This is a genomic window from Mycobacterium sp. (assembly GCF_965229265.1).
GTDB lineage: Bacteria > Actinomycetota > Actinomycetes > Mycobacteriales > Mycobacteriaceae > Mycobacterium.
In genome coordinates this window covers 1144585-1199557 of the sequence record NZ_CBDDIY010000010.1, presented here as the reverse complement: position 1 = coordinate 1199557, position 54973 = coordinate 1144585, and the positions used below count along the sequence as shown (strand labels likewise).

General features: G+C 67.5%; 57 protein-coding genes and 1 pseudogene (2 of these 58 running past the window's edge). 39 read left to right on the top strand and 19 right to left on the bottom strand.

Annotated features, from left to right (window positions below):
• The 4 genes in view from ADBZ9K_RS07730 to ADBZ9K_RS07715 are tightly spaced (each overlapping or abutting the next) and all read left to right on the top strand, a layout consistent with a single transcriptional unit that may run on beyond the window.
• Positions 1-790 carry the 3' portion of an amino acid permease gene (locus ADBZ9K_RS07730; protein ID WP_526619501.1) on the top strand. Its footprint begins 764 nt before the window's first position, so the window shows 790 of its 1554 coding nt (coding positions 765-1554); its start codon lies off the left edge, out of view; it ends in the stop codon at positions 788-790.
• Complete coding sequence (locus ADBZ9K_RS07725) at positions 787-951, top strand: hypothetical protein (RefSeq protein WP_526619500.1); 165 nt, start codon at positions 787-789, stop codon at positions 949-951. Before ADBZ9K_RS07730 ends, ADBZ9K_RS07725 begins: the two co-directional genes overlap by 4 nt.
• The gene (locus ADBZ9K_RS07720; protein ID WP_526619499.1) at positions 948-1931 is read left to right on the top strand and encodes a GNAT family N-acetyltransferase; all 984 of its coding nucleotides are present in this window, start codon (positions 948-950) and stop codon (positions 1929-1931) included. Before ADBZ9K_RS07725 ends, ADBZ9K_RS07720 begins: the two co-directional genes overlap by 4 nt.
• Entirely contained in the window at positions 1928-3163 is a 1236-nt protein-coding gene (locus ADBZ9K_RS07715) for an acyl-CoA dehydrogenase family protein (protein ID WP_526619498.1), read from the top strand. The genes ADBZ9K_RS07720 and ADBZ9K_RS07715 overlap by 4 nt, the downstream gene beginning before the upstream one ends.
• An 85-nt stretch (positions 3164-3248) precedes the next feature.
• Here ADBZ9K_RS07715 and ADBZ9K_RS07710 read toward each other — a convergent pair.
• The 3 genes and pseudogenes from ADBZ9K_RS07710 to ADBZ9K_RS07700 form a co-directional block, all read right to left on the bottom strand.
• Positions 3249-3460 (bottom strand): annotated as a pseudogene (locus tag ADBZ9K_RS07710) (MBL fold metallo-hydrolase); the annotation flags it as partial.
• A gap of 24 nt (positions 3461-3484) precedes the next feature.
• Complete coding sequence (locus ADBZ9K_RS07705; RefSeq protein WP_526619497.1) at positions 3485-4114, bottom strand: uridine kinase family protein; 630 nt, start codon at positions 4112-4114, stop codon at positions 3485-3487.
• Positions 4111-5622, bottom strand: a complete 1512-nt coding sequence (locus ADBZ9K_RS07700) for a purine-cytosine permease family protein (protein ID WP_526619496.1) — start codon at positions 5620-5622, stop codon at positions 4111-4113. Before ADBZ9K_RS07700 ends, ADBZ9K_RS07705 begins: the two co-directional genes overlap by 4 nt.
• A gap of 128 nt (positions 5623-5750) precedes the next feature.
• On the opposite strand from ADBZ9K_RS07700, the gene ADBZ9K_RS07695 reads away from it, so the two are divergent.
• From ADBZ9K_RS07695 to ADBZ9K_RS07685, 3 genes are read left to right on the top strand one after another with little or no spacing between them, the layout of a single operon-like run.
• Entirely contained in the window at positions 5751-6398 is a 648-nt protein-coding gene (locus ADBZ9K_RS07695; RefSeq protein WP_526619495.1) for a GntR family transcriptional regulator, read from the top strand.
• Positions 6385-7281, top strand: coding sequence for a sulfurtransferase (locus tag ADBZ9K_RS07690; protein WP_526619494.1), 897 nt, complete (start codon positions 6385-6387; stop codon positions 7279-7281). Before ADBZ9K_RS07695 ends, ADBZ9K_RS07690 begins: the two co-directional genes overlap by 14 nt.
• A complete protein-coding gene (locus tag ADBZ9K_RS07685) occupies positions 7281-8321 on the top strand; it encodes an LLM class flavin-dependent oxidoreductase (protein ID WP_526619493.1) in 1041 nt (346 codons plus the stop codon). Before ADBZ9K_RS07690 ends, ADBZ9K_RS07685 begins: the two co-directional genes overlap by 1 nt.
• On the opposite strand, the gene ADBZ9K_RS07680 is transcribed toward ADBZ9K_RS07685, so the two are convergent.
• Positions 8318-8584, bottom strand: coding sequence for an ANTAR domain-containing protein (locus ADBZ9K_RS07680; protein WP_526619492.1), 267 nt, complete (start codon positions 8582-8584; stop codon positions 8318-8320). The genes ADBZ9K_RS07685 and ADBZ9K_RS07680 overlap by 4 nt on opposite strands.
• A 171-nt stretch (positions 8585-8755) precedes the next feature.
• Here ADBZ9K_RS07680 and ADBZ9K_RS07675 point away from each other — a divergent pair, with 171 nt between their 5' ends.
• From ADBZ9K_RS07675 to ADBZ9K_RS07660, 4 genes are all read left to right on the top strand, one after another.
• Positions 8756-9748, top strand: coding sequence for an isopenicillin N synthase family dioxygenase (locus ADBZ9K_RS07675; RefSeq protein ID WP_526619491.1), 993 nt, complete (start codon positions 8756-8758; stop codon positions 9746-9748).
• 70 nt (positions 9749-9818) lie between these two features.
• Positions 9819-10772: a LysR family transcriptional regulator gene (locus ADBZ9K_RS07670; protein WP_526619490.1), complete on the top strand. Its 954-nt coding sequence runs from the start codon at positions 9819-9821 to the stop codon at positions 10770-10772.
• A 142-nt stretch (positions 10773-10914) separates the two neighbouring features.
• The gene (locus ADBZ9K_RS07665; protein WP_526619489.1) at positions 10915-12147 is read left to right on the top strand and encodes an acyl-CoA dehydrogenase family protein; all 1233 of its coding nucleotides are present in this window, start codon (positions 10915-10917) and stop codon (positions 12145-12147) included.
• Positions 12148-12171: 24 nt separating this feature from the next.
• A complete protein-coding gene (locus ADBZ9K_RS07660; RefSeq protein ID WP_526619488.1) occupies positions 12172-13218 on the top strand; it encodes a hypothetical protein in 1047 nt (348 codons plus the stop codon).
• On the opposite strand, the gene ADBZ9K_RS07655 is transcribed toward ADBZ9K_RS07660, so the two are convergent.
• Complete coding sequence (locus tag ADBZ9K_RS07655) at positions 13211-14428, bottom strand: multidrug effflux MFS transporter (RefSeq protein WP_526619487.1); 1218 nt, start codon at positions 14426-14428, stop codon at positions 13211-13213. The two genes, ADBZ9K_RS07660 and ADBZ9K_RS07655, sit on opposite strands and share 8 nt — an antisense overlap.
• Positions 14429-14496: 68 nt before the next feature.
• Between ADBZ9K_RS07655 and ADBZ9K_RS07650 the strand changes: the two genes are divergently transcribed.
• The gene (locus ADBZ9K_RS07650; RefSeq protein ID WP_526619486.1) at positions 14497-14928 is read left to right on the top strand and encodes a MarR family winged helix-turn-helix transcriptional regulator; all 432 of its coding nucleotides are present in this window, start codon (positions 14497-14499) and stop codon (positions 14926-14928) included.
• Positions 14929-14967: 39 nt separating this feature from the next.
• On the opposite strand, the gene ADBZ9K_RS07645 is transcribed toward ADBZ9K_RS07650, so the two are convergent.
• Positions 14968-15819 (bottom strand): putative endonuclease domain-containing protein, encoded by an 852-nt coding sequence (locus ADBZ9K_RS07645; protein ID WP_526620814.1) that lies wholly within the window; start codon positions 15817-15819, stop codon positions 14968-14970.
• 96 nt (positions 15820-15915) lie between these two features.
• A complete protein-coding gene (locus ADBZ9K_RS07640; protein WP_526620812.1) occupies positions 15916-17880 on the bottom strand; it encodes a glycoside hydrolase family 15 protein in 1965 nt (654 codons plus the stop codon).
• A 158-nt stretch (positions 17881-18038) separates the two neighbouring features.
• Here ADBZ9K_RS07640 and ADBZ9K_RS07635 point away from each other — a divergent pair, with 158 nt between their 5' ends.
• The 6 genes from ADBZ9K_RS07635 to ADBZ9K_RS07610 all read left to right on the top strand — a co-directional run bounded on the left by ADBZ9K_RS07635 (position 18039) and on the right by ADBZ9K_RS07610 (position 22328).
• Positions 18039-18233, top strand: a complete 195-nt coding sequence (locus tag ADBZ9K_RS07635) for a hypothetical protein (RefSeq protein WP_526619485.1) — start codon at positions 18039-18041, stop codon at positions 18231-18233.
• Positions 18166-18453: an Ms4533A family Cys-rich leader peptide gene (locus tag ADBZ9K_RS07630; protein ID WP_526619484.1), complete on the top strand. Its 288-nt coding sequence runs from the start codon at positions 18166-18168 to the stop codon at positions 18451-18453. The genes ADBZ9K_RS07635 and ADBZ9K_RS07630 overlap by 68 nt, the downstream gene beginning before the upstream one ends.
• Before the next feature lie 183 nt (positions 18454-18636).
• Complete coding sequence (locus ADBZ9K_RS07625) at positions 18637-19608, top strand: sulfate ABC transporter substrate-binding protein (RefSeq protein WP_526620810.1); 972 nt, start codon at positions 18637-18639, stop codon at positions 19606-19608.
• Entirely contained in the window at positions 19605-20486 is an 882-nt protein-coding gene (cysT, locus tag ADBZ9K_RS07620) for a sulfate ABC transporter permease subunit CysT (RefSeq protein ID WP_526619483.1), read from the top strand. Before ADBZ9K_RS07625 ends, cysT begins: the two co-directional genes overlap by 4 nt.
• Positions 20483-21298, top strand: coding sequence for a sulfate ABC transporter permease subunit CysW (gene cysW / locus ADBZ9K_RS07615; RefSeq protein ID WP_526619482.1), 816 nt, complete (start codon positions 20483-20485; stop codon positions 21296-21298). The genes cysT and cysW overlap by 4 nt, the downstream gene beginning before the upstream one ends.
• A 7-nt stretch (positions 21299-21305) precedes the next feature.
• Complete coding sequence (locus ADBZ9K_RS07610; RefSeq protein ID WP_526619481.1) at positions 21306-22328, top strand: sulfate/molybdate ABC transporter ATP-binding protein; 1023 nt, start codon at positions 21306-21308, stop codon at positions 22326-22328.
• A 12-nt stretch (positions 22329-22340) separates the two neighbouring features.
• On the opposite strand, the gene ADBZ9K_RS07605 is transcribed toward ADBZ9K_RS07610, so the two are convergent.
• The 4 genes from ADBZ9K_RS07605 to ADBZ9K_RS07590 form a co-directional block, all read right to left on the bottom strand.
• Entirely contained in the window at positions 22341-23084 is a 744-nt protein-coding gene (locus tag ADBZ9K_RS07605; protein ID WP_526619480.1) for a sirohydrochlorin chelatase, read from the bottom strand.
• A complete protein-coding gene (locus ADBZ9K_RS07600; RefSeq protein WP_526619479.1) occupies positions 23081-23794 on the bottom strand; it encodes a phosphoadenylyl-sulfate reductase in 714 nt (237 codons plus the stop codon). Before ADBZ9K_RS07600 ends, ADBZ9K_RS07605 begins: the two co-directional genes overlap by 4 nt.
• A 16-nt stretch (positions 23795-23810) precedes the next feature.
• Positions 23811-25478 (bottom strand): nitrite/sulfite reductase, encoded by a 1668-nt coding sequence (locus ADBZ9K_RS07595; RefSeq protein ID WP_526619478.1) that lies wholly within the window; start codon positions 25476-25478, stop codon positions 23811-23813.
• 119 nt (positions 25479-25597) lie between these two features.
• On the bottom strand, positions 25598-25690 hold the full coding sequence (locus ADBZ9K_RS07590) for an Ms4527A family Cys-rich leader peptide (protein ID WP_526619477.1): 93 nt from the start codon (positions 25688-25690) through the stop codon (positions 25598-25600).
• A gap of 93 nt (positions 25691-25783) precedes the next feature.
• Between ADBZ9K_RS07590 and hemW the strand changes: the two genes are divergently transcribed.
• The gene (hemW, locus tag ADBZ9K_RS07585; protein WP_526619476.1) at positions 25784-26959 is read left to right on the top strand and encodes a radical SAM family heme chaperone HemW; all 1176 of its coding nucleotides are present in this window, start codon (positions 25784-25786) and stop codon (positions 26957-26959) included.
• Positions 26960-27037: 78 nt separating this feature from the next.
• Here hemW and ADBZ9K_RS07580 read toward each other — a convergent pair whose 3' ends face one another.
• Positions 27038-27271: a hypothetical protein gene (locus ADBZ9K_RS07580; RefSeq protein WP_526619475.1), complete on the bottom strand. Its 234-nt coding sequence runs from the start codon at positions 27269-27271 to the stop codon at positions 27038-27040.
• A 148-nt stretch (positions 27272-27419) separates the two neighbouring features.
• The gene (locus ADBZ9K_RS07575; RefSeq protein WP_526619474.1) at positions 27420-29648 is read right to left on the bottom strand and encodes a SulP family inorganic anion transporter; all 2229 of its coding nucleotides are present in this window, start codon (positions 29646-29648) and stop codon (positions 27420-27422) included.
• Between the two features lie 369 nt (positions 29649-30017).
• Between ADBZ9K_RS07575 and ADBZ9K_RS07570 the strand changes: the two genes are divergently transcribed.
• The gene (locus tag ADBZ9K_RS07570) at positions 30018-30797 is read left to right on the top strand and encodes a response regulator transcription factor (RefSeq protein ID WP_526619473.1); all 780 of its coding nucleotides are present in this window, start codon (positions 30018-30020) and stop codon (positions 30795-30797) included.
• Positions 30794-32329, top strand: coding sequence for a sensor histidine kinase (locus tag ADBZ9K_RS07565; RefSeq protein WP_526619472.1), 1536 nt, complete (start codon positions 30794-30796; stop codon positions 32327-32329). Before ADBZ9K_RS07570 ends, ADBZ9K_RS07565 begins: the two co-directional genes overlap by 4 nt.
• Here ADBZ9K_RS07565 and ADBZ9K_RS07560 read toward each other — a convergent pair.
• Positions 32284-32607 (bottom strand): type II toxin-antitoxin system VapB family antitoxin, encoded by a 324-nt coding sequence (locus ADBZ9K_RS07560; RefSeq protein ID WP_115320676.1) that lies wholly within the window; start codon positions 32605-32607, stop codon positions 32284-32286. The two genes, ADBZ9K_RS07565 and ADBZ9K_RS07560, sit on opposite strands and share 46 nt — an antisense overlap.
• Positions 32608-32791: 184 nt before the next feature.
• On the opposite strand from ADBZ9K_RS07560, the gene hrcA reads away from it, so the two are divergent.
• The 3 genes from hrcA to ADBZ9K_RS07545 are packed head-to-tail and all read left to right on the top strand — an operon-like array spanning position 32792 to position 35754.
• Entirely contained in the window at positions 32792-33829 is a 1038-nt protein-coding gene (hrcA, locus tag ADBZ9K_RS07555; protein ID WP_526619471.1) for a heat-inducible transcriptional repressor HrcA, read from the top strand.
• Positions 33830-33854: 25 nt separating this feature from the next.
• The gene (gene dnaJ / locus ADBZ9K_RS07550) at positions 33855-34997 is read left to right on the top strand and encodes a molecular chaperone DnaJ (protein ID WP_526619470.1); all 1143 of its coding nucleotides are present in this window, start codon (positions 33855-33857) and stop codon (positions 34995-34997) included.
• 4 nt (positions 34998-35001) lie between these two features.
• Positions 35002-35754: a 16S rRNA (uracil(1498)-N(3))-methyltransferase gene (locus ADBZ9K_RS07545; RefSeq protein WP_526619469.1), complete on the top strand. Its 753-nt coding sequence runs from the start codon at positions 35002-35004 to the stop codon at positions 35752-35754.
• Position 35755: 1 nt separating this feature from the next.
• Here ADBZ9K_RS07545 and ADBZ9K_RS07540 read toward each other — a convergent pair whose 3' ends face one another.
• On the bottom strand, positions 35756-36943 hold the full coding sequence (locus ADBZ9K_RS07540) for a LuxR C-terminal-related transcriptional regulator (protein ID WP_526619468.1): 1188 nt from the start codon (positions 36941-36943) through the stop codon (positions 35756-35758).
• 117 nt (positions 36944-37060) lie between these two features.
• Here ADBZ9K_RS07540 and ADBZ9K_RS07535 point away from each other — a divergent pair, with 117 nt between their 5' ends.
• From ADBZ9K_RS07535 to era, 7 genes are all read left to right on the top strand, one after another.
• Positions 37061-38299, top strand: coding sequence for a cytochrome P450 (locus ADBZ9K_RS07535; RefSeq protein ID WP_526619467.1), 1239 nt, complete (start codon positions 37061-37063; stop codon positions 38297-38299).
• A complete protein-coding gene (locus ADBZ9K_RS07530) occupies positions 38296-38712 on the top strand; it encodes a nuclear transport factor 2 family protein (RefSeq protein WP_526619466.1) in 417 nt (138 codons plus the stop codon). Before ADBZ9K_RS07535 ends, ADBZ9K_RS07530 begins: the two co-directional genes overlap by 4 nt.
• An 81-nt stretch (positions 38713-38793) precedes the next feature.
• On the top strand, positions 38794-39810 hold the full coding sequence (locus tag ADBZ9K_RS07525; protein WP_526619465.1) for a PhoH family protein: 1017 nt from the start codon (positions 38794-38796) through the stop codon (positions 39808-39810).
• Positions 39811-39822: 12 nt separating this feature from the next.
• Positions 39823-40359: an rRNA maturation RNase YbeY gene (ybeY, locus tag ADBZ9K_RS07520; RefSeq protein ID WP_526619464.1), complete on the top strand. Its 537-nt coding sequence runs from the start codon at positions 39823-39825 to the stop codon at positions 40357-40359.
• The gene (locus tag ADBZ9K_RS07515) at positions 40356-41648 is read left to right on the top strand and encodes a CNNM domain-containing protein (RefSeq protein ID WP_526619463.1); all 1293 of its coding nucleotides are present in this window, start codon (positions 40356-40358) and stop codon (positions 41646-41648) included. The genes ybeY and ADBZ9K_RS07515 overlap by 4 nt, the downstream gene beginning before the upstream one ends.
• Positions 41641-41961 (top strand): cytidine deaminase-like protein, encoded by a 321-nt coding sequence (locus ADBZ9K_RS07510; RefSeq protein ID WP_526619462.1) that lies wholly within the window; start codon positions 41641-41643, stop codon positions 41959-41961. Before ADBZ9K_RS07515 ends, ADBZ9K_RS07510 begins: the two co-directional genes overlap by 8 nt.
• Positions 41958-42872 (top strand): GTPase Era, encoded by a 915-nt coding sequence (era, locus tag ADBZ9K_RS07505; protein ID WP_526619461.1) that lies wholly within the window; start codon positions 41958-41960, stop codon positions 42870-42872. The genes ADBZ9K_RS07510 and era overlap by 4 nt, the downstream gene beginning before the upstream one ends.
• On the opposite strand, the gene ADBZ9K_RS07500 is transcribed toward era, so the two are convergent.
• Complete coding sequence (locus ADBZ9K_RS07500) at positions 42861-44318, bottom strand: amidase (RefSeq protein WP_526619460.1); 1458 nt, start codon at positions 44316-44318, stop codon at positions 42861-42863. The two genes, era and ADBZ9K_RS07500, sit on opposite strands and share 12 nt — an antisense overlap.
• Before the next feature lie 64 nt (positions 44319-44382).
• Here ADBZ9K_RS07500 and recO point away from each other — a divergent pair, with 64 nt between their 5' ends.
• The 6 genes from recO to ADBZ9K_RS07470 all read left to right on the top strand — a co-directional run bounded on the left by recO (position 44383) and on the right by ADBZ9K_RS07470 (position 50281).
• On the top strand, positions 44383-45204 hold the full coding sequence (gene recO, locus ADBZ9K_RS07495; RefSeq protein ID WP_526619459.1) for a DNA repair protein RecO: 822 nt from the start codon (positions 44383-44385) through the stop codon (positions 45202-45204).
• The gene (locus ADBZ9K_RS07490) at positions 45170-46078 is read left to right on the top strand and encodes a decaprenyl diphosphate synthase (protein ID WP_526620808.1); all 909 of its coding nucleotides are present in this window, start codon (positions 45170-45172) and stop codon (positions 46076-46078) included. The genes recO and ADBZ9K_RS07490 overlap by 35 nt, the downstream gene beginning before the upstream one ends.
• A 4-nt stretch (positions 46079-46082) precedes the next feature.
• On the top strand, positions 46083-46466 hold the full coding sequence (locus ADBZ9K_RS07485; RefSeq protein WP_526619458.1) for a hypothetical protein: 384 nt from the start codon (positions 46083-46085) through the stop codon (positions 46464-46466).
• A gap of 259 nt (positions 46467-46725) precedes the next feature.
• The gene (locus ADBZ9K_RS07480) at positions 46726-48336 is read left to right on the top strand and encodes a S53 family peptidase (RefSeq protein ID WP_526619457.1); all 1611 of its coding nucleotides are present in this window, start codon (positions 46726-46728) and stop codon (positions 48334-48336) included.
• Positions 48333-49547, top strand: a complete 1215-nt coding sequence (locus ADBZ9K_RS07475; RefSeq protein ID WP_526619456.1) for a zinc ribbon domain-containing protein — start codon at positions 48333-48335, stop codon at positions 49545-49547. Before ADBZ9K_RS07480 ends, ADBZ9K_RS07475 begins: the two co-directional genes overlap by 4 nt.
• Positions 49544-50281, top strand: a complete 738-nt coding sequence (locus ADBZ9K_RS07470) for a hypothetical protein (RefSeq protein WP_526619455.1) — start codon at positions 49544-49546, stop codon at positions 50279-50281. The genes ADBZ9K_RS07475 and ADBZ9K_RS07470 overlap by 4 nt, the downstream gene beginning before the upstream one ends.
• On the opposite strand, the gene ADBZ9K_RS07465 is transcribed toward ADBZ9K_RS07470, so the two are convergent.
• Together ADBZ9K_RS07465 and ADBZ9K_RS07460 are read right to left on the bottom strand one after the other, a co-directional pair.
• Positions 50253-50699, bottom strand: a complete 447-nt coding sequence (locus ADBZ9K_RS07465; protein WP_526619454.1) for a Fur family transcriptional regulator — start codon at positions 50697-50699, stop codon at positions 50253-50255. The genes ADBZ9K_RS07470 and ADBZ9K_RS07465 overlap by 29 nt on opposite strands.
• The gene (locus tag ADBZ9K_RS07460) at positions 50696-51028 is read right to left on the bottom strand and encodes an ArsR/SmtB family transcription factor (RefSeq protein ID WP_526619453.1); all 333 of its coding nucleotides are present in this window, start codon (positions 51026-51028) and stop codon (positions 50696-50698) included. The genes ADBZ9K_RS07465 and ADBZ9K_RS07460 overlap by 4 nt, the downstream gene beginning before the upstream one ends.
• Positions 51029-51198: 170 nt before the next feature.
• Here ADBZ9K_RS07460 and ADBZ9K_RS07455 point away from each other — a divergent pair, with 170 nt between their 5' ends.
• Positions 51199-52593 carry a glycine--tRNA ligase gene (locus ADBZ9K_RS07455; protein ID WP_526619452.1) on the top strand — a complete coding sequence of 465 codons (1395 nt, stop codon included), beginning with the start codon at positions 51199-51201 and terminating at the stop codon, positions 52591-52593.
• 94 nt (positions 52594-52687) lie between these two features.
• On the opposite strand, the gene ADBZ9K_RS07450 is transcribed toward ADBZ9K_RS07455, so the two are convergent.
• Positions 52688-54694, bottom strand: a complete 2007-nt coding sequence (locus ADBZ9K_RS07450; protein WP_526619451.1) for a TPM domain-containing protein — start codon at positions 54692-54694, stop codon at positions 52688-52690.
• Between the two features lie 88 nt (positions 54695-54782).
• Between ADBZ9K_RS07450 and ADBZ9K_RS07445 the strand changes: the two genes are divergently transcribed.
• Positions 54783-54973, top strand: the 5' end (the start) of a protein-coding gene (locus ADBZ9K_RS07445; protein WP_526619450.1) for a deoxyguanosinetriphosphate triphosphohydrolase. The gene runs 1078 nt beyond the window's last position; only the first 191 of its 1269 coding nucleotides appear in the window; it begins with the start codon at positions 54783-54785; its stop codon lies beyond the right edge, outside the window.

Here is a 54973-nt window from a genome sequence, read left to right as displayed (position 1 = left end):
CATCGGCGTGATCTACGTCTTTGCCACCTATCCGCAGATCCTGCACTTCGGTGACATCGACGGCGACAAGGCGGTGTTGCCTCAGCTGGCCGACGTGACCGGGGTGTCGTGGATCAACTACGTGGTCAGCGCGGCAGTGGCCATCGCGATGATCGTGTTCGTCACTGCGGTCACGACCGCCGCGGCCCGATCGCTGTTCACCCTGGCGCACGAAGGTGCCCTCCCGAAGGCACTGACGAAGGTGCACGCCAAACACAAGACGCCCTGGGTGGGAATCGTATTCGTCGGTGTGTTGGCGTTGATCTTCTCAGTGACGGCCACCTTCAGCTCGGTCGGGCGTCTTGTGTTCGACGTGTACGGCGGTTACGTCGCCAACTGGGGATTTTTGATCAGCTATCTGCTGGTGGTGATCGCCACCCCGATCTGGCTGCGAAAGATCAAGGCGCTGAACATGACTCGGCTCGTCGTCTCGGTTGTCGCCACGCTGGGCATTGGCTACGTGATCTTCTCGAACTTCTACCCGGTGCCGGAGTTCCCGTTCAACATCTTGCCGTTCGCCTTCTTTGGTCTGCTGTTCGTCGGACTGCTCTGGTACTGGTACCTGCGCCGCACCCGCCCCGAGGTGGCGGCACGGCTCGGCGGCATTCAGACCCTGTCCGAGACCGAACAGCAGCGACTGGTAGACGAGGGCATCCTCGAGGTGCTCCGTCATCAGCCGGATCAGATCCACGGGGGCAGCGGCGACGAGGATCCCAAGGCACAGCGCGACAAGGAGGTGGTGGCACAGTGAGGGACCACCTTGCGCGCCTCGTCCTGGCGCTGCGAGCGGGCTTCGTGCGCGCCAGCACCCCGGGGTTGCCCCCGGTCTCCCAGGCCGACATCGCGTTGACATGGCTCAACGAAGCCACCCTGGTGGGGATCTCGGTGCCGGCGCCGAGGAGTAACCGATGACGATCCTTGATGTGGTGACCGGCCGTTGGTCGGTCACCCCGGCCCGGACGGCCGACCATCCGCTGATCGCCGACTTCCTGGCCACCACCCACGGGCTGAGCGGTCGCAAGTTTGCCGCCGACTCCCGAGATGTCGCCGAGCAGCTCGGGTCTGCGCTGGAGGCCAACGTGCTGCGTGACGCGCGCGGCCGTGTTCGTGGATATGCGGCCCTCCACCACCCGCACGGTGCGGAGCCCGAGATCATCGGTGACTTCGTCATCGACCCCGACGTCCCCTCCGACATCATCGACGACGTGGTGCGCACCAGCGTCCACCGCTTCGAGCGGGAGGCGGCGACGATCCCCGGTGCGTTCCTGCGGGTGATCATCGGCTCCAACCAGCCGGTCGTGATCGACGCGCTGAATCGGCGTGGCGCCGAGCGCGAAGCCGAATTCATCCGCACCCGCAAGCCGCTGTACGGCGAGGACCCCGCCGCCCTGGAACAGGTTGCGGCACCTGGCATCACCGTGATCGGCTGGCCCGAAGTCATCGAGCGCGGCCTGGGGGAGCAGGTGCGCCGACTTCAGCACGGCACCTTCCTCGAACATTTCGGCAACATGTCGAAGAGCCCCGAGGACTGGGAGCACCACATCACCAGCCGCGCGTTCACCCCCGACTTCAGCATTGCCGCACTCGACGAGGCGGGTGCGGTCGTCGGCTATGTGCTGGGCTCGGCCTACACCGCCGGCGTAGCCGGCGCCGACGAGCGCAGTGCCCACACCGATTACATCGGGGTGCGACCCGACCTGCGCCGGCACGGCATCGGTGAGGTGTTGCTCAAGAAGATCTGGCTGGCGGCGCTGCGGCGCGGACTGACCGTCGCGTCGCTGGGGACCGATATCAACAACCGCAGCAAGGCGCACCTGCTGTATCGCCGCCTCGGATACGTCGCCGTCGAACAGCAAGCCGCCTACCGCATCGACAGTGCAGGATCGCAATGACCACCTCACCGATCTATCTGACCGAACCGACCGCATCCGACGAAGCCCTGTTGTCGGTCTTCCGGCCGGTGATCGACAAGATCGCCGAAGGCAACCTCGAGCGGGAACGCGACCGGGTGTTCCCCCACGAACAGGTCCGCTGGCTCAACGAAGTCGCATTCGGCACCGTTCGAATCCCGGCTATCCACGGTGGCTTCGGAGCGTCGCTGGAGCAGACCTTCGCGCTGCTGGCCGAGGTGGCCCAGGCCGATCCCAACGTCGCCCACATCTGGCGCAATCATCTGGCGTTCGTCGAAGATCGGCTCAATGCAACCCGGTCGGAGACCAACGACACCTGGATCAGCCGGTTCCTCGGCGGTGAATTCGTCGGCGGCGGTTGGACCGAGGCCAACAACGTGACCCTGGCCAATCTGACCACCACGATCACCGCCGAAGGCGACCACTGGGTTGTCACCGGCGCGAAATACTATGCGACAGGCAGTCTTTACGCCGACTGGCTCGATGTCCTCGGGCGCGGTGATGACGGTGAGCTGGTGACCGCGCTGGTGCAACGCAACGATCCCGGGGTGACCCTCGTCGACGATTGGGACGGATTCGGGCAGCGGACCACCGCCAGCGGCACCGCGCGCTACGAGCGCGTTCGAGCCGAGCGCGGCGACGTCTTCCCGGCGACCGAGCGCTTCAGCTATCAAGCGCACTTTTACCAGACCGCCATGCATTCGGTGCTCACCGGAATCACCAAGGCGGCGTTGCGCGACGGCTCGACGGCGCTGACCGAGCGGATCCGCAACTATCCCCAGGGGCTGGCGACGGTTCCAGGCGCGGATCCGCAGCTGCTACAGGTTGTCGGTGAGGTGTCGGCCGACGTGTTTGCCGCCGAGGCGGCGTTGGCGCGCAGCAGCGCCACGCTTGACCGCATCGTCTCCGGTCGCCTGGCCGGTGATGACATCGGGGCGCGCCAGCGCCTGATCGACGCGGAGGTCGCCGTCGACCAGGCCCAGCTGGTGATCATCGCGGCCGCCCTGTCCGCCACGACCCGCATCTTCGATGCGCTGGGCGCATCCGGGGTGTCCGAACAGCGTTCCCTGGACCGGCATTGGAAGAACGCGCGCACGCTGGCCTCGCACAACCCCCGGGTCTACAAGGCCCGGATCCTCGGGGACTGGTTGATCAACCGCACCGACCCGGTGGCCGACCTGGCCTCGCTGGGCCGTGGGGGACAGGGCAACTAGCAGCCCTCGGCGGTGATCGGGTCGGGCGCGTTGCCGAAGTCGTCGTCGACGAGAATGACGGTTCGATCCTCCCGGTCGAGCGTGGCGCCAGCTCGGCAAAATCGGCGACGCGGTAGGACTGGAGTTCAGTCCCGGGTGCGAGGAGAACCTCGACCGGCCTGCTGGTCGCGCCGGTGACGTTGTCGATGCCGATGCGAACGAGTTCGCGTTGCGCGTCGGCGATCTGGGTGTCGCTATCTCCGATGAGCGTCAGCGGTGCCCCCAGGTGCACAGCCAGCCGCCGTACGCCACGAACGAACCCATGCGCATAAGTGCGCTCGGCTAGGCGAACTCGACGGCCGGGGCGGGGCCGTTATCCACGATCGCGTCGGCGCGGACGCGGGCATTGTTGCGGGCGTGGGTCGCGGTCTCCTGCGCTCGCCAGTGCTGCCGATTCGGCTCGTACCAGGCCCAGTCCTGGCGTTCGCGCAACCTGGCGTCCAATTCCGCTGCCGGGGCGTCCACCCAGACGAGAAACGAGGTGGCCTCGGCGATCTCCGCATCACCGGCCCCGCAACCTTCGATGATGAGGAAGTCGCTGCGCGCCGTGTGCTGCCACCGCTCGCTGCGCACGCCGAGTTCCCAGTCCCATGGTTGCCAGCGAGGATCCCGGCCGGCCAGTAGGGCGTCGATCACCCACTCGCGCAGGTGAATTCCGATCCGACTGAGTCCGCTCCAGCCCTCGTACATCTCGTCGAGATGGATGATCGGCGCGTCGAGGACAGCGGCCAGCGACTGCGCCAGACTGCTCTTGCCGGACCCCGAGGGGCCGTCGATCGCAATGACCCGGGTGGCTCTCGCCCGGGGCGGAGTGCGGCGCGCCGCGTCGGCGATCTGTGCGCCGATCGCGTGAAGGTCGCTGCGGACTGCGCCGCGATCGACCGGGGCGGCTTCCGGAGGGGACGGATTCACAGTTCCGAAGCGGTGGCGTCGGTCGTCGGGGACAGCAGACCCAACGTGATCAACTCCTGCGTGCTCTGGTCGACGGCGGCCGTCTCGGCGCCGGCGTCGACGGACCGGGCCAGCAGGTAGTAGACCACCCCGGCCACCAGCAGACCGGCGATGTAGGACACGTCGACCCCGGAGACGGCATCGACCAGGAATCCCCGCCAGAACGACAGTTGCACGAACGGCACCACAGCGGCCAGGCCGGCGGCGTAGGCGATCAGCCCGCGGCGCGACCTGGCGCCGTAGATCCCGTTGGGGGTGAACAGGTGAGTGATCGCATACCGGCCGCGCCGGATGAAGAAGTAGTCGGTCAGGTTGATCGCCGACCACGGCACCAGCACGTAGAACACGATGAGGATCAGGTCGAAGATGGCCGTCTGGCCGCGATCGACCAGGAGTAGACCGGCGACCGCGGACACCACGCCGAGGGCCAGGGCGGCCAGCGCGCGATTGGCGGCGGTGGGTGTCTGTTCATGGCTGCGCAGGCTGGAAAACGTCGTCAGCAGGGTGAGCGAACCGCTATAGAGCACCTCGCCCATCGTCGCGACCAGGGCAACCGAGGAGACCACCGCCAGGACCGTCCCGAGCCCGGTCACGATGTTGTTGCCCGTGGTGTTGATGCCTTGCAGACCGTCGCTGGCGCCCAGGGCCGCGGCCATCCACGCGCCGAGCGCGCTCAGCCAGATCAGCGACACCGCCGCGCCGGCGTAGGTGGTCGCGATGACCGTGCGGAACGGTGTAGTGCGCGGCAGATACCGCGAGTAGTCCGAAACGTTGACCGCATAGCCGAGATTGATGCTGGCGGTATAGGCGAACACACCCGCGAACGGCACGAACGAGAAGCCGCCGCCGGTCGCCGGCGTGGTGCCGCCGGCAGCACCGGCGAGCACCCCGACGGTGAGGATCACCCACAGCGGCAGTGACACCCACAGCGCCCACCGGAACACCCGATGCAGCCAGTCGTAGCCGAAGGCGGCCAGAACAACCGCGAGCGCGACGGTCACGATGATGGTCGCCACCGTGCCGATGCCGAAGAGGCTGGTGAACCCGAGCGCCAGGATGATCGAATCCAGCGTGGTGTAGGCCGCGAATGTCACCAGCGCGGCGACCAGCGGGATGACGACGCCGCGGAACCCGAACTGCGCGCGCGACTGCAACATTTGCGGCAGGCCCAGGTGCGGGCCCTGGGATGCGTGCAGGGCCATCAGCGCCGTGCCGAACACCGTGCCGGCGATCAGCGCGACGATCGTCCACGCCACCGACAAACCCAGCGAGACGCCCAGGAAGCCGACGGCGACCGACAACGGCTGGGTGTTGCTCAGGAACCAGAACACGCCCTGCTGCCCGACCTTGCCGTGCCGTTCGGCGTCGGGGATGAAGTTGATCGTGGCCCGTTCGGCGGCGGAGAGCAGGCCGGTCGGCTCGGCCGGCTGGCCCAGTTCCGCATTCGACGAGTCGTTACGCGTGGTCACTGCGGTGCCGCCCTTCGATTCGGGCCTCGGGATGAGACCATGTCGACACGGAGTAGTTTTCTCTACATAGTGTCGACGGGCGTATACATAAAATCGGCGTGAGTGTACGTCCGAGGAGGAGGGTTCGGATGCCCGAGCGGGTGCAGCCCCCGGCTGTCTACGAGGTGCTGCGCGGCGACATCCTCACGGGTGCCTTCGAGGCCGGTTCGCTGCTCTTGGAGACCGCACTGGCCAGCCGATACGGGCTGTCCCGCACGCCCATCCGGGAGGCGCTCGTGCGGCTGGAGTACGACGGCCTGATCGAACGGGTCGGACGCGGGTACCGCGTTCGCTCGGGCACCGCAGACGACGTCCTGGAAATCTATGAAGCGCGAATCGCGTTGGAGTCAGCCGCCGCCACCGCGGCTGCCACCCGGCACAGTGAACTGGACCTGGCCAGGCTGCAACGGCTGCATGATCTCGCCGCCGCCGAACGCGATCCCGACCAGGTGCGGGCGCTGAATTCCGAGTGGCACGCCGTGATCTGGCGGGCGGCCGGCAACACCACCATCGAGCACCTGCTCACCAGGCTCACCGCCCAGCTGCGGATCTACGACCGTGGTACCAGCGAAACGGCCGGTGATCTCGCCGAGACCGAGCGCGAGCACGCCGCGATCCTGCGGGCACTGGAGGAGCACGACGGCGAGACCGCCGGCCGGCTGGTGGCGGCGCATCTGGGCCGTGCTCGCGGAATGCGACTCGACCGCTTCGTCAGGAGCCTCTATGAGCGTGAGTGACACCGCGTCAGGCACCGCGCTGGTGAGTGCGGTCTGGCTGAAGACGCGGCTGGCGTCACCGGGAATCGTTGTTCTCGACGCGACCGCGTGGCTTTCGAAACCCCTGCGCGACGGCGATTTCCAGGTCGTGAGTGGCTGGGCGACCTGGTCGCAGGAGCGCATCCCGTCATCGCGGCACGCCGACCTCATTCACGACTTCGCCGACCGGGGCGCCGCAACGCATTTCGCTCGACCAGATCCTGAGGCGCTGGCCCAGCAGGTCGCCGAGCATGGGATCGACGCCGATGACACCGTCGTGATCTATGACCGCGACGGGGGGATATGGGCCGCCCGGCTCTGGTGGATGCTGCGGGCGATCGGCGTCGATGCGCGAGTTCTGGATGGCGGCTGGGCGCAGTGGCTGGCCAGCGGCGGACCGGTGGCGACCGGGCCGGAACCGCAATCGCTTTCACCGGCTCGGGGGAGCTTTCGCCTCGCGCACGTTGACCACGATCGCTGGGTGGATCTCGACGAGGTCGAACGCGTGGTAACCGGCGACGCCGACGGTACGCTGGTGTGCGCGCTGGGCAAGGAAGCCTTCACCGGCGCGGTACCCACCCGCTACGCCCGGCGCGGGCACATTCCCGCCAGCACGAACGTGCCCGCCCGCGACCTCATCGACGGCGAGCGTCAGCTGTTGCCACGGCAGCGGCTGCGCGAGGTGCTGGCCCCACTGCTCAGTGATGAGGGGCCCCTGCTCGTCTATTGCGGCGGGGGAATCTCGGCGTGCCTGCTGGCGCTGGCGTTGACCGAGCTCGGTCGCCGCGATGTCCGCGTCTACGACGGATCACTTGATGAATGGACGGCAGACCCCCGACTGCCGGTCAGCGGCGTGGCTCCGTGATGGCCAACCAGGACACCATGATTGGTACGGGTTCGCTGAGCGTTGGCATCAACCTGCCCACCCGCAGTCACCCCGAACCGCTCGGCATGGACACCTTGATGCGGATCGCCGAGACCGTGGACAGCGTCGATGGGTGGGCGCACGCATGGGTAGGCGATTCAATCCTGGCCCTGCCCTACTTCGATTCAACCGTCATCCTCGGCGCGCTTGCCGCGCGGACGAGGCGGATCCGGGTCGGCGTCGCCTGCCTGGCATCGCTCGGTCTGCGGCACCCGGTCTCGGTTCTGCGGGAGTGGTCGGACCTGGATTACCTGTCGGCAGGCCGGATGACCATGGTGGTCTGCCCAGGCAATGCCACCGGGTTGTCAGTCGAGGCCGAACTGCGGGTGTTCGGCATGGACTACACCGAAAAGGTCCAGCGATTCGAAGATGCTGTTCGCTTCCTGCGGCATGCCAGGGCGATCCCGGCGGGGGAGCCGATCACGTATCGCAGCCCGTTCCTGTCCTTGGAGAACGTGACCATCCGACCCGGCTTTGTGCAACGGCCGCTGCCGATCTGGATGACAGCGAATCCGACACCGACCGCGGCGGCGAGAACTGTCACCCGGTTGCTGACCCGAGTCGCCGAACTCGGGGACGGGTGGATGACCTACAACATCACACCGGAGCTGCTCGCCCGGCGGGTGACGCAGCTGCGTGACATCCGTGCAGCCGCCGGACACGCCGAGGAACAACCGCGATTCCCGGTCTGTGTCTTCCTCAACGGCAACGTCGCACGGGACGGGAAGACCGCACTCGCCGACGCCGCGGTGCGGTGGGCTCAGCAAGGGACGCGCAGCATCACCGTCGACGACCTCCCGAGCATCGGCGCGATCGGAAGTCCGGAGCGGGCAGCCGACTTCATCGGACGACTGCAGGACGCGGGGGCGACCCACATTGTGATCGAAGCGCTCAGCCCGGATCCCGAGGCTCAGATCGAGACACTCGGTGAGCGGCTGCTGCCGTTGCTCGACACCGGACTCGGTCCGGGATCCGACTAGCGGGTCGCGAGGCTCCCGGCCCGGGCGGCGAGCAGGTCGGCCCACACGTCGAACGCCTCGGCCTGATGCGGAACCGAGTCGCTCGATGACCCCGCGATCGCCACCAGCGCCCGGGCGATACTGACCAGCCCGATGCCCGTGCGCTGAACCACCGACACCAGCTCGGCGAACGCCTCCCGCTCCGAGCAACCCCGCAGGCCCACCAGAATGCCGGTGGCCAGGTCGATCACCCGGCGTGACGTGTCGATGGTGCGATAGCTCATGTGGTTCTCCTTGTCGGATTTCGTCCATGGTCGCCGCACCGGCGGCCGCGGACAACACATCCAAGCACCGTGATCTGAGCTGTTTGCGACGGTCGCGGCCTGCTTCACACCCGTTCAGGCCTGCTGAAAGCCCATGGCGCCGTCGCACCGGACTGCCCCACAATGGTTCTCGTGCTCCCCGTACTCGACTTGGCCGAAGCCGACGACGATCCCGATGCGTTCCGCGCGCGGCTGCGCGAGGCCGCCCACGACTTCGGCTTCTTCTACCTCGTCGGCCACGGGGTGCCGGATGGCCAGATCGACGAGGTGCTGCGGCTGGCCCGCGAATTCTTCGCCCTGCCCCTGGAGGTGAAGAACCAGATCAGCCAGTTGAAGAGCCCCCAATTCCGGGGCTACTCCCGCCTCGGGGGAGAACTGACCAACGGCACGGTGGACTGGCGGGAACAGATCGACATCGGACCGGAGCGCCCCGTCATCGAAGACGCGACGGGGTACTGGCGTCTGCAGGGGCCCAATCTATGGCCTTCTACCCCAGCGGGTTTCCGTGCGGCCTTCGAGAACTGGGACGCCGGCTTGTCGCGCGTGGGTTTGCGGCTCTTGCGGCACTGGGCGGTTTCCCTGGGCGCCGCCGAGGACATCTTCGACCCGGCGTTCTCCGACGAACCGGCCACGCTGATCAAAGTGGTGCACTACCCCGGCCGTGCCGATTACGACCAGGGTGTTGGCACGCACAAGGATTCAGGTGTGATCACCCTGCTGCTGCTCGAGCCCGGCTCGACCGGGCTGCAGGTCGAGCTCGCCGACGGGCAGTGGCTGGACGCGCCACCGGTGCCCGGGTCTTTCGTGGTCAACATCGGTGAACTGCTCGAGGTGGCCACCGGTGGCTACTTGCGCGCCACCCGGCATCGGGTGCTGGCGCCGCAGCCCGGCGCCGACCGTATCTCCATCCCGTACTTCGTCAATCCGGCGTTGGACGCCAGGATCCCCATTATCGACTTGCCGCCCGCGCTGGCGGCCCGCTCCCGCGGGGTGGAGGCCGACCCGAACAACCCCATCTTCAATACCTACGGTGAGAACGCCTGGAAGTCGCGTACTCGGGCCCACCCCGATGTTGCCGAGCTCCACCACGGTATCGCCCCAACGGGTCTGGCGTCCTCCTACTGACGGCGGACCGATTTCTTCGCCCTGATCACAACCATGGGCACGATGCCGGGCCCGGGCTAGCTTTGGCAGGGTGTTCGATGTGCGACGGCTCAGGGTGCTGCAGGAGATCGCGCGGTGCGGCTCGCTCAGCAGTGCCGCTTCCACGCTGAACTACACCACCTCCGCTGTCTCCCAGCAGATCACTGCGCTGGAACGTGACGTCGGCGCCGTGTTGCTGGTCCGCGGCCCCTCGGGAGCCCGGCCGACACCGGCCGGGACGCGACTGCTCGAGCACGCCGAGCGGATACTCGACGCGGTCACCGCCGCCGAGCGCGATCTTGAAAGGCTCTCCACCGCAAGCCCGGACCGCATCCGGGTCGCCTCGTTCACCAGTGCGGCGGCCGCCATCCTGCCCCGCGCCCTGGCCCGCTTCCGGCCCCGATACCCGGGTACCGAGGTTCGACTCGCCGAGGCCGACCCCGACGACGGCGTGGCATTGCTGGCCACCGGCGGCGCTGATGTCGCGATCATCACCGAGGTTCCCGGCGAGGTCACGCAGTACCCCCATGTCGCGAGTGTGCCGGTCTACGACGACGAGTTCTTCGTGGTCCTGCCGACCAGCCATCGGCTTGCTGCACTCGCCGAGGTTCCATTGCCCGCACTGGCCGGCGAGCAATGGGTCGTCAGTTCGGCAACGGGCACCTGCCCGGACACTCGGGTGTTCCACAATGCCTGCCGCCAAGCGGGTTTCGCCCCGTCGGTGACGTTCCGCGCCGATGACTACTCGACCGTTCAGGGCCTGGTGGCAGCCAACCTCGGCATCTCCCTGGTGCCCTCGCTGGCGGCCTCGGGGGCGCGCTCCGATGTGGCGGTTCGCCGGGTCGCGGGCCGGCGACCATTGCGCCGGGTCGCGGTGGCAACGGTCGCGCCACCGGACACCGGGACTGCTCTGGGCGCGCTGGTCGCGCTGATGCAGGCCGTGGGCGCGCGGCTGACCGCCGACGCCGTATACAGCGTTCCTGCACGCCCGTTTAGCGTCGCTTGACACCGGGCCGCCAGAGACGAGACCGCCCTTACTGTTTCGGCCATCAGCAACCCTCGACCCGGGGAGGTGGCCAATGTTTCGCGTACCCAACCGATGTATCCGTTTCTGAATCCGCCCCGCCTTCCCTAAGGAGTGAATTGTCATGACGACCACCGAAACCGGAACCCCGGTGCTGCAGTCGGTCGACGAGGCGCTGTCTGTTGCTGCCGCGGTCGCCGCCGATATCGCTGTCGGCGCCGCCCAACGGGAGATCGACGGCGTCCTTCCCGCCGAAGAGCTGCGCAGGGTCGCGGCGTCGGGTCTGCTCGGCATCATCGTGCCGGCCGAACACGGGGGACCGGACCTGCCGCGGTCCACGGCAGTCGAGGTGCTGCGCATCCTGTCCCGGGCCGACTCGGCCGTCGGACAGTTGTTGCTGGCGCACTTCGTGCTCAACGCCGCCCTGCGTGGTCTCGGCCAGAACGATCCCGCCCCACGGATCTTTTCAGACGTGCTGGCCGGTGCGCAGCTGGGCAACGCCACCGTGGAGCGGGGAACCCGCACCTCGGTCGAGCGGCGAACAACGGTGCAGCGTAGACCGGCGGGCGGATGGGTCCTGAACGGGACGAAGTACTACGCGACAGGTGCCCTGGGCGCCACCTGGATCGGCGTGGCCGCGCGGATCCCGGACACCGAACCGTCGCACGGCGCAACGGTGTTCGTCCGGCCCGAGGACCCGGGGGTCACCCTGAACCTGGAGAAGTGGTCGTCGTTCGGTCAGCGCGGCACCGCCAGCGGTGAGGTGGTGCTGGACAACGTGGTGGTCGATGACGCGCTGGTGATCGACGAGGGACCCGATCTTGATCCGGTGACAGCCGAACCGTCGGTGCTCGGCGCGTTCGACCAGGCGTTGCACGCGGCCGTCGACATCGGTATTGCCAGGGCGGCACTGGAAGACGGTGCGGAGTTCGTCGCGACCAGGAGCCGGCCGTGGTTCGAGGCGCAGGTCGACTCGGCCGCTGAGGAACCGCACGTCATCCGTCGCATCGGCGAGCTGACCGCGCGGCTGTTTGCGCTGGAGGCGCTGCTGGCCCACGGTGCCGATCTGGTCGACAAGGCGTTGGCCTCCCCGGAGCTGACCCGCGAGTCGGCGGCTGCCGCGTCGCTTCAGGTGGCGGCGGCCAAGGCACTGGCCCAGGAATTCGCGGTGGAGATCGCCAGCGGTGTGTTCGAACTCGCCGGCTCGTCGGCCACCGATCGCGGTTACGCCCTGGATCGGCATTGGCGCAACGTGCGGGTGCATTCCCTGCACGATCCGGCTCGGTGGAAGTACGTCCACCTCGGCAACTACACGCTGCGCGGCACCCTGCCGCCGCGTCTCGGCGTTCTTCTGTAACCCCTTGCTACGTTTGGAGTTTCGATGACCACGTTCTATGTGACCGGGAGCATCAACGTCCCGACCGTCGACGACGCGTTCCGGCTCGTGGGTTCGCGCCTGCAACCCGGCGTCCGCCGGGTTCCCGACGGCGAGCCCGGCGACCGCGCGAACTGGGTGTTCACCCAGGCCGACCATTTCCTCAAGAACCCCACGTTGGATGTCGTCGGCGATCGGGTCAGGTCCCGGCCCGGCGTGCCGGTGGAGTTCGGACCGGTCGACTATCACAGCATCGCCAGCGAGTCTTATGCGACGTTCCGTCAGGCTCGCGAAGACGGTGTGCTGGCCAGCGATTCCCGGTTCCTGGTCTCGATTCCGACACCCTTCAACGCAGTGAACTCCTTCGTCGAGTTCGATGATCGGGTCGAGGTGGCCGTGGCCTACGAACGAGCGCTGCGGGCCAGCGTCGAGACGATCCAGGAGGCCATCCCGCCGTCGGACCTGGCGATCCAGTGGGACCTGCCAACCGAACTGGCGACGGTCGAGGGGTGGTTCGAGAATCCGTATGGCGGCCTCGAGCCGATCTTCGCCGCGACGGGCCGGGTGGCCGACTGGGTGCAGGAGGAGGCCGAGCTGACCTTCCACCTCTGCTACGGCGATTCGAAGTTCGGCGCTTCGCCGTTCATGGGTAAACCGCCCAGCGAGGAGGCGGCCGCGCGCGGGGGACGGCACATCCTGCCGCGGGATGCATCGGCGATCGTCACCTTGGCCAATGGGCTCTCGCGTCATGTCTCCCGCCGGATCGATGCGATCCAGGCTGCCACGGTGGCGCCGTGGACCAAGCGCGCCCACTGGCAGCCGCTGTCCGACCTCGCGCTAGAACCCGAGACCGAGGTGTACCTCGGGTTGCTGCACGCCGAGGACGGTGCCGAAGGTGCCAGGAACCGGGCCGCGCTGGCCGCTGAGTTCCTGCCGGAGTTCGGCCTGTCCACCGAGTGCGGCCTGGGCCGTCATTCACCCGAACAGCTGGAGGCCGTCCTCGTCGCCTGGCAGGACTACTCCACCAGTCGCGAACCGGTGCTGGTCAGCTGACCCGCCGGCCGGCCAGGAAGGCCGCCAGCGCCAGTAGCGACATCGTCACCATCACCACGGCCAGTGGTAGCGCGGTGTGTTCCCCGCCTAGGCTGACCAGCGGGGAGACCGCGGCCCCCAACCCGAACTGCAGCGCCCCCAGTCCTGCCGACCCGGCGCCTGAGGCGCGCGGAACCGCGGCCAACGCCAGTGCGGTGGCATTGCCCAGGATCAGGCCTTGGCAGGACACCGCCACGAAGATCGGGACGGTGATCAGCCAGGTGGGGGCACCGGTGAGGACCAGCGCCAGCAGGGTCAGGGTCGCGATCAGCGTCAGCACCAGACCCACCGCCAGTTGTTTGGCGCTGGAGACGGTCAGGCTCAGTCGAGCCGACACCGCGCTGACGGCGATCATGCCCATCGCATTGACGCCGAAGGCGAGGCCGTACTGCGTGGGCGTGAGACCCACCATCACCTGGTAGACGAACGGCGAGGCCGAGATGTAGGCCATCATCACAGCGAAGCCGAATGCGAAGGCCAGCGTGTTGGCCACGAAGGCGCGCGAGCGCAACTCGGCCCACGGCGAGATGCCCTGTCCAGCATCGATTTTCAACTGTTCCCGGCGGTCTTTCGGGTGCGATTCGCGCACCACGAGCAGGGTCGCGACCAGCATGGTCGCCGCGACACCGCAGACCACCCACAGGATGCCGCGCCAGCCGGCCGGGCCGACCAGCAGCCCGCCGGCGAACGGGGCGATCACCGGCGCCACGCCGCCGACGATCATCGACAGGCTGAACGCCCGTGCGGCGGCCTTGCCGGTGGCCAGGTCGGAGATGATGGCGCGCCCGATCACCATGCCGGCGGCACCGGTGAACCCCTGAGCGAACCGAGCGGCGATCAGGACGCCGATGCTCGGTGCGGTCGCTGCCACCGCGCTGGCGGCGACGCACAGCAGCGTGCCGACGATCAGCGGGCCCCGCCGGCCCAACCGGTCGGACAGCGGGCCGAACGCCAGCTGTCCGAAGGTCAGGCCGAGCAGAAACGCGGTGAGCGTGAGCTGCACGGCGGTGGCGCTGGCCTGAAGCTCTGCGGTCATCTCGGGGAAGGCGGGCAGATAGAGGTCGGTGGCCACCGGCGCGACGGCCGTCAGCAGGGCGAGTACCAGGAGAAGCCACGGCGAGATGGTCGCGTCGCGCTCCGAGCGGGAAGCGGGCTGGGTGGCGGTGGGCATGACCGTCCTCAATCAGTAGTTATGAATAAATAACTATTGAATGATAACTACTGGGGTAAGCTTTGTCCATGGACAGTGAGTTGGCCGATCTCGCCGAGGCGATCCTGGGTGTGGGGCGCGAGCTCCGGCTTGCCGTGGGCGGTGCCGGCGTCGTGCACCTGACCCCCTCGGAGGCACACGTGATGCGCCACATCGACCGCCATCCGGGGGTCACCCCCAGCGAGGTCGCCCGTGCCACCGGCCTGCAGCGCTCCAACCTGTCCACCGCGCTACGCGCACTGGAACGCCGGGGGTTCGTGCAGCGCCGGGCCGATCCGGACGACGCGCGCGGCGTCAACCTGTTCCCGACCAAGCGTGCCGCCGACAACCTCGCCCGCCTGCGCAACCAGTGGGCGCACCGGTTGTCCAGCGCCCTCGGGGGTCAGCTCGGCCAGGTCGAAGAGACCGCTGGATTGCTCGATCGCCTGGAAGCGGCGCTCGTCGCCGAGCGGCTGTCCTAGTGCATCGAGTCAGAACTGAGGGCGCCGATTTCTTCGAAATCATCGCCCTGAGTTCTGACTCGATCTCCATGCGCGCCTAGTTCGTTCGACGATCTCGGCCGGTCTATCGCCGGCGACTAACCTGATCCGCCGCCAACCGAGGTCGGCGATGTATTCCGATCGGGTCAGGTCGTTGCGATAGATGCCGCGATCGAGACGATGCTGCTCACCGTCGTACTCGACTGCGACCATCACCTCCGGCCAGCCCATGTCCAGGAAGTAATGCGACCGACCGTCATCCCTAGGCACCGGTATCTGGGTCTGCGGGCGCGGAAATCCGGCATCCACCAGCAACAGCCGCAGCCACGTCTCGCGCGGTGATTGTGCTCCAGGGTCGGTGAGGTCGAGCACCACGGGGACCCGGCGAACTCCACCGACATTGCGATGGCGCGGCAGCAGGTCCACCACGTCATCGACTGTCAACCGGGTGGCGTTAGCGAGTGCATCGACTCGGGCCACCGCCTGTCGCAGTGTCCCGCGCCGGGCAAGGTCGAAGGCTGTCCTCGGCGCCGTCGTGACCGGCAACCCATGGAGGCGGCGCACCTCGTCGTCGAGCAGTGTCTCGGCGCGACTGATGATCCCCGACGGCGCCTTGTTGTTGGGATAGTTGAGCTCGATGGGGGCTGAAGGGGCAACCCATTTCGCTCCGTGCAGTGCCGAAGCCGCCAGTCCGGTCACGACCGCACGACGCCGTGACCACAGAACCGCCGCGACGGCCCGTTCCCGAACCGAGAGCTCGCCGCCGACGTGTGCATACACATCGGGAAAGATGCGCCGATAGTGTGCCCGAAGCTGGTACCTGGTGACGCGACCTGCAGCGACAGCGTCACTTCCGATGAATACCCGTTCCATCTGCAGGAGCGTCACGCACTCCACGGATTTCGGTATTCACCGATCCACAACCCATCGAGTCAGAACTGGCTCCACCGAAACACGCCCCAGGCCGCCTTACATCGGAGCGTTCGCGGGCTGGAACACCCCGGTGCTGTCGGCTTCCTCCTCGGCGCGGATGACGTGCACCACCGCATTGATCAATGCCAGGTGGGTGAACGCCTGCGGGAAGTTGCCCAGGTGCCGCCCGGTGCGTGGCTCGATCTCCTCGGCGTATAGGTGCAGGGGACTGGCGAAGGACAGCAGCCGCTCGCACAGATGCCGGGCCCGGCTCACCTCGCCGATCTCGACCAGCGCCGACACCAGCCAGAACGAGCAGATGGTGAAGCTGCCCTCCTCGCCGGACAGCCCGTCGTCGGTCTCCTCGACGCGGTAGCGCAGCACCAGCCCGTCCTCGGTCAGCTCGTCGGCGATCGCCAGCACGGTGGCTCGCACGCGTGGATCCTCGGACGGCAGGAAGCGCACCAGCGGCACCAGCAGCAGCGACGCGTCCAGCGCGTCGTCGCCGTAGCGCTGGGTCAGCACGCCGCGCTTGTCCACGCCATGGGTCAGGATGTCGGCCTTGATCTCCTCGGCGATGGCCCGCCACTGCTGGGCGTAGCTCTTCTCGCCGACCAGTTCGGCCAGCTTGGAGCCACGATCCAGGGCGACCCAGCACATCACCTTCGAGGAGGTGAAGTGCTGCGGTTCGCCGCGCACCTCCCAGATCCCGCGGTCGGGTTCCTTCCAGTGCTTGATGGCCTCTTCGACCTGCTCCTTGAGTACCGGCCACAACTGATCGGAGATCTGCTCGCGGGATTTGGCATGCAGGTACACCGAGTCGAGCATGGTGCCCCAGATGTCGTGCTGCATCTGGTTGTAGGCGCCGTTGCCGATCCGCACCGGACGGGCGTTGTCGTAGCCGGAGAGATGGTTGAGCTCCTCCTCGACCAGCTCGCGCTCGCCGCCGACGGCGTACATCACCTGCAGCGGATGACGCTCCCCGTTGTTGGCGCCGGACACGTCGGCGATGAAGGAGAAGAAATCGTCGGCCTCGCGGTCCAGGCCCAGGGTGTAGAGCCCCCACAGCGCGAACGTCGAGTCGCGCACCCATGCGTAGCGGTAATCCCAGTTGCGCTCGCCCTGCGGTGTCTCCGGCAGCGAGGTGGTGCTGGCGGCCAGTAGCGCGCCGGTTGGCGAGTACGTCAGCCCCTTCAGCGTCAGGGCACTGCGCTGCAGGTAGGAGCGCCACGGGTGGTCGGGGAAGTCGCCGATGTTGATCCACTGCCGCCAGGCCTCGCTGGTCTGCCACATCTTGTCGGCGGCTTCTTCGTAGGTCTGCGGCGACGGATGCTTGGACCAGGACAGTGCGACGAAGACGTTGTCGCCCTCCTTGAGCCGGGTGCGGGCCCGCGCCTCGCGCCCTTCCAGGCCGATGCGCAGATTGGTGGTCAGGCGCAGGGTCGGGTGGGCATCCGGGTCCTTCCTGGCCCGGGCGATCGCCTCGCCGTAGGCGTTGGCCGAGTACTCCCAGGTCGCGTTGACCCGGGCGTAGTCGAAGGACGGCTCGCAGTTCATCACCAGCTCGACAGTCCCGCTGACGCACTTCACCGTGCGCAGCAGGATGTGCTCGGCGTCCCAGTCCATCGGGGTGCGCCGGTGGGTGCGTGACCGCCGCTCGATGTCGTGCCACGGGCCCATGACCAGGGCATCCCGCACGATCACCCATCCGGTGTGGGTCTGCCAGGTGGTCTCCAGGATCAGGCTGCCGGGCAGGTAGCGCCGGGCCGCCGGCACCGACACCCCGTAGGGACCGAGCCGGAAATGCCCGGCTCCGCGGTCCAGGATCGCCCCGAACACGCTGGGGGAGTCCGGCCGCGGGACGCACAGCCACTCCACCGCCCCTGCCGAGGAGATCAGGCAGGTGTTCTCGCAGTCGGACAGGAAGGCGTAGTCGGCGATCGGCGGGAACGGGTTGCGCAGCGCCGCGCTCGGGGCGTACGGCACCGGGGCCGTCGCGGACAGGGGCGGGGCCGACTGGATGGCCACGTCGTCGGTGTCCTCACCGGTTGATTGGGCGTGCAGAACCATTGAGACATCATCGACCGCCGGGCCGCTGCGCGTCTACCTATGTGCGGATCCGTCGCTTTGCTGTTACCGCCGACGGCGACCTCGACGGGGGCTGGGCATACCCTGGTGGGATGAGCGGGTTCCTGAGTTGGTGGGACGGCGTCGAGCTGTGGTTGTCCGGGCTCGGGTTCGTCCTGCAGACGATCATCGTGATGCCCGTGGTGCTGGCGTTGGCCTACGTGATCGCGGTGGCAGTGGATGCGGCCCTGGGCACCGGCATCAAAGCGATGCGCTGGATTCGCCACGCCGACGAGCGGTCCCGGTGAGCGGGATGCCGCGTTCCCGAGTGACATTGGCCCTGGTGGCGCTGCTGATCCTGGTCGTCGTTGTGTGGTTGCTCAACCGCTGATCTCCAGCGTGGTGGGTGTTTGGAACTCTGTTAAGCTTCGCGCCATGCAATCGGTGAGCGGTTACGGCGAGGGCCATATCTTGGCCCTCATTGCCGTCGGCGCGCTGGCCGTTGCCGATGTCGCTTGTTGTCGCTGACACCTCTGCCCGCCGCGGTCTGGTGTCGGTGATGGTCATGGCAATTCGCTTGTGAAACATCGCCATTCCGTTGCGACGGGCTCGATCCGCCCGATTCCGCAATGAGAAAGGCCAGTAATGCCCAAGTTTCACTCACCCCTTCGCCGGTGGAGCACCGCCGCTGCCCTTGTCACGGCCGCAACGATGCTCGCCGCGTGCGGCGGCGGATCGAGCGACGTGGCCGGCGGCGGGGACAGCACCAAGGCTGACACCACCCTGACCCTGGTTGCCTACGCCGTGCCGGAGCCCGGCTGGAGCAAGATCATCCCGGCGTTCGCCGCGACCCCCGAAGGCAAGGGCGTGGCGGTCACGACCTCCTACGGCGCCTCCGGCGACCAGTCCCGGGCGGTCGTCGACGGCAAGCCGGCCGACATCGTCAACTTCTCGGTCGAGCCGGATGTGACCCGCCTGGTGAAGGCCAACAAGGTTGCCGCCGATTGGAACAAGGACGCGACCAAGGGCATTCCGTTCGGCTCTGTGGTCAGCCTGGTGGTGCGCAAGGGCAACCCGAAGAACATCAAGGACTGGGACGACCTGCTGCAGCCCGGTATCGAGGTGGTCACCCCCAGCCCGCTGAGTTCGGGCTCGGCGAAGTGGAACCTGCTGGCGCCCTACGCCGCCAAGAGCAACGGCGGTCAGGACGCACAGGCCGGGCTGGATTTCGTGAACAAGCTGGTCACCGAGCACGTCAAGACCCGCCCCGGTTCCGGCCGGGAGGCCACCGACGTGTTCCTGCAGGGCACCGGTGACGTGTTGATCAGCTACGAAAACGAGGCGATCAACGTCGAGCGGCAAGGCAAGCCGGTCGAGCACGTCAACCCGCCGCAGACGTTCAAGATCGAGAACCCGGTTGCCGTGGTGACCAGCAGCGCCCACGTCGACAAGGCCACCGCGCTGAAGAACTTCCTCTACACCCCCGAAGGGCAAAAGATCTGGGCTCAGGCCGGCTTCCGCCCGGTCGATCCGGCGGTGGCCGCCGACTTCGCGGCCGACTTCCCGACGCCGCAGAAGCTGTGGACCATCGCCGACCTCGGCGGATGGAGCACCGTGGACCCGGCGCTCTTCGACAAGGACAATGGCTCCATCACCAAGATCTACAAGCAGGCCACTGGATGACAGCAGCCATCGAGCCGAATCCCCAGGCGGTCCGGCCCGAGCTCACCAACGGTGACTCGGGCCGGCCGTCCGGTTTGCTGGCCCGTCGGCACGGCACCACCACCCTGCGCGTCGGGGCCGCGTCGATCTGGTTGAGCGTCATCGTGCTGTTGCCGCTGGCCGCCATCGTCTGGCAGTCGGCCAAGGGGGGGTGGGGCGCGTTCTGGGCCGCGATCACCTCCAACGCGGCGATCGAGTCGTTCCGGGTGACCCTGACGATCTCGATCGGCGTCACCCTGGTCAATGCGGTCTTCGGACTGTTGGTCGCCTGGGTGTTGACCCGCGACGACTTCCCGGGCAAGCGGCTGGTCGACGCCGTCATCGACCTTCCGTTCGCGCTGCCCACCATCGTGGCCAGCCTGGTGATGCTGGCGCTCTACGGGCCCAACAGCCCGATCGACGTGCATCTGCAGCACACCAAATGGGGCGTGGGCGTCGCGTTGCTGTTCGTCACGCTGCCGTTCGTGGTGCGCTCGGTTCAGCCGGTCCTGCTCGAACTCGACCGCGAGGTCGAGGAGGCCGCGGCGTCATTGGGCGCCACCAACACCGTCATCTTCGCCAAGGTCGTCCTTCCCGCGCTGCTGCCTGCGCTGCTGTCCGGCGCCGGACTGGCGTTCTCGCGCGCGATCGGTGAGTTCGGTTCGGTGGTGCTGATCGGTGGCGCGGTGCCGGGGGAGACCGAGGTGTCTTCGCAGTGGATCCGCACCTTGATTGAGAACGATGACCGTACCGGTGCGGCGGCGATCTCGATTGTGCTGCTGGTTCTCTCGTTCATCGTCTTGTTCATCTTGCGAGCCGTGGGCTCACGTGCGGCCAAGCGGGAGGAGCGGGCGTCGTGACTCCGTCTCCGCTGGTGCGGTACCTCGCCCGCTACGCCGCGCTGGCCTATGTGCTGGTGCTAGTGCTGGTGCCGGTGGGACTGATCCTCTGGCGAACGTTCACGCCCGGTTTCGGCGCATTCTTCGCCTCGATCACGACCCCGGCGGCGATCTCGGCCCTGCAGCTGTCGCTGCTAGTGGTGGCAATCGTGGTGCCACTCAATGTTGTCTTCGGTGTTCCGACCGCGTTAGTGCTGGCCCGCAACAAGTTTCGCGGCAAGGCTGTGTTGCAGGCGATCATCGATCTGCCGTTCGCGGTGTCGCCGGTGGTTGTCGGTGTGGCGTTGATCTTGCTGTGGGGCACCGCGGGCGTGTTCGGTTTCGTAGAGAACAGTCTCGGTTTCAAGATCATCTTCGGTTTCCCCGGGATCGTGCTGGCCAGCATCTTCGTCACGGTTCCGTTCGTGATCCGCGAAGTCGAACCGGTTCTGCACGAGCTCGGGACCGACCAGGAGGAGGCGGCGGCCACCCTGGGATCCAGCTGGTGGCAGACCTTCTGGCGGATCACGCTGCCGTCGATCCGGTGGGGCCTCACCTACGGCATCGTGCTCACCGTTGCTCGCACCCTCGGCGAGTACGGCGCGGTGATCATGGTGTCGTCGAACCTGCCGGGCACATCGCAGACGCTGACCCTGCTGGTTTCGGATCGCTACAGCCGCGCCGACGAGTACGGCGCCTACGCCATCTCCACACTGTTGATGGCCGTGGCCGTCATAGTCCTCGTCGTCCAGGTGATTCTGGACGCCAGGCGAAAAAAGGCCGATCAGGAGTGATATCGCCATGACCAACGCAATCACCGTCACCGGCGCAAACAAGCGCTACGGCGAGTTCGCCGCCCTCGACAACGTGGACTTTGTGGTCCCGTCCGGCTCGCTGACGGCGCTGCTCGGGCCCAGCGGCTCCGGCAAGTCCACCCTGTTGCGCGCTATTGCGGGCCTCGACCAGCCCGATACCGGAACGATCACCATCAATGGTCGCGACGTCACCAACGTGCCTCCGCAGCGGCGCGGCATCGGCTTCGTCTTCCAGCACTACGCGGCGTTCAAGCACCTGACCGTCCGCGACAATGTGGCGTTCGGACTCAAGATCCGCAAGAAATCCAAGGCCGAGATCAAGGAGAAGGTGGACAACCTCCTCGAGGTCGTCGGCCTGGCCGGCTTCCAGACCCGCTACCCCAACCAGCTCTCCGGCGGGCAGCGTCAGCGGATGGCGTTGGCCCGCGCGCTGGCCGTCGATCCGGAAGTGCTGCTGCTCGACGAGCCCTTCGGCGCGCTCGACGCGAAGGTGCGCGAGGACCTGCGGGCGTGGCTACGCCGGTTGCATGACGAAGTGCACGTCACGACCGTGCTGGTGACCCATGACCAGGCAGAGGCGCTCGACGTTGCCGACCGGATCGCCGTGCTCAACAAAGGCCGGGTCGAGCAGATCGGGTCGCCCACCGAGGTGTACGACAGCCCGGCCAACGCGTTCGTGATGTCCTTCCTCGGTACGGTCTCAGCGCTGAACGGAATCCTGGTGCGCCCGCACGATATCCGGGTGGGCCGCAACCCGGAGATGGCGATCGCCGCCGGCGATGGCACCGCGGAGTCCACCGGTGTCGTGCGCGCCACCATCGACCGAGTGGTCTATCTGGGCTTCGAGGTGCGCGTCGAACTGACCAGCGCCACCAATGGCGGGCCGTTCACCGCTCAGATCACCCGCGGCGACGCCGAGGCGTTGGGATTGAAAGAGGGTGACACCGTGTACGTGCGGGCGACCCGGGTGCCGCCGATCGCGGGTGAGGTGCAGGTCGCCGCGAGCTGAGCCGCTTCGAGGCTAGGCGGCCGCTCGGGCCGCCACCGCCTGATCGAACCGGTCGAGCACCGTCGCGGCCACCAGCCGGTGCGCGCCCAGTGGCGCGGCCATGAGAATGCCTGCGGGCCCGGCTATTCCGGCGACCCTGTCGGTGATGCGCCCCGGGGCGATGAACCATGGCGCGATCACGATGCGGCGCGCACCGCCGCCCCGCAACAGGTCCACTCCGTCCATCACCGACGGGTACGGCCCGGTGGCATAGGCCACCTGCACACCGGCCCACCGGGTACCGCCCGCCAGTTCGCCTGCCAACGCCGAGGTGCGGGCATTGGCCTCGGCGCGCGAGGAGCCGACCGCCACCACCAGCACGCCCAGATCGCGGTCAGCGGGGTCTACCGCGGCCTCGGCGAGACGCTCGCGCATGACCGCGACCAACCGTGGATCCTCACCCAGCGTGTCGGCCTGAATCACATCGGCGCCTGCCTCGGCGACTATCGCGGGGATGTCCACTCGAGCGTGGTAGGCGCTGGCCAGCAGCAGGGGGGCGATGACGGCCGGTGCGTCGCCCAGCTCGATCAGAACGTCACGCAGATTGGGAGAGTTCTTCTCGCAGAACGCGACCCGGACCTCGAGGCCCGGGCGCGCTACACGGATGTCCTCGGCCACCGCGTACGTGGTCGCCGCAGAGCGTGGGTCGGCGCTACCGTGTGCTGTCAGGATCAGTGGGCAGGTGCGCGACGCCCCGGGGACGGGGTCGAGCCTCACGAAACGTGCAGCCCACATTCGGTTTTGGACAGACCCTGCCAGCGACCGCTACGCGGGTCGGCGCCATCGACCGGCTTCGCCGTGCACGGCGCACATCCGATCGACGGATACCCTTCGTCGACAAGCGGATTGACCAGCACGCCGTGGGCCTCGATGTAGGAGTTCATGTCCTCGTCGGTCCATGTCGCCAGCGGGTTGATCTTCACCAGGTTGAACGCCTCGTCGAAACTGATCAGCGGGGCGTTGGCGCGGGTGGGCGCCTCGACCCGGCGAATACCGGTGACCCAGGCCGAATAGCCTTGCAGCGCCTTGCGCAGCGGCGTCACCTTGCGCAACCGGCAGCACTCGTTGGGGTTGCTGGCGAAGAGGTCCTTACCCAACAACCGGTCCTGCTCGGCCACGCTGTTCTCGGCGGTGACGTTGACGACGGTGACATCGTAGACGGCTTCCACCGCGTCGCGGGTACCAATGGTTTCGGCGAAGTGGTAGCCGGTGTCGAGGAACAACACGTCCACACCGGGCCGGATCTTGGCGGCCAGGTCGATCAGCACCGCATCCTGCATGTTGGAGGCCACCACGTAGTCGGACCCGAAATGCGCATCGGTCCAGGCCAGCAGTTCGTCGGCAGTGGCTCCGTCCAGTTCCGCGGCACCCCGGTCTGCCAGTGCCCGTAGCTCAGCCTCGGTCACTTTCTCCACCTCAATACTCATTGCTGCTTCCCCGTGCTCATCGCAAATCCGCTTCATCGGCCCGTACGGCCCACTGGGCGAAACGCTCTCCGTCGCTTCTTTGTTTCACGAAGTTGCGCACCACTCGTTCGATGTAGTCGCCGAGCTCGGTGGAGAGCACCTTGTGCTGGCGCAGTTTGCGCCCGAAACCGCTGTCCAGCCCGAGGCTGCCGCCCAGGTGAACCTGGAACCCTTCCTCCGGGCCGTTGCCGTCGTCGATCATCTGGCCCTTGAAGCCGATGTCGGCGATCTGGATGCGGGCGCACGAGTTGGGGCAGCCGTTGATGTTGACCGTGACCGGGACATCGAGTTGGGAGTTGATGTCCGCTAGCCGCTTCTCCAAGTCGGGCACCAGGGTCTGGGCGCGCACCCGGGTCTCGGCGAAGCTCAGCTTGCAGAACTCGATTCCTGTGCAGGCCATCAGGTTTCGACGCCAGTGCGACGGCGTCGACGGCAGGCCGAGCGCGTCGAGTCCGCCGCGCAGCTCGTCTACCTTGTCGTCGGGAACGTCGAGCACGATCAGTTTCTGGTACGGGGTGAACCGGACCCGGTTGGAGCCGACGGACTCTGCCAGGTCGGCGACCTTGGTGAGGATGGTGCCCGACACGCGCCCGGCGATCGGTGCCACCCCGACAGCGTTGAGCCCGTTCTTGAGTCGTTGCACACCGACGTGGTCGATCGGGCGGACGACGGGCTCCGGTGCGGGCCCGTCGATCAGGGGCCGCTTCAGGTACTCCGTCTCGAGAACTTCGCGGAACTTCGGGATACCCCAGTCCTTGACGAGGAACTTCAGCCGGGCCTTGGCGCGCAGCCGCCGGTAGCCGTAGTCGCGGAACACACTGACCACGGCCTCCCAGACGTCGGGCACCTCGTCCAGCGGCACCCAGGCGCCGACGCGTTGTCCGAGCATTGGATTGGTGGACAGACCGCCGCCGACCCACAGGTCGAAACCGGGACCGTGGTCGGGATGGTTGACCCCGATGAAGGCGACGTCGTTGACCTCGTGCACCACGTCCTGCAGACCACTGATCGCGGTCTTGAACTTGCGGGGGAGGTTCGAATACTCCGGCTTACCGATGTAGCGCTTCACGATCTCGTTGATCGCGGGCGTGCCGTCGATGACCTCGCCGAGCGATTCTCCCGCCAGCGGCGAGCCCAGCACCACGCGTGGGCAGTCGCCGCACGCCTCGGTGGTTTGCAGACCCACCTCATCGAGGCGGCGCCAGATCTCCGGCATGTCCTCGACCCGGATCCAGTGATACTGGACGTTCTCGCGGTCGCTGATATCGGCGGTATCGCGGGCGAACTCGGTCGAAATGCCGCCGAGGGTCCGGAGCGCGGCGGTGGTCAGAGCACCACCGTCGCTGCGCACCCGCAGCATGAAGAACTCGTCTTCGAGCATGTCGGTGTTCTCATCACCGGTCCAGGTGCCGTCGTAGCCGGGCTTGCGCTGGGTGTACAGACCCCACCAGCGCATGCGGCCGCGCAGGTCGGTCTTGTCGATGCTCTCGAAGCCCTGCTTGGCGTAGATGTTCTCGATGCGGGCCCGGACGTTGAGCGCGTCGTCTTCCTTCTTGAACTGCTCATTGGGATTGAGCGGCTCACGCTCGCCGAGGGCCCACTGGCCCTCACTGCGCGACTTGGCCGCCTTGGTCGGCTGGGTCATGAAATGGGCTCCTCGATGTCAAGGAGCTGGCGTTCGAATCGCGCGAATCCACCGGTGAGCTGTTCCGGCGGCGCAGATCCGGTCGGCCAGCTGAACTACAGGTGGGCGGGTCTACGGCGTCAAGCCAGACAACAACAGGTACAGACGCGCTTGAAATCCACATGCCGCCGAGCCACCAGTGCCACACGGCGCAGGTTCTGGGGGGCGGGCATGCGCGCCATTCTGCCACGAACCGCGTCCATAGCTCTAACCGGGCCAAATTTTGGCTCGCGGTGAGTAAAAGTCGGTTCTGGGACACTGGAGCGATGTCGGTCCGTCCCGCACCGGCCGCCTTACCGGAACTCGCCCTGACGCCCGGGACGGCGTTCGGCATCTATGTCCATGTTCCGTTCTGCGCTACCCGCTGCGGGTACTGCGACTTCAACACCTATACGGCCGCTGAGCTCGGCGGTGCGTCGCCGCAGGGCTGGCTGACCGCGCTGCGCTCCGAACTGGAGTTGGCCGCCGGTCGGGTGGGTGCGGTGCCCGTCGACACGGTCTTCGTCGGCGGTGGCACCCCGTCGCTGCTCGGTGGTGAGGGATTGACCTCGGTGCTCGACGCCATCCGCGCCAACTTCACCCTGACCGCACAGGCGGAGGTCACCACCGAGGCCAACCCGGAGTCGACGTCGCCGGCCTTCTTCGCCGAGATCCGCGCCGCCGGTTACACCCGCGTCTCGCTGGGCATGCAGTCCACGGCGCGCCGGGTGCTGGCCGTTCTGGACCGGACGCACTCGCCGGGGCGGCCGCTGCAGGCCGCGGCAGAGGCGATGGCGGCCGGTTTCGAGCACGTCAACATCGACCTGATCTACGGCACGCCGGGGGAGTCCGATGATGACCTGGCGCGTTCGGTCGATGCCGCGCTGACCGCCGGCGTCGACCACATCTCGGCGTATGCGTTGGTCGTCGAGGACGGTACGGCGCTGGCTCGTCGGGTTCGTCGCGGGGAGATCGCCGCACCCGACGACGACGTGCTCGCGCACCGCTACGAATTGCTCGACGCGCGGCTCACGGCGGCCGGGCTGCAGTGGTACGAGGTGTCGAACTGGAGTCGTGCCGGCGGGGAGTGCCGGCACAACATCGGCTATTGGAATGGCGGGCAATGGTGGGGTGCCGGCCCCGGAGCGCACGGCTTCGTCGGCGACACCCGGTGGTGGAATGTCAAGCACCCCAACGCTTACGCCGAACTGCTGGCTGATGGGCGGCTGCCGGTGGCGGATTTCGAGCGTCTCGATTCCGAGGCCCGCCACATCGAGAACGTGCTGTTGGGAATCAGGTTGCGCAGCGGGTTGCCGGTCGCCTCGCTGACCGAATCCGAACAGTCGCGTGCGGACCGTGCGGTGGACGACGGGCTGTTGAGCCGGGCCGGAGAGCGGTTGCTGCTCACCGACCGTGGCCGGCTGCTGGCCGATGCCGTGGTGCGCGACCTCCTCGACGACTGACCGACGCGCACATGGCAAGGCCGCGGGGAGCATGGTCTTGCCAGGCGCGTCCCGCGGCCTTGCTCGGCGTCCTGCCTACTAGCCCAGGGCCCAGATCGGGATTCCGTTGAACCCGAACGGCTGCTGAGGTGAGGTGACAGGGGGTGCTGTGTGGATCCTTGCGTGGCCCTGCTTCTGGCACATGGTCGCCCCGCCCTTGTCCAGGCAGTCGATCGGATTGGGCGCCGCGCCAGCGCTCGGCGCGAGGCTGACGGCAAGCGCCGCGGCACCGGCGGCGACGAGCGGGGCGAGGTGGCGGAGTTTGATCGTCATTGATCGTCCTTTCTTCTGCCGGGAGAGAAACCTTGGGGGGATTAGGTTTTCGTTGACTCTTCCCGATAACTCAACTCTATGCGCTGCGGGCGCGCCAGTCACGGAGTTCATATCAGAGTCAAATCTATTGAAATTCAATTGAACTCAATCATTGAACAGCAATCCCGTTGGTATGCAACGATAAAACCGGTGCCGGCTCGACGTGCAGAACTTGGGCACTGCCGATGTCATAGAACAGGCCGATGATCTTCAGCTGGCCCTGCTCGTACAGATCACGGATCAGCGGGTGGCGCGCCAGCGTGTCGACCTGGACGGCAACGCTGACCATGCTCAGCTGGTCGGCGGTGTTGAAGCCCTGCTCGGCGGCCGATTGCGCGATCGGGTGCCTGCCCTCGTTGAAGGCGTCCAGAGCCGGCTTGGCGTACTTCAGCCAGGACCGGAGGTGTTCCTCGCTGGGTGGCCGCGGCGCCGCGACGCCTTGTTCTCGCAACGCGGCATGCATTGCGCCGCAGGCGGAATGGCCGCAGACGACGATCGATGACACGTTCAGCCTGCCGACCGCGAAGGCGATCGCCGCTTCCACGGAATGATCGTGCTGGTCGGCGGGTACCAGGTTGCCGACGTTGCGCACGGTGAACAGGTCACCCGGCCCGCTGCTGGTGATCGCATTGGGCACGATCCTGGCGTCGGTGCACGTGATGAACAGCGTCTCGGCGGTGTTGGTGTGCGCCAATTTCTCCATGTGCGGGCGTATTTGGGGAGCCGTCCTACGGTGGTAGACCTCGAGGCCGTCGAGAACGGACTGGGGTGGGGTGTCGCGCCGTTCGTGGCCGTTGGTGGTCAGCGGGTCCTGCCACCAACTCCACGGCACGATGCCGAGCCGCTTGTCGACCATGCCGAAGGCGCGCTGCGGCGGGCCGTCCAGCGCGCTGCTCAGCTCGACGGAGCCGACTTCCTGCACCAGAACGCTGCCGCCTGACGCCTCGTGCTGCCGCTGCCAATCCTCGATCACCTGGTGTGCGGCATGGTCGATGAAGTCCACCGAAATCTCCAGTGTGACGCGAACACCGGGTGGCACCGAGGCCAGCGTCTTGTGCAACTGGGGTAGCGACAGAAACGTCGCGGAACCTTCGACGGCGACGCGCCAATCGTCGTTGTTGTCGTCATCATCGTCGGCGGGTTGGGCATGGATCCTGGCGCGCGCCACCCGCCAGACGGTCAGCACGACCGCCAACGCCAGCCCGAGCAGGACACCTTCGAGCAGGTTGAGGAAGACCACCCCGGCGATCGTCACCAGATAGACGGCGATATCGCCGGTTCGGCGTGCCGTCTTGATGTGGCTGAGCTTGACGAGCTGAATGCCGATGACGATCAGCAACCCGGCCAGCGCCGCGGTCGGGATCTGCTGGGCCAACCCGGCGAACGGCAGCGCGAAGACCAGAACCCACACGCCGTGCAACATCGCCGAGGCGCGGGTTTTGGCGCCGGCGGTCACGTTGGCCGAGCTGCGCACGATCACCCCCGTGATGGGAAGTCCGCCGACCGCACCCGAGACGACGTTGGCAGCGCCCTGCCCCACGAGTTCACGGTTCAGGTTCGACCGCGGGCCGTCCTGCATGCGATCCACGGCGACCGCCGTGAGCAAGCTCTCGACGCTGGCGATGAGAGCGACAGTGATTACGCCCGTCGCGAACGCGCCCCAGTTGCCCTCCGGCAGGCCCGGTGGCTTCAGGGCGTCGAGCAGTGAACCGTTGAGCTGGATGCGCGGCACATTCATCGCGAACAGCACCGACACCGCGCTGGCGACGACGATCGCGACCAGCGGCCCGGGCACCTTACGAATCTTCGCCGGCATCCAGCGCCAGCTCACCAGGATCCCGATCACCAGCAGCCCGACGGCCAAGCCGGCGTGATCGGCCGCGAGCAGCTGACTGGGTAGCTCGGTGATGTTGCGCCAGGCCGAGCTCTCGGAGCTGCCGCCCAGCAGGACGTGGACCTGCTGAAGCGCGATTGTGACGCCGATGCCGGCCAGCATGGCGTGCACCACCATCGGCGATATCGCCAGCGCTGCGCGGCCCACCCGGCTGACTCCCAGCAGTACCTGGAGGATGCCGGCGCAGACGGTGATTGCGCAGGTCACCGCCCAGCCGAACTCGGCCACCAAGCCCGCGACGATCACCGTCAGTCCGGCGGCGGGACCGCTGACCTGCAGCGGCGATCCGCCAAGGGCGCCGGCAACCACACCGCCGACGATCGCGGCGATCAGCCCCGCCAGCACCGGTGCGTCAGAGGCGATGGCGATACCCAAGGACAGCGGTAAGGCCACCAGGAAGACCACCAGCGAGGCCGGTAGGTCGTAGCGCAGGAGGGTGGACATCCTGCCCGGGTCATCAGAACCCTCAAGTGGCGCGGTGGAACGCTGCAAGGCCAGACTCCTGTCTGCTTATGCGAGATCTATTGATTGGCAGTCGATTCACGAATCGATCAGCTGAAGCGGAACGAATTCACAAGCGCGACAGTAGGTGTGGTGGAAGATCTTCTTCAAGGAATCCATATGGGATCCATATCTGCGGACACTCTGCGCGGCAGAGTTGTTACCAAAATGTGTCGCGTCTAACAGATGATGGCGGAATGCTCTGGCCGCGAAAGCAATACGGCAACGCCTTCACTCGGGCAGCCACCGGGCAAGATATGAAACAGATATGGGATCCATGACAGATTCATGTGTTTTCACCAGAATCGAAGTATGGCTATACCGGTCGCACCGTCAACGTCTCGTCCTCTCCGCCCCCGTCAGGCCATCCTCGGTCAGCTTCCGCGCATCTCCCGCGCGGATGGTTCGCCCATCCGCGTGCTGCTCGTCGACGACGAGCCGGCGCTGACGAATCTGGTCAAGATGGCCCTGCACTATGAGGGCTGGCATGTCGAGGTTGCCCGCGACGGACGCGAAGCCATCGCGCGGTTCGACGAGTTCGGGCCCGACCTGCTGGTGCTCGACATCATGCTGCCCGACATCGACGGACTGCAGATTCTGAAGATGACCCGGGAGTCGGAGGGCTACACCCCGACGTTGTTCCTGACCGCGCGTGATTCGGTGCTGGACCGGGTGACGGGCCTGACTGCAGGTGCTGACGACTATCTGACCAAGCCGTTCAGCCTGGAGGAACTGGTGGCGCGGCTGCGCGGTCTGCTGCGCCGGTCCAAGGCCACCGCGGCCCCCGAGGACGAGGTGCTCAAGGTGGGCGACCTGCTTCTCGACGGCGCCAGCCACGAGGTTAGCCGGGGCGGTGAGCCCATCGCCCTGACCACGACCGAATTTGAGTTGCTGCGCTACCTCATGCGCAACCCGCGCCGGGCTCTCGCCCGCGCGGAGATCCTGGATCGGGTCTGGAACTACGGTTTCGGTGGACGGTCCAGCATCGTCGACCTCTACATCTCCTATCTGCGCCGCAAGGTCGACGCCGGACGCGAACCGATGATCCATACGGTGCGTGGCGTCGGCTACATGCTGCGGCCGCAGCGGTGAGGCCGGCGACCCACGGCGAGAGACGGTGGCGTCCGCGTTCGCTGCGTCGGCGGCTGGTCATCTGGGTCTCGGCGATCAGCAGCGTCGCGATGATCGCCATCGGCGCGGTTGCGGTGATGAGTCTGCGCGACGAGGCGATGAGCCTTGCCAACAGTCAGGTATCCAATTCGCTTGCGGCGTTTAGCTATTCGTATGCCAAGGCCAAGCGGTACGGGGACATCGAACAACCTGCAGCGGACGGTAGCGTCAGTCACGGTGACTTCGATGAGTTCCCGGGCCAGGGGCCGGGAACGGTGATCGCGATGCTGCGTGACGACCGGGTGGTGTACGCCAGCGCGTTCACCGACGGCGAACCCGTCCCGGCTCCGCCGGATGCACTGCGCGCGTTGGAGAAGGTCAACTGGGCGGGCGGCGATCCGCAGACCGTCGAACTCGGCGACATGGGATCGCATCGGGTCGGGCACCGGGATTTCCCCGGCGGCGAACGGCTGGTGTCGGCAGTGTCGCTGGATCTGGCGAACAAGACCGTCGCAGGCAAAGGCCTGACCGTGGTGATCCTGGTTGTGGTCGCCGTGGCGCTCACCGCGCTGGGAACGATGATCGTGGTGAACTACGCGTTGCGCCCGCTGCGGCGCGTCGCGGACGTCGCTGCCAAGGTCGCCGCACTTCCCCTGGACCCCACTGATTACCGGATCACCGCCCGGGTGAGCCCGGCCGACACCGACCGGGCCAGTGAGATCGGGGTCGTCGGCCATACCCTCAACCGGTTGTTGACCAATGTCGATACCGCGCTTGGCGATATCGCCGCCTCCGACCGCCGAACGCGCCAATTCCTCACCGACGCCAGCCACGAACTGCGCACACCGCTGGCCGCGATCCTCGGTTATGCCGAGCTGACCCGCCAGGACAGCGACGTACTGCCGCCGACCACCGAGTACGCGTTGGCCCGTATCGAGGCGGAGTCGCGCCGGATGACCTCCTTGGTGGCCGACCTGCTCCAGCTGTCACGGCTCGACGAGGGCGGCGACCTCGAACTCGAAGACCTCGACCTGTGCGACATCGTGGCCGACGCGGTCAACGACGCGGCGGTGAGCGCGCCGGATCATCACTTCATGATCGACCTGCCCGACGAGGCGATCTGGGTTCGCGGCGACCGCGCCCGGCTACATCAGCTGCTGGCGAACCTGCTCGGCAACGCGCGGGTGCACACCCCCGCGGGAGTCACCGTCAACACATCGCTCACTACGGGCAGCGACGGGCGGGTGCAGCTCGTCGTCAGCGACGACGGGCCCGGCATTCCCGACGAGATCATGCCCAATCTGTTCGGCCGGTTCGTCCGCGCCGACAAGTCGAGGTCGCGTGACCTTGGCTGCAGTGGGCTGGGATTGGCGATCGTGTTGTCGATCGTGGAAGCACACGGAGGCACGGTGAATGCACAATCCCGCCCGGGCCGAACTCAATTCACGGTGAGCCTGCCGGCCGTCGGTCAGCTGGCCGAGAACTGGTCGGCTACGCCGCCGTCCATGTCGTAGACCCGTGCGTGCAGGACGGTGCGATTACGCAGCGCGGCCCGGACCGCCCGGTGCAGGCCGTCCTCGAGGTAGATCACGCCGCGCCACCGGACCGCGTGCGGAAAGAGGTCGCCGTAGAACGTGGAGTCTTCGGACAGCAGGCGGTCCAGTGCCAGCACCGTCGTCGTCGTGACCAACTCGTCGAGGCGGATCTGTCGCGGCGGGATCTGGGACCAGTCGCGGTAGGTGAGGTTGTGGTCGGGGTATGGCTTGCCGTCCCGAACGCCTTTGAAGATCATCGGGCCGTCGTCCCGACCAAAGCCCCCCGACCTGGCGTCACCATTCCAGCAAGGCTAGTCGCTGACGGTGGCAACGGCAGCAGGTAACCGAGCCCGCCGCCCGGCGCAAGGTGGCACTCGGCCAGCGTGGGTGCTAATTGTGCTGTTGGTGCCCGTAAAATGGAAGCGACCTGGAGGTGTACAGATGGGAAGTGCCGACGACCGTCGTTTTGAGGTCCTCCGTGCCATCGTCGCCGACTTCGTGGCGACCAAGGAACCGATCGGCTCCAAGGCCCTCGTCGACCGTCACAACCTCGGTGTGTCCAGCGCCACCGTGCGCAACGACATGGCGGTGTTGGAAGCCGAGGGATACATCGCGCAGCCGCACACCAGCTCGGGGAGAGTGCCCACCGAGAAGGGCTACCGGGAGTTCGTCAACCGAATCAACGAGGTCAAACCACTGTCGAGCGCCGAACGCCGCGCGATTCTTCAGTTCCTGGAGTCCGGCGTCGACCTCGACGACGTGCTGCGACGCGCGGTGAAACTGCTGGCCCAGCTGACCCGGCAGGTCGCGATCGTGCAGTACCCCACGCTGTCGACCTCGACCGTGCGCCACCTCGAGATCGTCGCGCTGACGCCGGCCCGGCTGCTGATGGTCGTCATCACCGACTCCGGCCGGGTCGATCAGCGCATCGTCGAGCTGGGCGACACCATCGACGACCACCAGCTGTCCCAGCTTCGCGAGTTGCTCGGGCAGGCGCTGGAGGGCAAGCGGCTCGCGGCGGCCTCGGTCGCGGTGGCCGACCTGGCGGCCCAGCTCGACGGCTCCGGCGGGTTGGGCGACGCCGTCGGGCGATCGGCCACCGTGCTGCTGGAGTCACTGGTCGAGCACAACGAGGAACGGCTGCTGATGGGCGGCACCGCCAACCTGACCCGCAACACCGCGGATTTCGGCGGATCGTTGCGGTCGGTCCTCGAAGCGCTCGAGGAGCAGGTGGTGGTGCTTCGGTTGCTGGCCGCCCAGCAGGAAGCGGGTAAGGTCACGGTGCGCATCGGCCATGAAACCGAGGCCGAGCAGATGGTCGGTACCTCGGTGGTGTCCACGACCTACGGCAGCTCGGGCACGGTTTACGGCGGCATGGGTGTGTTGGGGCCCACCCGGATGGACTATCCGGGAACTATCGCCAATGTTGCGGCGGTTGCGATGTACATAGGCGATGTCTTAGGACACCGGGCCGGTTAGCCGGCCGGATTTCGAAAGGTCAAGTGTGGCACGGGACTACTACGGCTTGCTCGGGGTGAGCAAGGGCGCCAGCGATCAGGAGATCAAGCGCGCCTATCGAAAGCTGGCCCGCGAACTGCACCCTGACGTCAACCCCGACGAGGACGCCCAGCACAGGTTCAAGGAGATCAGCGCCGCCTACGAGGTGCTGTCGGATCCGGAGAAGCGCCGCATCGTCGACCTCGGCGGCGACCCGCTGGAAGGCGCCGCGTCGGCCAACGGTTTCGGCGGTTTCGGCGGGCTCGGTGACGTGTTCGAGGCCTTCTTCGGGGGTGGCAGCGCGTCGCGCGGTCCGGTCGGCCGGGTGCGCCCGGGTTCGGACTCGCTGCTGCGGATGCGGCTGGACCTGTCCGAGTGTGCCACCGGGATCACCAAGCAGGTCACCGTCGACACCGCGGTGCTGTGCGACCTCTGCCAGGGCAAGGGCACCCACGGCAACTCCGTGCCGGTCACCTGCGACACCTGCGGCGGCCGCGGCGAGGTACAGACCGTCCAGCGTTCGCTGCTCGGCCAGGTCATGACCTCACGCCCCTGCCCGACCTGCCGCGGGGTGGGCGAGGTCATCCCCGACCCGTGTCACCGCTGCGGCGGCGACGGCCGGGTTCGGGCGCGCCGCGACATCAGCGTCAAGATCCCGGCCGGTGTCGGCGACGGGATGCGGGTGCGGCTGGCCGCGCAGGGTGAGGTCGGGCCCGGCGGGGGACCGGCGGGCGACCTCTATGTGGAAGTCCACGAGCAGCAGCACGACGTCTTCGTGCGCGACGGCGACGACCTGCACTGCACCGTCACGGTGCCGATGGTCGACGCCGCGCTGGGCACCGCGGTCACCGTCGAAGGCATCCTCGACGGACCGGTCGAGATCGCGATCCCGGCCGGCACCCAGCCCGGCTCGGTGTCCACGCTGCGCGGGCATGGAATGCCGCATCTGCGCTCGGGCACCCGCGGCGACCTACACGCGCACATCGAGGTGACGGTGCCCGGCAAGCTGGACGCCCGAGCCAAGGAACTGCTGGCCGAGTTCAAGACCCGCAGCCAGGAGGAGGCGCAGGTCAAGTCCACGCACGCCGCGGCAGCCAACTCCGGTGGCGGGCTGTTCAACCGGCTGCGCGAGACGTTCAGCGGCCGCTGAGGCGGTGGCCGACAGCCTGTTCTACGCCGACGCCATCCCGGCGGTCGGCGGTAGCGCCGTCGTCGACGGCGACGAAGGTTTCCACGCGGCCACGGTGCGCCGCATCCGGCCCGGCGAAGTGCTGGTGCTCTCCGACGGTGCCGGGACGCTGGCCCGCTGCGAAGTCGAGGAGGCGGGCAAGCGGGGATTGACGGCTCGGGTGGTGCAGCGCTGGACGGCCCCGCCGTCTGCGCCGGCGGTGACCGTCGCGCAGGCCATCCCCAAATCGGAACGATCGGAACTGGCGATCGAGCTGGCCACCGAGGCCGGCGCCGACGACTTCATCGCCTGGCAGGCGTCGCGCTGCGTGGCGCGTTGGGATTCCGATCGGGCGGAGAAGGGACTGCGGCGCTGGCGGGCCGTGGCCCGGTCGGCGGCCCGGCAGTCGCGGCGGGCCTATATCCCCGAGATCGCCGGCCCCCTGGGCACCGCCGCGCTCGCGGCGCTCACCGCAGAACGGGTCGGCGCGGGCGGGCTGGTACTGGCCCTGCACGAATCCGCTGACCGTCCTCTCGCCGATATCCCAGTGGCGCAAGCGGATTCGATCCTGCTGATCGTCGGTCCCGAGGGCGGGATCAGCGACACCGAGCTCGACGAGCTGGTCGCGGCCGGCGCCACCGCGATCCGGCTTGGCCCCACCGTGCTGCGCACCTCGACGGCGGCCGCCGTGGCACTCGGAGCGCTCGGCGTGCTCACCGCGCGCTGGACGATCGGCTGAGTCAGGCCGGATCGGGCTTGGCCCCCAGCCGGGCGTAGATCGAGGCCGCCTCCGCCCGGTTGCTGGCATGCAGTTTTCGAAGCACCCGCTTGACGTGGGATTTCACCGTACCCGGGGTGATCACCAGTTCGTCGGCGATCTGCTGGTTGGTCCGGCCGTCGGCCATCAGCCGCAGCACCTCGGCCTCGCGGCGGGTCAGCATGTCGTGCACCCGGGACTCGACCTCCGCGAGCCGGCGGCTGGCCGGACTGCGCTCGGCGGGTTCGACCTTGCGCAGTTCGAGGTCGGCATCTTGGAGGGCCTGAGCAGCCTGCTCGGCGGTGGCCAGTGCGCTGCGCACCTCGGCGTGCTGGCGGCGCATCCGCTCCATCAGCACGGTGCGCTCGAAGGCGTACCCGAATCCCTCGGCGAACGCCCATACCGTGTCGCGGTCGATCTCGTCGACGGTGCGCCCGGAATAGAGCCGGTCGGCGTGCAGGAACCCGATCACCCGGCCGGTGGGCATGACGGGAGCCGCCACGTAGGAGCGGGTCAGCGAGAAGTCGATGATCGGGCGGTTGACCCGGGGGTCGTTGCGGGCGTCCCGCACGATCTCCGGGGCGTGCCTGCGGATCATCTGCGTCTCGAGCAGCATGTGGTCCAGCGGCGGGGCGACGGACTGGGCGAAGGCCACCATCTTCTCGGCGCCCTCGGCGTCATCACCGAAATACGCCGCCTCCATCACCATTCGGCCCTCGTGCACCCGGAACAACACGGCCCGGTCGAACCCGCACGACTCGACCAGTTCGCGCGGTGCCCGGTCGACGATCTTGGCGACTTCGTCGATTCCGCGCAGTTTGGACAGGCCCTCCTGCACCCGCAGCAGCGCCAGCGTCCTGCGTCGGGAGTTGTCCTCGATCAGCTGGCGCTCCAGCAGGGACAGGTCGAGCACCGCTTCCAGGGCGGCCAGCGCCGCCTCGTCGCCGAGGCCTTCCAACGCCTCCCGCACAACGGTGGCCTGCGCGTCGACGGTGTCGGCGACGGCCCGGATCGGGTCTTCGGCGTGCTCGACGATGCCGAGGCGGCAGGCCTCGTCGTAGCGGCGGGTCACCGCGCTGGTGGGCGGTTGCTTGGACGCCCAGCCGGGGTGATTGCCGTCGATGAGCGCGGTCACGGGCAGGGCGTCAAGAGAGTCAGTGGTGGCGGTCACAGTGAGCCGATCGTCTCACCACTAATGGGGCAGTAGTGGCAAAACCGCCCGGTCGGGAGCGCAACTGACCCCCATCGGGATATCGACCGGCCCCCTACCGGGATTGAGGCTGTTTGCATGACCTCGACCACCGCTTCTGCACTTCAATTGCTGACGACCCCCGAGGGGATCGCGAACCCCTATCCGCTCTTCGAGCAACTGCGGGATTCCTCGCCGGTGGCGGGCTACCAGGACTGGCCGCCGGGGACCGTGCCCGGCGCCGACGAGCCGGTCACCGCGTGGGCGTTGTTCCGTTACGACCAGGTGTTCACCGCCGCCCGCGACAACGAGACGTTCTCCTCCCGCGACCCCATCCAGGAGGCGTCGTCGGCCCCGAGTCTGATGCTGGTCAACACCGACCCGCCCGCGCACACCGGCGAACGCAAATTGGTCAGCCAGGCATTCTCGCCGCGGCGCATCCGCAGGCTGGAGAACTGGCTCGCCGACCTGGTGCCGGTGCTGCTGGCCGATTTCGATGCCCGGACCCGCGACGGTGACCCCGACGTCATGGAGTTCGCCGACGAGGTCCCGACCCGCGCGATGGTCCGGCTGCTCGGCCTGCCCGACGGCGACCACGTCCGGTTCAAGAACTGGGCCAACGCCTTCATGCTGTCGTCGACGATGACACCCGAGGAGCGGATGGCCAGTAACGCCGACATGGTGGCCGCGTTCACCGAACGAGTCATCGAACACAGTGCCCGCCTTGATGATTCGCAGGACGTCGAGGACGCCGAGGATCTGATCTCGGCGCTGCTGCGGGCCGAACTCGACGGAGCGCGGCTCACCCCGGAGCAGATCGTGCGGCTCTGCGTGACGCTGGTGGTGGCAGGCAGCGAGACGACGACCTACCTGATCGGCAGTGTCCTGCACGCCATGGCGCGAGAGCCTGCGGTGACGGCCCGACTGCGGGCCGACCGCTCGCTGGTGAGCACCTTCATCGAGGAGGTCGCACGGCTCACCGGGCCGCAACGGTTGTTCCGCATCGCGACCCGCGACGTCGAGATCGATGGCGCCCAGATCAAGAAGGGGGAGTGGGTGGCGCTGTTCTTCGGATCGGCCAATCACGATCCGGCCGTCTTCGAAGATCCCGAACGCCTGGACCTGGACCGGCCCAACATCCGCCAGCATCTGGCCTTCGGTCACGGCCTGCACTTCTGCCTGGGCGCGCCACTGGCCCGGCTCGAGGTGGTCTCGGTCGTCAACGCGGTGTTGGACCGCTATTCGGTGATCGGCCTGTCCGAGGAGGCGGGTGTGCGCCAGACCGCCAGCCTGCTCACCCACGGATTCGTCCGCCTGCCGCTGCAGCTGGCCCGATGACCACCGTCGAGAGCGGCAACATCGCTGCCACCAAAGCGATCTACGCGGCGGTTCCGGCCGGTGATCTGGACACCGCACTGAGCCATATGGATCCGGAAGTCCGGATTACCTACTACGGCAGCGACGCCATCCCATATGCCGGTGACTACCGCGGCATCGAGGCTGCCGTGGAGTTCTTCAGCACGGTCGGCAGCCACATCCAGATCACCGCCATGGAGCCGTGGCTGTTCATCGCCGACGGGGACAACCTCGCGGTCTGGGGCCACCAGAGGTTCGTGCGGACGGCCACCGGTCACACCTGGGAGTCGGAGTTCGCCCACATCATCACGCTGCGCGACGGCAAGTGGTTGCACTTCCGGGACTTCATGAACTCCGCGCTGACCCACGACGCGTTTACCAGAACTGCGGATTGACGGGTGGGAGGTGCCCCGTCCTGGCGGTAAACTGGGATTCCGACTTGACCGGAAACCCAGGAAGCAGGCTTCGAAGACCACGTGACGCCCCGCGAGACAACCGCTGCTGCTCAGGTGCGCAGCAGCATGACTGTTCCGCCCGACCTCGTTGTGGGCCTGCTGGGTTCCGCTGATGAGAATCTGCGCGCACTCGAACGCAGCCTCTCTGCTGACCTGCACGTCCGCGGAAACACCGTCACCCTGTCCGGTGATGCGGCCGACGTCGCGATGGCCGAGCGGGTCATCTCCGAACTGATTGCCGTCGTGGCCGGGGGGCAGACGCTGACCCCGGACGCGGTGCGGCACAGCGTCGGCATGGTGTCCGGCGCCGACAACGAATCGCCCGCCGAGGTGCTGACACTGGACATCCTGTCCCGGCGCGGCAAGACGATCCGGCCCAAGACGCTCAACCAGAAGCGCTACGTCGACGCGATCGACGCCAACACCGTCGTCTTCGGCATCGGACCGGCCGGCACCGGCAAGACGTACCTGGCGATGGCCAAGGCCGTCAATGCACTGCAGACCAAACAGGTCACCCGCATCATCTTGACCCGCCCGGCAGTGGAAGCCGGTGAGCGCCTTGGGTTTCTGCCGGGCACCCTGAGCGAGAAGATCGACCCGTATCTGCGCCCGCTCTACGACGCGCTGCACGACATGATGGACCCCGACGCGATTCCGAAGCTGATGAGCGCCGGGGTGATCGAGGTTGCGCCGCTGGCCTACATGCGTGGACGCACCCTCAACGACGCGTTCATCATCCTCGATGAGGCGCAGAACACCACCGCCGAGCAGATGAAGATGTTCCTCACCCGGCTGGGGTTCGGCTCCAAGATCGTGGTCACCGGCGACATCACCCAGGTCGACCTGCCCGGGGGCGCCAGGTCCGGGTTGCGCGCCGCGATGGACATCCTGGACGGGATCGACGACATTCACTTCTCCCAGCTCACCAGCGCCGACGTCGTGCGCCACAAGCTGGTGTCGGAGATCGTCGACGCCTACGCCAAGGCCGAACAACCGGCTTTGGTGAACCGCACTCAGCGACGCTCGACGCGGCGATAGGGGCGGATCGACATGAGTATCGAGGTGTCCAACGAAAGCGGCCTCGACGTTTCCGAAGAGGAACTGATCAGCGTCGCCCGCTTCGTGATTCGCCGAATGAACGTCAATCCGGCTGCCGAGTTGTCGATGGTGCTGCTGGATACCAACGCCATGGCCGACCTGCACATGCGCTGGATGGACCTGCCCGGACCCACCGATGTGATGAGCTTCCCGATGGACGAGCTCGAGCCGGGTGGGCGCCCTGATGCTCCCGAGCCGGGACCGGCGATGCTCGGTGACATCGTGCTGTGTCCGCAGTTCGCCGCCGACCAGGCCGCCGCAGCCGGGCACAGCCTGGGCCAGGAACTGGCGCTGCTGACCGTGCACGGCGTGCTGCACCTGCTGGGTTACGACCACGCCGAACCCGACGAGGAAAAAGAGATGTTCGCGTTGCAGCGCCAGTTGCTCGAGGAGTGGGTGGCCGAGCAGGTCGACGCCTACCACCAGGACCGGCAGATCGAGAAGGACCGGCGGCTGCTCGACAAGTCGCGGTATTTCGACGAGCCGTGACCGGTCTGGCTCCGCTACTCGGCGCGATCGCGCTCATCGCGCTGGGCGGTCTGTTCGCCGCGATCGACGCCGCCATCAGCACCGTGTCGGTGGCCCGCGTCGAAGAGCTGGTTCGGGACGAGCGGCCGGGCGCTCTGCGGCTGGCCCGGATCATGGCCGAACGGCCCCGCTACATCAACCTCGTCGTGCTGCTGCGCATCGCCTGCGAAGCGGCCGCCACCGTCCTGCTGGTCGCCTTCCTCTGGGATGATCTCGGACTGAAATGGGGCCTGGTCGTCGCGGCGGCGATCATGACGGTCGCCAGCTTCGTGATGATCGGGGTGGGTCCACGCACGATCGGCCGGCAGAACGCCTACACCATCGCGCTGGCGTCGGCGGTTCCGCTGCAAGCAATTTCGGTGCTGCTGACCCCGATCAGCCGGCTGCTCATCGTGCTCGGCAACGCGCTGACCCCCGGCCGCGGATTCCGCAACGGCCCGTTCGCCTCCGAGATCGAGCTGCGCGAGGTGGTCGACCTGGCCCAGCAGCGCGGTGTGGTGGCCGACGACGAACGCCGGATGATCCAGTCGGTGTTCGAACTCGGCGACACCTCTGCGCGTGAGGTGATGGTCCCGCGCACCGAGATGGTGTGGATCGAGTCGGACAAGACCGCGGCCCAGGCCACCTCGCTGGCGGTGCTCAGTGGCCATTCCCGCATCCCGGTCATCGGGGAGAACGTCGATGACGTCATCGGCGTCGTCTATCTCAAAGACCTGGTGCAACGCACCTACTACTCGCCCGACAGCGGCGGCGACACCATGGTGTCCGATGTCATGCGCCCGGCGGTCTTCGTCCCGGACTCCAAGCCGCTCGACGACCTGCTGCGCGAGATGCAGCGCGACCGCAAGCACATGGCGTTGCTGGTCGACGAGTACGGCGCCATCGCCGGGCTGGTGACCATCGAGGACGTGCTCGAGGAGATCGTCGGCGAGATCGCCGACGAATACGACACCGACGAAGTGGCACCGGTTGAGGACTTGGGCGACAACAAGTTCCGGGTGTCGTCGCGGCTGCCCATCGAGGATGTCGGGGAGCTCTACAACGTCGAGTTCTCCGAAGACCTCGACGTCGACACCGTCGGCGGGCTGCTGGCGCTCGAACTCGGCCGCGTCCCGCTGCCGGGTGCCGAGGTGGTGTCGCACGGGCTGCGGTTGCGCGCCGAGGGCGGCCCCGACCATCGCGGCCGGGTGCGCATCGGCACCGTCCTGGTCAGCCGCACCGAACTGGAAGAAGGCGACGAAGATGAGTGACGCTCTGGATGCCGAAGACGCCAAGCTGGTGGTGCTCGCGCGTGGTGCGATGGCCCGCGCCGAGGCAGGAGAAGGCGCGGCGGTGCGCGACCTCGACGGGCGCACCTATGCCGGTGCGCCGGTTGCCCTCTCGGCACTGCCGCTGACCGGCCTACAGGCCGCGGTGGCCGCCGCAGTCTCCAGCGGCGCAACGGGATTCGAGGCGGCCGTGCTGGTCGGCGGATCGCCCGGCGACGCCGGGGTGGTGGCCGTCAAGGAACTCTCGCCGACTGCGGCGATCATCATCACCGACCGGGCCGGGGTTCGGCTGTGAACGAGTTCCATTCCGGCTTCGTGTGCCTGGTCGGCCGGCCCAACACCGGCAAGTCCACCCTGACCAACGCGCTGGTCGGTTCCAAGGTCGCCATCACCGCCAACCAGCCGCAGACCACCCGGCACACCATTCGCGGCATCGTGCACCGCCCGGACTTCCAGATCGTCATGGTCGATACCCCCGGCCTGCACCGGCCGCGCACCCTGCTCGGCAAGCGGCTCAACGACCTGGTGCGCGACACCTACAGCGAGGTCGACGTCATCGGACTGTGCATCCCCGCCGACGAGGCAATCGGCCCCGGCGACCGATGGATCTACGAACAGATCCGGTCGGTGGCGCCCAGGACCACGCTGGTCGTCATCGTCACCAAGATCGACAAGGTGCCCAAGGACCGCGTCGCCGCGCAGCTGATGGCAGTGCACGAGCTGGTCGGGGACACCGCCGCCGAGATCGTGCCGGTTTCGGCGACCACCGGCGACCAGGTCGACCTCCTCATCGACGTGCTGGCCGGGCAGCTGCCCCCCGGCCCGGCGTTCTACCCCGACGGTGAACTCACCGACGAACCCGAAGAGATGCTGATGGCCGAGCTCATCCGGGAGGCGGCCCTGGAAGGGGTGCGCGACGAGCTGCCGCATTCGCTGGCCGTGGTGATCGAGGAGATCGAGCCACGGGAGGGCCGCTCGGCAGAACAAGGAGACCTCATCGACGTCCGCGCGGTGCTCTACGTCGAACGCGACAGCCAGAAGGGCATCGTCATCGGCAAGGGCGGGGCCCGGCTCAAAGAGGTCGGCACGGCCGCGCGCACCCAGATCGAGAAGCTGCTCGGCACCAAGGTGTACTTGGACCTGCGGGTCAAGATCGCCAAGAACTGGCAGCGTGACCCCAAACAGCTTGGGCGGCTAGGTTTCTAGCTCCCGCACACTCGCCGTGTTCCACCACACCTCGGGCTGCTGGTTGGCCCAGCCGTTGATGGCCTCCAGCTCGGCAGCCAGGGAGATCAGCAGCGGTTCGCTGTTGGCCGGCCCCATCAGCTGAACGCCGATCGGCAGGCCGTCGGTGGTGAAGCCGGCCGGGATGTTGATCGACGGCCACCCCAGCACGTTCCACGGGAAGGTGACCGGGCAGGCCGCGATCATCGCCCGGTCGGTGGCGGTGGGTCCGAGTTCGTCGAACATCCGGGCCAGCGGCGGTGGCTGCGCGGTGGTCGGGGCCAGCACGACGTCGACGGAGTTGAAGATGGCGCCCACCCGGCGGTGCAGCAGCGGCTCGCTGGCCCGGGCGCGGCGCAGCAGGGACCGCGACAGCAGCCGGCCCATCCGCATGTTGGCCTCGGTTCTGGCTTCGAACGTGACGTCCTCGCCGAGCCGGTCGGCCCAGTCAAGGAGTCCGGCGGTCGACCGGGGCAGGAATGTCAGGGGTAGCCGCAGCCCGTAGTTGGGATTGCCCTCCATCACGGTGTGCCCCAACATGCCCAGCTGTTCGCCGACGGTGGTCAGCGCGGCCCGGATCTCCGGATGCAGTCTGGCGCCGAAAAAGGTGAACGGAAACCGGGTCGACAACGCGATTTTCAGTGGCCCCGGCGCCTGGCCGGCGCACTCGGCCATCCGTACCGCCGGCGGTTTGTGCAGGTCGCCCTCGGCGTTGCCGGACGCGGCGTCGAGGACCAGCGCGGCGTCGGCGACCGTGCGGGCGAGCACGCCGTTGACGGTGATCCCGTTGAACGGGTCGGCCAGCGGCCAGGTGGAGATACGGCCGCGCTGCGGCTTGATGCCGACCAGGTGGGTCCACGCGGCCGGCACTCGGACACTGCCCGCCCCGTCCGAGCCGATGGCCGCGGCGACCAGCCCGGCGGCGACGGCGGCCGCACTGCCACCCGAGGAGCCGCCCGGGGTGTGCCTGCGCGACCACGGGTTGCGGGTGTGCCCGAAGGCCGGGCCGCTGGTGAACGGCCACTGTCCCAGCTCACAGCAGTTGGTCTTGCCGACGATCACCGCGCCGGCGGCCCGCAACCGCCGCACCACCTCGGAGTCCTCGGCGGCCGGGCTGATGCGCCCGGCGGTCCCGAACGAGGTCGGTACGCCGGCGATGTCGACGTCGTCCTTGACCGCGATGGGGATCCCGAGCAGCAGCGCCTGCTCCCCGGCGGCGCGGCGCCGGTCGGCCTCGGCGGCCTCGGCCAGCGCGGATTCGGTCAGGACCAGGCGAAAGGCGTTGAGGGTGGATTGGCTGGCCGCGATCGCGCGCAGCGAGCGGCGGACCAGTTCGGCCGAGGTCACCGCGCCGCTGGCCAATTGGTAGAGCTGGTCGCTGACGGTAGGAAACCGCTGCGGCCTGCCCAAACTCGCGTGAGCTGTCATAGCGACGTCGAGACTAACGGCGCGGGTCCGCGCGTATGTCGCATTGCAGTGGGAAACTTCTCTGATGCGGCTGTACCGGGATCGTGCGGTCGTGCTGCGCCAGCACAAGCTGGGTGAGGCCGACCGCATCGTCACCCTGCTGACCCGCGACCATGGCCTGGTCCGCGCGGTCGCCAAGGGGGTTCGCCGTACCCGCAGCAAGTTCGGGTCCCGGCTCGAGCCGTTCGCGCACATCGACGTGCAACTGCATCCCGGTCGCAACCTGGACATTGTCACCCAGGTGGTGTCCATCGACGCGTTCGCCAGCGACATCGTCAGCGATTACGGCCGCTATACCAGCGCCTGTGCGGTGCTGGAGACCGCCGAGCGCCTCGCTGGGGAGGAACGTGCCCCGGCCCCGGCGCTGCATCGGCTCACCGTCGGCGCGCTACGGGCGGTGGCCGATGGTGCGCGATCCCGTGAGCTGGTCCTGGACGCTTATCTGCTGCGCGCGATGGGTATCGCCGGCTGGGCGCCGTCGTTGACCGAGTGCGCGCGCTGTGCGGCACCGGGCCCGCACCGCGCCTTCCACATCGCCGCCGGCGGCAGCGTGTGCATGCATTGCCGGCCGTCGGGCTCGACCACACCGCCGCAGGCGGTGCTGGACCTGATGTCGGCGCTGCACGACGGGGACTGGGAAGCCGCGGAGGCGTCGTCGCCGTCGCACCGCAGCCATGCCAGCGGATTGGTCGCCGCTCACCTGCAGTGGCACCTGGAACGTCAGCTGCGGACGCTGCCGCTGGTGGAGCGCGTCTACCGGCAGCCCGCTAATCACGGTAAGGAGATGTTCAGGCAGGATGTGCCCCATGGCGATGAACCGGGTGACCAGCTCGTGGCGGGGGGCTGAGCGCAGGCGGTCCGAACAGTTTCCCCAGCTGCCCCCGGCACCCGACGACTACCCGGTATTCCCCGATACCTCCACCTGGCCGGTGCTGTTCCCGCAGTTGCCCCAGCCGCCGGGCGGTGGGCCGTGCCGTCCGCCCCAGCACACGTCGAAGGCGGTGCCGCCGGCCATCCCGGCCGACCAGATGCCCAAGCACGTGGCCGTCGTGATGGACGGCAACGGCCGCTGGGCCACCCAGCGCGGGCTGAGCCGCACCGAGGGCCACAAGATGGGCGAGGCCGTGTTGATCGACATCACCTGCGGGGCCATCGAGATCGGCATCAAGCATCTGACCGTGTACGCGTTCTCCACGGAGAACTGGCGCCGCAGCGCCGACGAGGTGCGCTTCCTGATGGGCTTCAACCGCGAGGTGGTGCGCCGTCGCCGCGAGAACCTCGACATCATGGGTGTGCAGATGCGCTGGGTGGGCTCGCGGGCGCGGATGTGGCGCAGCGTGATCAAGGAATTCGACATCGCCGAGAACATGACGACGGACAACGACGTCATCACCGTCAACTACTGCGTCAATTACGGCGGGCGGGCCGAAATCGCTGAGGCGGCAAAGCAGATCGCGCGTGATGCCGCGGCCGGCCGGATCGATCCGGAGCGGGTCAATGAGGCCACCGTCGCCGCGCATCTGCACCGGCCCGACATCCCGGACGTGGATCTGTTCATCCGCACATCGGGGGAGCAGCGGTCCAGCAACTTCATGCTGTGGCAGGCCGCCTACGCCGAATACGTATTCCAGGACAAGCTGTGGCCCGACTACGACCGACGTGATCTGTGGGCGGCGTGCGAGGAGTACGCCGAGCGGAACCGCCGCTTCGGCCGGGCCTGATCTCGTGGACCTAGGGGCCAGGCTGGCCGAGGCGCTGACCGCGGTGGTCCCCGTCGAGGTGGAACCCGATGGTGCACTGACGGTGCGCTACGAAGGGACGTTCGCCTCACTGCGAACGGTCACGATTGCCGACGACATCGAGATGGTTTCCGTGACGCAGGTGCTGGCGTGGGATCTGCCCGTCAACGCCGATCTCCGTAAACGGGTTGCGGTACAAGCGCAGTCGACAATGCTGGGGACCGTCACGTTCGTGGAGTCCGGCAAGCGCGGAGATGTGATGTTGCGCTACAACTTTCCCGGCGAGGGGCTCACCGATAGTGCGCTGCAGACGCTGGTCCTGATGGTGCTGGCCGGCGGGGCTGATGCCCGCGGCGCCGTCGTCGACTAGTGCGTGGCCCTATGGCCTACCACGGTGGTGATGGGGGTTTTGTCGGTCGTTGCGCCAGCAATTGACGGCCACGTGCATTAGGTTATGGTTTGGCAGCCGCATCAGCCAGCGACGATCCGGAATCATCCCGCGCACGGATTTAGGACTCGATAATGAGGTCACTTCGGTTGAGTCGCCAGATCGCCCTCATTGGGCGGGCCGAATTCGTTCGCGCCGAACGTAACTGCGCCACCGGCGCTGACCAGAGCGTCGATTGATCATGATCAGCGTGCGCCGCTCGCGCCTGATTTTGGCGTTTCTGCTGGTGCCTCTGCTGATCGCAGGGGCGCTGGTTGCCGTTGCGGATAGACGGGTGAGCCCAGTCACCGCCACTCCGGATCTCATCGGCGGTCCCTTCGCGTCGTTGCTCGCCAGTTCCGCCGACCTCGGTCCGGCAGTGCCGCAGCATGTGCAGCTGACCGCCGCGCTGCGGGATAGCAACCGGCCCGCGGCGCTGTTCGACTGGGCACACCGCCAGGGGTTGTCGCTGCGCTGGCGTCCTGGCGACCCGTGGGCGATCGTCGAGGGCCAGCCAGCCACGATGGGCAGGGCCTTCGACGTATCGGTGCACGACTACCGAGGCAGGCTCGGGCAGGTCTTTTATGCCTCCCCCCAACAGCCCGCCGTGCCGCCCGTGCTGCACGAGCACGTAGCCCAATTTGGCCGGATCCTTGGCTACACGCCGCACCACTCCGCCAGGCCGCCGATGATGCCGCTGGACGTGCCCGACCAGGGACTGTCGCCGAGCCAGCTGTTGCGCGCCTACAACGCTGCGCCCCTGCACGACGCCGGGTTCACCGGCAAGGGAATCACCGTCGTCGTGTTCGGGTTCGACGGGTTCGCGCAGGACGACCTCGACATGTTCTCCTCGACGTTCGGACTGCCACAATTCACCCCTGAGGTGTTCGGTGGCCAGCCCTCGGCGGCGGGCGTTGAATCGACGATGGATTTGGAGGCTATTCACGCCGTCGCGCCGGACGCCAAAAAGGTGCTCGTCAATGCCAGGTCGACAGTGGAGGGCGACGGGCCCTACGAGAAACTGGCGAAGCTGATGGAGTCCACCGCCCAGAAGTACCCCGGCGCGGTGTGGAGCTTCTCCATCGGGTGGGGTTGCGACAAACTGATCACCGCAGCCGACCTCGTGCCAGTGCGAAGCGCGATGGCCGCCGCGCACCGAAGCGGCACCACCGCGTTCGACGCGAGCGGCGATCTTGCGGGCCTGGAATGCAAAGGCGGGCAGTCCTGGTCGTCGCCACCCAGCCCGAACGACGTCGGGCTGGACGCGGTGGCGTCGATGCCGGAGATGACCAATGTCGGTGGCACCACGATGTCGACGGATGCCGGCGGCGGCTGGCAAGCCGAGCAGGCCTGGTTCGATGCACCGCTGTCCCAGGGCACCGGCGGCGGGGTGTCCGCCCTGTTCGAGCGCCCGGAGTGGCAGCGTGGATTGACTCTTCCGCGGGGCGCCGGCCAACGGCTCACGCCCGACATCGCGGCGGTCGCCGACCCGTTCACCGGGGTGAAGATCGTGTTCGACAAGCAGGTCTCGGTGGGCGGCGGCACATCACTGGCGGCGCCGGTGTGGGCCGGACTCACTGCACTGACGAACCAATACCTGGTCGAGAAGGGAGGCCGCCTGATCGGGGATCTCAATCCGCTGCTCTACGAGGTCGCACAAGGGGCGGCGTTGCCTTCCTTCCTCGATATCACGCTGGGCTGCAACGCGGTTGACTCAGCTGCTCCCGGTTACGATCTGGTCACTGGCCTGGGAAGCCCGAACGTGAATTTCTTGGCCCAGAATATTCTCGTCGCGCAGCGGAGGGGTCGATGAGCACCAGCGATGGGCTCGACGACGACGCTGCACCGACGATGGAATGCCGGGTCTGCCGGACCGCTGTTCCGGCGGGAGTGTTCTGCGGGCGGTGTGGCGCTCACCTGACCGCACAACGCGGTGACGGGCCGCAGTGGTTTCGGCTCGGGGCCTTCGCCGCGGCACCCGAGGAAAACGTGCTCCGGCCGACGCTGGCCAGCTCGCTGTTCCCTCACCTCCCGCAGCGGTCGCGAGCCCCGTTTCGGGTCGCGTTGCTGCTGATCATGGCGGGCCTCACCGGCTTCGCTTTGGCGAAGATGGCCGCTCCTGCCTTGACCGTCGCCACGTTCGGATCGCTGCTGCTGTTCGTCATCTACCTCTACGAGTCCGATGTCTACCGGAACGTGTCGCGGAAATCGCTGGTGATCGCGACCCTGCTGAGTCTCGGGATGGGAGCGGGTTGGGTTGCCCTATCTGGCGTCATCGCGGTCCGTAAGTTCGGCCTGGCGTTCGGCGCCGGTGTCGACCCTTTCCAACTACTGCAGGACGGTCTCGCCGTCCCGATCAGTGGCGTCATCCTGATGACGGTCCCGGTGGTCGTCGTCCGGCTGCTACGCCCACAGAGTCGGGAAGCCTTGGACGGCTTCGTAATCGGCGCGCTCAGCGCGCTGGCTTTCACGGGCGCGGCGACGGCGACCCTGACCGCTCCGCAGTTTGCAGAGGGGTTGATCAGCCACAGCCGCTCCGTCGCCGGTGTCGTCGTCGAAGCCGGCATCTGCGGGGTGACGGTACCGCTGACCGGGGTGGCCGCCGGCGGACTGATCGGGCTCACGCTGTGGTACACCCGACCACCGGACACGGCGGGCAAGCGCGACCGGACGCGCCTGTTGCTACTGCTGCTCACACTCGCAGCGATAGTGATCTACGCCAGCGGGAGCGTCATTGATGTCCTGAATATGCAACAGACCCTGACGATCTCGATTCATATCGCGGTGGCGATCGCGGCTCTCATCATCGTGCGGGTAGCTCTGCAACTGGCACTCCTGCATGAGGCGCACGATGACATCCTCGAGCATGAGCCCCTGCTGTGTGTGCACTGCGGCAACGTCGTTCCGGATATGGCCTTCTGCCCGGCTTGCGGCGTGGCCATCCGGGCATCGTCGCGGTCGTCACGCGACGAGCGGCGCGAGCGCCGGCCGGTTCGCAACGCGGAGAGTGTGGATGCCGCATGACCGAGCATCGAAAGCAACTGGCGATCTGGCCCGGCTACGGCCTACCCCAAGGCACCTACACCGCCTCGGGGATGCGCCGTCCCTCCTTCTTCAGGTCGCTCGGCACCTGGTTCGCAGGTGTTGCGCTGGTGACCGGCGTGGTGATTGCGGTGTCCCTGATTGCCACGAAACCGACTGCTGTCTTCGCCTGTCCGCCCCAGTGCGGACGACCGCCGGTGGGCCAGCCGGTGGCCGTCAACCCGAGCTTCACCGCCCCCGATGGCACGTTCTCGGTGTCGTACCCGGCACCCGGCTCGGCCTACCAGATCACCATCAAAGAAGACGGTGTGTCGGCGGAATTCACCGCCGGCGACGGCGGGACCTTAGGGTTGTTCGGCGTGCCGGCCCGCGGCCGTAAACCCCGCGATATCGCCAAGGACCTGATCAATCAGCGGTTCCCCGATGCCCGCACCGCATACGAGATCCCGAACGCCATTGTCGGATACCAGCCGGGTTACGGTGAGGTCGCCGACTACTGGCCACCGGGATCTGGTGGCAACGCCTCAAGGATTCGGACTGTGTTGTTGGTAGCGGTCAAAAACGATCTGGCCCTCGTTGCCGGGGCGATGGGTCCCTATCACGAATTCGGGCCCGATTTCGGCCCAGGACTGCCGTCGGCGGTAAACCTCCAGATCGCCCAGGACATGGGCAAATATGTCAACAGCTTCAGCTGGAAGGGCGACCCGCCGCGCTGAGCCCACAGTCGGCGCAGGTGCCGAACAGTTCGATGGTGTGACTCACGTCGGAAAACCCATGTGCCTCGGCAACGTCGGCGGCCCAGGCCTCGACCTCGCGGCCGCTGACCTCCACCGCGGAGCCGCAACTGCGGCACACCAGGTGATGGTGGTGCTCGGGTGCCGAGCAGCGCCGGTACATCGATTCCCCGGTGTCGGTGCGCACCATGTCCACCAGGTCGGCCGCCGACAGTGACTGCAGCGTGCGATACACGGTGGTCAGCCCGATGTTCTCGCCGCGGCGACGCAGCTCGTCGTGCAGGTCCTGGGCGGAGCGGAATTCCTCGACGGTGTCGAGCACGTCGATGATCGCCGCCCGCTGGCGGGTGGCGCGCACCCCGGTGGCCGCGGCGCGCGGTCGGATCTCGGCGCCGGTCATGGCTGTTCCTCGCCGGCGTGGCTGATCGCGGCGACGATGATCTCGGCCAGGTGATGGTCGACGAGCCGGTAGAGCACTTCCCGGCCGGACCGTTCCCCGGCCACCACCCCGGCGGCCTTCAGGATCCGCAGATGCTGGCTGACCAGTGGTTGGGGCACGTCGAGGGCGTCGACCAGCTCGTGAACGCAGCGCTGCGACTCCCGCAGGTGCAGCACGATCGCGATCCGCACCGGTGCGGCCAGCGCACGTAGCAATTCGCCGGTGCGTTCGAGGATGTCGGCGGGTGGCAGTGTCAGGTCAGCGACGTGGCCGTGGGCGGGAGCCGTCATATCGTCACCTCCTGCGCGGGCGTCTCGTTATTGGAAACGATTTCCACTTAATCGCCACTTTTCCATGCATGATCGCGCATGTCAAAAGGCGTTGTCGTGCCGTGTGCCCGGGCCGGTATGTTTGCCGAGGGGGCTGGGGTTTCCGGCTGGTTATCCATGTACAGACAGGAGTGGCACCGATCGTGGCGTCCGTGATCGATTCCGTCGTCAATCTGGCCAAGCGGCGCGGCCTGGTCTACCAGTCCGGCGAGATCTACGGCGGCACCAAATCGGCGTGGGACTACGGCCCGTTGGGTGTCGAGCTCAAGGAGAACATCAAGCGGCAGTGGTGGCGTTCGGTGGTCACCGGCCGCGACGACGTCGTTGGCCTGGACAGCTCGATCATCCTGCCGCGCGAGGTGTGGGTGGCCTCCGGCCACGTCGCGGTGTTCAACGACCCGCTGGTCGAATGTCTGAACTGCCACAAGCGGCATCGCCAGGACCACCTGCAGGAGGCCTATGCCGCCAAGAAGGGTCTCGAGGACCCCGATGCGGTGCCGATGGCCGAGATCGTCTGCCCCGACTGCGGTACCAAGGGCCAGTGGACCGAGCCGCGCGACTTCAACATGATGCTCAAGACCTTCCTCGGCCCGATCGAATCCGAGGAAGGCATGCACTACCTGCGGCCAGAGACCGCGCAGGGCATCTTCGTCAACTTCGCCAATGTGGTGACCACGTCGCGTAAGAAGCCGCCATTCGGCATCGGCCAGATCGGCAAGAGCTTCCGCAACGAGATCACCCCGGGCAACTTCATCTTCCGCACCCGCGAGTTCGAGCAGATGGAGATGGAGTTCTTCGTCGAGCCCGACACCGCGCGCGACTGGCACCAGTACTGGATCGACACCCGCCTGCAGTGGTACGTCGACCTCGGTATCGACCCGGAGAACCTGCGGCTCTACGAACACCCCAAAGAGAAGCTGTCGCACTACTCGGATCGCACCGTCGACATCGAGTACAAGTTCGGCTTCCACGGCAACCCGTGGGGTGAGCTCGAAGGCGTGGCCAACCGCACCGACTTCGACCTCAAGACGCATTCCGAGCACTCCGGCGTCGACCTGTCGTTCTACGACCAAGGGTCCGACACCCGCTACGTGCCGTATGTCATCGAACCCGCTGCGGGCCTTACCCGTTCGTTCATGGCGTTCCTCGTCGACGCCTACGCCGAAGACGAGGCGCCCAACGCCAAGGGCGGGGTGGACAAGCGCACCGTGCTGCGGCTGGACCCGCGGCTGGCGCCGGTGAAGGCCGCGGTGCTGCCGCTGTCGCGGCACGCCGACCTCAGCCCCAAGGCCAAGGACCTGGCCACCGAGCTGCGCAAGTACTGGAACATCGAGTTCGACGACGCCGGTGCGATCGGCCGGCGCTACCGCCGCCAGGACGAGATCGGCACGCCGTTCTGCGTGACGGTCGACTTCGAGACCCTGGAGGATCACGCGGTCACGGTGCGCGAGCGCGACTCGATGTCGCAGGAACGCATCGCCCTGGACGCGGTGGTCGACTACCTGGCGACCCGGCTCAAGGGATAGACGGTCGGCGCGTGAGCGTGCGTGTCGGTACCGCGACACGCCGTCGCAGCGAGCATTTCGTGCGCGCTCACGGGCTACGGGGTAGGGGCCAGCGCTAGAACCGGCCCCCGCCGCCGAACATCCCGCCGCCACCGGAGGATCCCTGCGATCCCCCGTAGGTGGTCGACGTCCAGCCGCCGCCACCGCCGAATCCGCCGTGCATGCCGCCGGAGAGGATGTTGCCCAGGATGATCCCGCCGATCACCGCGCCCATGTTCGACGATCCGCCGATGCCGCCGTGGCGGTTCATGTAGGCCTGCTGGGCGTACTGGACGTCGTTGTTGGCCAGTTGCTGGGCTTGGGCGGCCAGCATCGAGGCGCCGTTGGCATGCGCGATCGCCTCGGTGATGTTGGAGGCCTTCTTGGCCTGCGCGGCCTCCAGCTGGCGCACCGCCTCGTTGAGCCGGGTCCGCGCCTCGGGCCCGACACTGCCGCGGCGGGTGTCGATGTAGTCCGACACCGAGCGCACCCGCGACTGCGCGGTGAACAACGCCTGGTCGTAGGACCGCCCCAGCCGTTCGGCGGCTTCACGCTCCTGCGACACCGCGGCCAGCAGCCGGTCCAGCTCGGCGTCGGCCTGAGTCAGCTGGGTGAACGTCCCCAGCGGGTCGGCGGTGCCGTTGCCCTGGGCGGCCGACACCGCGGTGACCGCCGCGTCGCGCGCCGCCGACAGCTCGGCGGTGTTGGCCAGGCCGCCCTGGGCCAGCTGCGCGCCGGCTTGTGTGATGCCCTGCTGGATGTCGGCGATCGCTGCCGGCAGTGTGGCGACCGCCCGCCTGATGTCGCTGGCTGCGCTGTCTACCGCGTCGAGCATCGAACTGGCTTGCTGCAGTGCCGCTTCGGCGGCCCGAACGCAGTCCACCAACTCCGTCTGCTTGCCGGCGACCGGCTTGGCCACCAATTCCCTGGCGCGGCTGATCGACTGGTCGGCGAAGGTCAGCCGTTCCTTGGCGGCGTTGACATTTCGGCTCACCGACGCCAGCGCCGGGTCGGCGAACTCGCTATGTAACTGGGTCAGCGTCTGCTGTGCCGGATCGATGCGGGCGCTGACGTCCACCAGCTGTCGGGTGAGTACGTCGAGGCGGTCCGGGGCGTTGATCACCAGATCGCGCAGTTGGTGGAAGGACTCGGTCTGCGTGTCGAGTTCGCGGTTGGCCCGCGCGGCGGCGACCACCACCCGGGTCAGCAGATCGCGGCGCTCGGTGGGCGTCTCGGGAACTTCGTCGTCGAGTTGCTGGCGCACGTTGAATGCCTGCTGCAAGGTGACTTTGGCGTTTTCCAGAGCCTTGGTGAACGGCTCGGTCTGATGTCCGCCGAATTCCTCGACAGCCAACACCAGTTCGTTGCTGCTCGTGCGTACCGCGTTGTCCACCTCGACGACGATCGACCGCGACAACTCGTCGAGGGCGTCGAGGGGAACCGCCGCCAGCGCGTTGGGGTCGGTCGGATCGACCCGCTTGGCGGCGGCCACCTCGGCGTCGTGTCGCTTGCGGCGGCGCCGGCGGCTCCACAGGATCAGCAGCGCGATGGCCAGCGCGATTACCGCGACGATGATCAGCGCCGTCACCAGGGACAGGCCTCCGCCAGAGCTGTTGCCCGTCGCTGCCAGGCCGTCGGCGGCCGCAACCGCTGCGCCGGCCCAGTCGTTGCCGCGCAGCGCCGGTTCGATCTTGTCGCGCCGGATGTCGTCGATCTGCGTCGAGGTGCCGCCGGCGGCGGCGGATGGCACCAGGAAGGCGTAGGAGCGTTGGTCCGTCGCGATCGCCAGGATCGCATCCTGGTCACCGAGATCGCTGACGACGCGGGTGTCCTGCGTCCAGGCGACCGACCCCTTCGGGGCGAAGGAGTCGACATAGACCACCCACAGCCGCACGTGGCGCTCGTTGTAGAGGCTGTCTACCGCCCGTTGGACGTCGGCGAGCTGGCTGCCGGTGAGCGCGCCAGCATTGTCGGTGACGTAGTCGGGCAGCCGGAACGGCGGCTCGGCCCCGGCGGCCGGCGCCATCAGGGTGGCGGCGGTGACGATGGCCGCGAGCAGGCTGAGCAGACGAGCGAGGCGCATGAGGATCAAATGTAGTGGCGCCGGGGCGGCACGCCTGTGGAACTTCCGCGCAAGGCCCGGGCGGGCGGTGCTGGCAGACTGTGCCCCGGTGACAACGAATCAGCACGGCCACTACGACGCGGCCGACCGGGAACGCGTGGTGCGCGAGCCGCCCAAGACCGCCGGGCTGCCCGGTACCTCGGCCGAGCACCGCACCGACTTCGCGCGCGACCGCGCGCGGGTGCTGCATTGCGCTGCCCTACGCCGGCTGGCGGACAAGACGCAGGTGGTCGGACCGCG

Bases quoted from the DNA above. Each gene is read 5' to 3' on its own strand.
- ADBZ9K_RS07720 (WP_526619499.1), top strand. From the start codon at position 948: ATGACGATCCTTGATGTGGTGACCGGCCGTTGGTCGGTCACCCCGGCC.
- ADBZ9K_RS07715 (WP_526619498.1), top strand. From the start codon at position 1,928: ATGACCACCTCACCGATCTATCTGACCGAACCGACCGCATCCGACGAA.
- ADBZ9K_RS07695 (WP_526619495.1), top strand. From the start codon at position 5,751: ATGCCCGAGCGGGTGCAGCCCCCGGCTGTCTACGAGGTGCTGCGCGGC.
- ADBZ9K_RS07690 (WP_526619494.1), top strand. From the start codon at position 6,385: ATGAGCGTGAGTGACACCGCGTCAGGCACCGCGCTGGTGAGTGCGGTC.
- ADBZ9K_RS07685 (WP_526619493.1), top strand. From the start codon at position 7,281: ATGGCCAACCAGGACACCATGATTGGTACGGGTTCGCTGAGCGTTGGC.
- ADBZ9K_RS07680 (WP_526619492.1), bottom strand. From the start codon at position 8,584: ATGAGCTATCGCACCATCGACACGTCACGCCGGGTGATCGACCTGGCC.
- ADBZ9K_RS07665 (WP_526619489.1), top strand. From the start codon at position 10,915: ATGACGACCACCGAAACCGGAACCCCGGTGCTGCAGTCGGTCGACGAG.
- ADBZ9K_RS07660 (WP_526619488.1), top strand. From the start codon at position 12,172: ATGACCACGTTCTATGTGACCGGGAGCATCAACGTCCCGACCGTCGAC.
- ADBZ9K_RS07655 (WP_526619487.1), bottom strand. From the start codon at position 14,428: ATGCCCACCGCCACCCAGCCCGCTTCCCGCTCGGAGCGCGACGCGACC.
- ADBZ9K_RS07650 (WP_526619486.1), top strand. From the start codon at position 14,497: ATGGACAGTGAGTTGGCCGATCTCGCCGAGGCGATCCTGGGTGTGGGG.
- ADBZ9K_RS07645 (WP_526620814.1), bottom strand. From the start codon at position 15,819: ATGGAACGGGTATTCATCGGAAGTGACGCTGTCGCTGCAGGTCGCGTC.
- ADBZ9K_RS07635 (WP_526619485.1), top strand. From the start codon at position 18,039: ATGAGCGGGTTCCTGAGTTGGTGGGACGGCGTCGAGCTGTGGTTGTCC.
- ADBZ9K_RS07630 (WP_526619484.1), top strand. From the start codon at position 18,166: ATGCGGCCCTGGGCACCGGCATCAAAGCGATGCGCTGGATTCGCCACG.
- ADBZ9K_RS07625 (WP_526620810.1), top strand. From the start codon at position 18,637: ATGCTCGCCGCGTGCGGCGGCGGATCGAGCGACGTGGCCGGCGGCGGG.
- cysT (WP_526619483.1), top strand. From the start codon at position 19,605: ATGACAGCAGCCATCGAGCCGAATCCCCAGGCGGTCCGGCCCGAGCTC.
- ADBZ9K_RS07610 (WP_526619481.1), top strand. From the start codon at position 21,306: ATGACCAACGCAATCACCGTCACCGGCGCAAACAAGCGCTACGGCGAG.
- ADBZ9K_RS07600 (WP_526619479.1), bottom strand. From the start codon at position 23,794: ATGAGTATTGAGGTGGAGAAAGTGACCGAGGCTGAGCTACGGGCACTG.
- ADBZ9K_RS07595 (WP_526619478.1), bottom strand. From the start codon at position 25,478: ATGACCCAGCCGACCAAGGCGGCCAAGTCGCGCAGTGAGGGCCAGTGG.
- ADBZ9K_RS07590 (WP_526619477.1), bottom strand. From the start codon at position 25,690: ATGCCCGCCCCCCAGAACCTGCGCCGTGTGGCACTGGTGGCTCGGCGG.
- hemW (WP_526619476.1), top strand. From the start codon at position 25,784: ATGTCGGTCCGTCCCGCACCGGCCGCCTTACCGGAACTCGCCCTGACG.
- ADBZ9K_RS07580 (WP_526619475.1), bottom strand. From the start codon at position 27,271: ATGACGATCAAACTCCGCCACCTCGCCCCGCTCGTCGCCGCCGGTGCC.
- ADBZ9K_RS07575 (WP_526619474.1), bottom strand. From the start codon at position 29,648: ATGTCCACCCTCCTGCGCTACGACCTACCGGCCTCGCTGGTGGTCTTC.
- ADBZ9K_RS07570 (WP_526619473.1), top strand. From the start codon at position 30,018: ATGGCTATACCGGTCGCACCGTCAACGTCTCGTCCTCTCCGCCCCCGT.
- ADBZ9K_RS07560 (WP_115320676.1), bottom strand. From the start codon at position 32,607: ATGATCTTCAAAGGCGTTCGGGACGGCAAGCCATACCCCGACCACAAC.
- hrcA (WP_526619471.1), top strand. From the start codon at position 32,792: ATGGGAAGTGCCGACGACCGTCGTTTTGAGGTCCTCCGTGCCATCGTC.
- ADBZ9K_RS07535 (WP_526619467.1), top strand. From the start codon at position 37,061: ATGACCTCGACCACCGCTTCTGCACTTCAATTGCTGACGACCCCCGAG.
- ADBZ9K_RS07530 (WP_526619466.1), top strand. From the start codon at position 38,296: ATGACCACCGTCGAGAGCGGCAACATCGCTGCCACCAAAGCGATCTAC.
- ybeY (WP_526619464.1), top strand. From the start codon at position 39,823: ATGAGTATCGAGGTGTCCAACGAAAGCGGCCTCGACGTTTCCGAAGAG.
- ADBZ9K_RS07510 (WP_526619462.1), top strand. From the start codon at position 41,641: ATGAGTGACGCTCTGGATGCCGAAGACGCCAAGCTGGTGGTGCTCGCG.
- ADBZ9K_RS07500 (WP_526619460.1), bottom strand. From the start codon at position 44,318: ATGACAGCTCACGCGAGTTTGGGCAGGCCGCAGCGGTTTCCTACCGTC.
- recO (WP_526619459.1), top strand. From the start codon at position 44,383: ATGCGGCTGTACCGGGATCGTGCGGTCGTGCTGCGCCAGCACAAGCTG.
- ADBZ9K_RS07490 (WP_526620808.1), top strand. From the start codon at position 45,170: ATGAACCGGGTGACCAGCTCGTGGCGGGGGGCTGAGCGCAGGCGGTCC.
- ADBZ9K_RS07480 (WP_526619457.1), top strand. From the start codon at position 46,726: ATGATCAGCGTGCGCCGCTCGCGCCTGATTTTGGCGTTTCTGCTGGTG.
- ADBZ9K_RS07475 (WP_526619456.1), top strand. From the start codon at position 48,333: ATGAGCACCAGCGATGGGCTCGACGACGACGCTGCACCGACGATGGAA.
- ADBZ9K_RS07470 (WP_526619455.1), top strand. From the start codon at position 49,544: ATGACCGAGCATCGAAAGCAACTGGCGATCTGGCCCGGCTACGGCCTA.
- ADBZ9K_RS07465 (WP_526619454.1), bottom strand. From the start codon at position 50,699: ATGACCGGCGCCGAGATCCGACCGCGCGCCGCGGCCACCGGGGTGCGC.
- ADBZ9K_RS07460 (WP_526619453.1), bottom strand. From the start codon at position 51,028: ATGACGGCTCCCGCCCACGGCCACGTCGCTGACCTGACACTGCCACCC.
- ADBZ9K_RS07450 (WP_526619451.1), bottom strand. From the start codon at position 54,694: ATGCGCCTCGCTCGTCTGCTCAGCCTGCTCGCGGCCATCGTCACCGCC.